Annotated in this window: 47 protein-coding genes and 4 pseudogenes (2 of these 51 cut by a window edge); 25 read left to right on the plus strand and 26 right to left on the minus strand. The window is 66.4% G+C overall.

From position 1 onward, the window contains the following. A protein-coding gene (locus M0765_RS18130) for an MFS transporter (RefSeq protein ID WP_258505188.1) crosses the window boundary here: on the minus strand, positions 1-744 show its 5' portion. Its footprint begins 498 nt before the window's first position; the window shows 744 of its 1242 coding nt (coding positions 1-744); the start codon lies at positions 742-744; its stop codon lies beyond the left edge, outside the window. 100 nt (positions 745-844) lie between these two features. Between M0765_RS18130 and M0765_RS18135 the strand changes: the two are divergent. Next, positions 845-1657: pseudogene (locus M0765_RS18135) on the plus strand (LysR family transcriptional regulator); the annotation flags it as partial. A gap of 49 nt (positions 1658-1706) precedes the next feature. Here the strand turns inward: M0765_RS18135 and M0765_RS18140 are convergent. Then, entirely contained in the window at positions 1707-3260 is a 1554-nt protein-coding gene (locus tag M0765_RS18140) for an ABC transporter permease/substrate-binding protein (RefSeq protein WP_446751563.1), read from the minus strand. Positions 3261-3374: 114 nt separating this feature from the next. Between M0765_RS18140 and M0765_RS18145 the strand changes: the two genes are divergently transcribed. Continuing rightward, on the plus strand, positions 3375-4379 hold the full coding sequence (locus M0765_RS18145; protein ID WP_258505190.1) for an ROK family protein: 1005 nt from the start codon (positions 3375-3377) through the stop codon (positions 4377-4379). 43 nt (positions 4380-4422) lie between these two features. Here the strand turns inward: M0765_RS18145 and M0765_RS18150 are convergent, their stop codons facing one another. From M0765_RS18150 to M0765_RS18170, 5 genes are all read right to left on the minus strand, one after another. Further along, a complete protein-coding gene (locus M0765_RS18150) occupies positions 4423-5967 on the minus strand; it encodes an efflux transporter outer membrane subunit (RefSeq protein ID WP_258505192.1) in 1545 nt (514 codons plus the stop codon). Between the two features lie 15 nt (positions 5968-5982). Beyond that, positions 5983-7101: an ABC transporter permease gene (locus M0765_RS18155; protein ID WP_258505194.1), complete on the minus strand. Its 1119-nt coding sequence runs from the start codon at positions 7099-7101 to the stop codon at positions 5983-5985. Positions 7102-7114: 13 nt separating this feature from the next. Beyond that, a complete protein-coding gene (locus M0765_RS18160; RefSeq protein ID WP_258505196.1) occupies positions 7115-8251 on the minus strand; it encodes an ABC transporter permease in 1137 nt (378 codons plus the stop codon). Further along, complete coding sequence (locus M0765_RS18165) at positions 8248-10056, minus strand: ATP-binding cassette domain-containing protein (RefSeq protein WP_258505198.1); 1809 nt, start codon at positions 10054-10056, stop codon at positions 8248-8250. The genes M0765_RS18160 and M0765_RS18165 overlap by 4 nt, the downstream gene beginning before the upstream one ends. Before the next feature lie 162 nt (positions 10057-10218). Continuing rightward, the gene (locus tag M0765_RS18170; protein ID WP_258505200.1) at positions 10219-11229 is read right to left on the minus strand and encodes an HlyD family efflux transporter periplasmic adaptor subunit; all 1011 of its coding nucleotides are present in this window, start codon (positions 11227-11229) and stop codon (positions 10219-10221) included. 97 nt (positions 11230-11326) lie between these two features. Here M0765_RS18170 and M0765_RS18175 point away from each other — a divergent pair, with 97 nt between their 5' ends. Then, positions 11327-12049 (plus strand): TetR/AcrR family transcriptional regulator, encoded by a 723-nt coding sequence (locus tag M0765_RS18175; protein WP_258505202.1) that lies wholly within the window; start codon positions 11327-11329, stop codon positions 12047-12049. Here M0765_RS18175 and M0765_RS18180 read toward each other — a convergent pair. From M0765_RS18180 to M0765_RS18190, 3 genes are read right to left on the minus strand one after another with little or no spacing between them, the layout of a single operon-like run. After that, positions 12027-13406: a phospholipase D-like domain-containing protein gene (locus tag M0765_RS18180; RefSeq protein ID WP_258505203.1), complete on the minus strand. Its 1380-nt coding sequence runs from the start codon at positions 13404-13406 to the stop codon at positions 12027-12029. The genes M0765_RS18175 and M0765_RS18180 overlap by 23 nt on opposite strands. A 40-nt stretch (positions 13407-13446) precedes the next feature. Next, positions 13447-14121 (minus strand): glutathione S-transferase family protein, encoded by a 675-nt coding sequence (locus tag M0765_RS18185; protein WP_258505205.1) that lies wholly within the window; start codon positions 14119-14121, stop codon positions 13447-13449. 56 nt (positions 14122-14177) lie between these two features. Beyond that, positions 14178-15299: a 5-methyltetrahydropteroyltriglutamate--homocysteine S-methyltransferase gene (locus tag M0765_RS18190; RefSeq protein ID WP_126747395.1), complete on the minus strand. Its 1122-nt coding sequence runs from the start codon at positions 15297-15299 to the stop codon at positions 14178-14180. A gap of 144 nt (positions 15300-15443) precedes the next feature. Here M0765_RS18190 and M0765_RS18195 point away from each other — a divergent pair, with 144 nt between their 5' ends. The 9 genes and pseudogenes from M0765_RS18195 (at position 15444) to M0765_RS18235 (ending at position 25053) form a co-directional block, all read left to right on the plus strand. After that, on the plus strand, positions 15444-16550 hold the full coding sequence (locus M0765_RS18195) for an aromatic ring-hydroxylating dioxygenase subunit alpha (RefSeq protein ID WP_258505208.1): 1107 nt from the start codon (positions 15444-15446) through the stop codon (positions 16548-16550). 66 nt (positions 16551-16616) lie between these two features. Next, complete coding sequence (locus tag M0765_RS18200; protein WP_258505210.1) at positions 16617-17333, plus strand: GntR family transcriptional regulator; 717 nt, start codon at positions 16617-16619, stop codon at positions 17331-17333. Between the two features lie 44 nt (positions 17334-17377). Then, entirely contained in the window at positions 17378-18364 is a 987-nt protein-coding gene (locus tag M0765_RS18205; protein ID WP_258505212.1) for a PDR/VanB family oxidoreductase, read from the plus strand. A gap of 154 nt (positions 18365-18518) precedes the next feature. Continuing rightward, positions 18519-19694 (plus strand): ABC transporter substrate-binding protein, encoded by a 1176-nt coding sequence (locus M0765_RS18210; protein WP_126747391.1) that lies wholly within the window; start codon positions 18519-18521, stop codon positions 19692-19694. A gap of 315 nt (positions 19695-20009) precedes the next feature. After that, entirely contained in the window at positions 20010-20882 is an 873-nt protein-coding gene (locus M0765_RS18215) for a branched-chain amino acid ABC transporter permease (RefSeq protein ID WP_258505215.1), read from the plus strand. After that, positions 20883-21866: a branched-chain amino acid ABC transporter permease gene (locus M0765_RS18220; RefSeq protein WP_258505217.1), complete on the plus strand. Its 984-nt coding sequence runs from the start codon at positions 20883-20885 to the stop codon at positions 21864-21866. After that, positions 21863-22624, plus strand: a complete 762-nt coding sequence (locus tag M0765_RS18225) for an ABC transporter ATP-binding protein (RefSeq protein ID WP_258505218.1) — start codon at positions 21863-21865, stop codon at positions 22622-22624. Before M0765_RS18220 ends, M0765_RS18225 begins: the two co-directional genes overlap by 4 nt. After that, positions 22617-23320 (plus strand): annotated as a pseudogene (locus tag M0765_RS18230) (ABC transporter ATP-binding protein). Before M0765_RS18225 ends, M0765_RS18230 begins: the two are co-directional and overlap by 8 nt. A 32-nt stretch (positions 23321-23352) precedes the next feature. Further along, complete coding sequence (locus M0765_RS18235; RefSeq protein ID WP_258505219.1) at positions 23353-25053, plus strand: tannase/feruloyl esterase family alpha/beta hydrolase; 1701 nt, start codon at positions 23353-23355, stop codon at positions 25051-25053. A gap of 21 nt (positions 25054-25074) precedes the next feature. On the opposite strand, the gene M0765_RS18240 is transcribed toward M0765_RS18235, so the two are convergent. The 3 genes and pseudogenes from M0765_RS18240 to M0765_RS18250 form a co-directional block, all read right to left on the minus strand. Next, a complete protein-coding gene (locus M0765_RS18240; protein WP_258505220.1) occupies positions 25075-25806 on the minus strand; it encodes a DsbA family protein in 732 nt (243 codons plus the stop codon). Beyond that, positions 25800-26693: pseudogene (locus tag M0765_RS18245) on the minus strand (MBL fold metallo-hydrolase); the annotation flags it as partial. The gene M0765_RS18240 and the pseudogene M0765_RS18245, both read right to left, overlap by 7 nt. A 135-nt stretch (positions 26694-26828) precedes the next feature. Beyond that, positions 26829-27731 (minus strand): LysR family transcriptional regulator, encoded by a 903-nt coding sequence (locus tag M0765_RS18250; protein ID WP_258505222.1) that lies wholly within the window; start codon positions 27729-27731, stop codon positions 26829-26831. A gap of 118 nt (positions 27732-27849) precedes the next feature. Between M0765_RS18250 and M0765_RS18255 the strand changes: the two are divergent. From M0765_RS18255 to M0765_RS18265, 3 genes and pseudogenes are all read left to right on the plus strand, one after another. Further along, positions 27850-28823: pseudogene (locus M0765_RS18255) on the plus strand (hydroxymethylglutaryl-CoA lyase). Further along, positions 28820-30034 carry a CaiB/BaiF CoA transferase family protein gene (locus M0765_RS18260; protein ID WP_258505223.1) on the plus strand — a complete coding sequence of 405 codons (1215 nt, stop codon included), beginning with the start codon at positions 28820-28822 and terminating at the stop codon, positions 30032-30034. Before M0765_RS18255 ends, M0765_RS18260 begins: the two are co-directional and overlap by 4 nt. Positions 30035-30074: 40 nt before the next feature. After that, positions 30075-31061, plus strand: a complete 987-nt coding sequence (locus tag M0765_RS18265) for a tripartite tricarboxylate transporter substrate binding protein (protein WP_258505225.1) — start codon at positions 30075-30077, stop codon at positions 31059-31061. 9 nt (positions 31062-31070) lie between these two features. On the opposite strand, the gene sugE is transcribed toward M0765_RS18265, so the two are convergent. The 5 genes from sugE to dnaG form a co-directional block, all read right to left on the minus strand. Next, a complete protein-coding gene (gene sugE / locus M0765_RS18270) occupies positions 31071-31391 on the minus strand; it encodes a quaternary ammonium compound efflux SMR transporter SugE (protein ID WP_258505226.1) in 321 nt (106 codons plus the stop codon). A 19-nt stretch (positions 31392-31410) separates the two neighbouring features. Further along, positions 31411-32544 carry an HPP family protein gene (locus M0765_RS18275; RefSeq protein WP_258505228.1) on the minus strand — a complete coding sequence of 378 codons (1134 nt, stop codon included), beginning with the start codon at positions 32542-32544 and terminating at the stop codon, positions 31411-31413. Between the two features lie 4 nt (positions 32545-32548). Next, positions 32549-33784 (minus strand): multidrug effflux MFS transporter, encoded by a 1236-nt coding sequence (locus tag M0765_RS18280; RefSeq protein WP_126747377.1) that lies wholly within the window; start codon positions 33782-33784, stop codon positions 32549-32551. A gap of 85 nt (positions 33785-33869) precedes the next feature. Beyond that, positions 33870-36224, minus strand: coding sequence for an RNA polymerase sigma factor RpoD (gene rpoD / locus M0765_RS18285; protein ID WP_258505231.1), 2355 nt, complete (start codon positions 36222-36224; stop codon positions 33870-33872). A gap of 335 nt (positions 36225-36559) precedes the next feature. Continuing rightward, positions 36560-38542: a DNA primase gene (gene dnaG / locus M0765_RS18290; protein ID WP_258505232.1), complete on the minus strand. Its 1983-nt coding sequence runs from the start codon at positions 38540-38542 to the stop codon at positions 36560-36562. Between the two features lie 93 nt (positions 38543-38635). On the opposite strand from dnaG, the gene M0765_RS18295 reads away from it, so the two are divergent. Then, entirely contained in the window at positions 38636-39577 is a 942-nt protein-coding gene (locus M0765_RS18295; protein WP_258505233.1) for a YihY/virulence factor BrkB family protein, read from the plus strand. On the opposite strand, the gene M0765_RS18300 is transcribed toward M0765_RS18295, so the two are convergent. Together M0765_RS18300 and M0765_RS18305 are read right to left on the minus strand one after the other, a co-directional pair. Further along, positions 39525-40283, minus strand: coding sequence for a 3-hydroxyacyl-CoA dehydrogenase (locus M0765_RS18300; protein WP_157613116.1), 759 nt, complete (start codon positions 40281-40283; stop codon positions 39525-39527). The two genes, M0765_RS18295 and M0765_RS18300, sit on opposite strands and share 53 nt — an antisense overlap. A gap of 226 nt (positions 40284-40509) precedes the next feature. Continuing rightward, positions 40510-41061 (minus strand): phasin family protein, encoded by a 552-nt coding sequence (locus tag M0765_RS18305; RefSeq protein ID WP_126747372.1) that lies wholly within the window; start codon positions 41059-41061, stop codon positions 40510-40512. Positions 41062-41246: 185 nt separating this feature from the next. Here M0765_RS18305 and M0765_RS18310 point away from each other — a divergent pair, with 185 nt between their 5' ends. Both M0765_RS18310 and M0765_RS18315 read left to right on the plus strand, forming a co-directional pair. Beyond that, positions 41247-42173 (plus strand): histone deacetylase family protein, encoded by a 927-nt coding sequence (locus M0765_RS18310; protein ID WP_258505234.1) that lies wholly within the window; start codon positions 41247-41249, stop codon positions 42171-42173. Then, complete coding sequence (locus M0765_RS18315) at positions 42170-42613, plus strand: acyl-CoA thioesterase (RefSeq protein WP_258505235.1); 444 nt, start codon at positions 42170-42172, stop codon at positions 42611-42613. Before M0765_RS18310 ends, M0765_RS18315 begins: the two co-directional genes overlap by 4 nt. 68 nt (positions 42614-42681) lie before the next feature. On the opposite strand, the gene M0765_RS18320 is transcribed toward M0765_RS18315, so the two are convergent. Both M0765_RS18320 and M0765_RS18325 read right to left on the minus strand, forming a co-directional pair. Continuing rightward, entirely contained in the window at positions 42682-43089 is a 408-nt protein-coding gene (locus M0765_RS18320) for a hypothetical protein (protein ID WP_258505237.1), read from the minus strand. Between the two features lie 83 nt (positions 43090-43172). Next, the gene (locus M0765_RS18325; RefSeq protein WP_157613120.1) at positions 43173-43406 is read right to left on the minus strand and encodes a CsbD family protein; all 234 of its coding nucleotides are present in this window, start codon (positions 43404-43406) and stop codon (positions 43173-43175) included. A gap of 175 nt (positions 43407-43581) precedes the next feature. Between M0765_RS18325 and pncB the strand changes: the two genes are divergently transcribed. The 5 genes from pncB to M0765_RS18350 are packed head-to-tail and all read left to right on the plus strand — an operon-like array spanning position 43582 to position 49807. Next, positions 43582-44802, plus strand: coding sequence for a nicotinate phosphoribosyltransferase (gene pncB / locus M0765_RS18330; protein ID WP_258505239.1), 1221 nt, complete (start codon positions 43582-43584; stop codon positions 44800-44802). Positions 44803-44827: 25 nt separating this feature from the next. Further along, complete coding sequence (locus tag M0765_RS18335) at positions 44828-46240, plus strand: sodium:proton antiporter (RefSeq protein ID WP_258505241.1); 1413 nt, start codon at positions 44828-44830, stop codon at positions 46238-46240. Positions 46241-46254: 14 nt separating this feature from the next. Next, complete coding sequence (locus M0765_RS18340) at positions 46255-47241, plus strand: 2-hydroxyacid dehydrogenase (protein WP_258505242.1); 987 nt, start codon at positions 46255-46257, stop codon at positions 47239-47241. 50 nt (positions 47242-47291) lie between these two features. Beyond that, the gene (locus M0765_RS18345; RefSeq protein ID WP_126747364.1) at positions 47292-48647 is read left to right on the plus strand and encodes a DNA recombination protein RmuC; all 1356 of its coding nucleotides are present in this window, start codon (positions 47292-47294) and stop codon (positions 48645-48647) included. Continuing rightward, positions 48644-49807 carry an MFS transporter gene (locus M0765_RS18350; protein WP_258505243.1) on the plus strand — a complete coding sequence of 388 codons (1164 nt, stop codon included), beginning with the start codon at positions 48644-48646 and terminating at the stop codon, positions 49805-49807. The genes M0765_RS18345 and M0765_RS18350 overlap by 4 nt, the downstream gene beginning before the upstream one ends. Before the next feature lie 27 nt (positions 49808-49834). Here the strand turns inward: M0765_RS18350 and M0765_RS18355 are convergent, their stop codons facing one another. The 4 genes from M0765_RS18355 to earP form a co-directional block, all read right to left on the minus strand. Then, positions 49835-50698: an LOG family protein gene (locus M0765_RS18355; RefSeq protein ID WP_258505245.1), complete on the minus strand. Its 864-nt coding sequence runs from the start codon at positions 50696-50698 to the stop codon at positions 49835-49837. A 61-nt stretch (positions 50699-50759) separates the two neighbouring features. Beyond that, the gene (locus M0765_RS18360; protein WP_258505246.1) at positions 50760-51539 is read right to left on the minus strand and encodes a crotonase/enoyl-CoA hydratase family protein; all 780 of its coding nucleotides are present in this window, start codon (positions 51537-51539) and stop codon (positions 50760-50762) included. 85 nt (positions 51540-51624) lie between these two features. Further along, positions 51625-52179, minus strand: a complete 555-nt coding sequence (efp, locus tag M0765_RS18365; protein WP_012746921.1) for an elongation factor P — start codon at positions 52177-52179, stop codon at positions 51625-51627. Positions 52180-52355: 176 nt separating this feature from the next. After that, the gene (gene earP, locus M0765_RS18370; RefSeq protein WP_258505248.1) at positions 52356-53453 is read right to left on the minus strand and encodes an elongation factor P maturation arginine rhamnosyltransferase EarP; all 1098 of its coding nucleotides are present in this window, start codon (positions 53451-53453) and stop codon (positions 52356-52358) included. Between the two features lie 89 nt (positions 53454-53542). On the opposite strand from earP, the gene M0765_RS18375 reads away from it, so the two are divergent. Next, positions 53543-54988 (plus strand): M20/M25/M40 family metallo-hydrolase, encoded by a 1446-nt coding sequence (locus tag M0765_RS18375; RefSeq protein WP_258505250.1) that lies wholly within the window; start codon positions 53543-53545, stop codon positions 54986-54988. A 76-nt stretch (positions 54989-55064) separates the two neighbouring features. After that, positions 55065-56457, plus strand: partial view of an excinuclease ABC subunit UvrC gene (gene uvrC / locus M0765_RS18380; protein WP_258505252.1) — the 5' portion only. It continues 569 nt past the right edge of the window; only the first 1393 of its 1962 coding nucleotides appear in the window; it begins with the start codon at positions 55065-55067; its stop codon lies beyond the right edge, outside the window.

Here is a 56457-nt window from a genome sequence, read left to right on the forward strand (position 1 = left end):
CGGCAGAAAGCTGAAGAGCGCGAAGAACTGCAGGCTGTAGATCACGAACGAGGCCGCGATCAGCGCCGGCGCGCCGGCCTTGGCGGTGGCGGCCGCATCGCGCGCCATGCTGTGCCATGACACTGGCGCGGCGCTGGCGGTGGCGCTGCGCGAAACGCCAAGCAGCAGCAACAGCGCAAGCAGCGCCGCAAGCGCGGCATTGGTCAGCCAGAAGCCGCGCCAGCCATCGAGCAGCGAGCCGCTGAACAGCGCAATTGCAATGCCGGTCGGCATGAAGCAGCTCCAGATTGCAAAGGCCAGGTCCTTGCCGCCGGGCGCAACCATGCGTTGCAGCACCGATGGCCCGGCAATGGTGATCAGCACGAACCCAAGGCCTTCGACGATGCGGCCGGCCAGCAGCATTGCCACGCTGTTTGCCAGCGCACCCGCCGTGCTGCCGGCGGCAATGGCCAGCAGCCCGGCGAGCACCAGGCGCCTGTCGCCGGCGCGCGCGACCCAGGCGCCGACCGGCACGGCACCGGCCACGCCCAGCAGCGAGAACATCGCCATCAGCCAGCCGACCATCGAGAGGTCGAGCCCGAAATCCGCGCGCAACTGCGGCACCGCGATGGCGACCTTGCCGACCTGGAGCGAGGCCGCCACACCGGCGGCCACCACCAGCGCCACGCCGCGCCAGTGTGTTGAAGAAGAAGAGAGGGGAAGGGCGGCAGGCGGTGCGCCGGCCATTTCGAATTGCTTCTGCATGCCGCCACTTTGCGGCGAATGCATGATCAATGAAAGCGAATAATATCGGCCAAGTCAATCGATTGAAAAGATCATGCTGGACATCCTCACGCTCAGCCAGATGCAGATGTTCGTCGCCGTGGCGGACGCCGGGAGCTTTCGCGCCGGTGCCGCGCGGCTGCACCGCGTGCAGTCGGCCGTGAGCCATGCCATTGCCAATCTTGAAGAGCAGCTGCAGGTGCGGCTCTTCGACCGCTCGGGCCACAAGCCTGTGCTCACGCCCACGGGCAAAGCGCTGCTTGGCGACGTGAGGGTCATCCTGTCGAAGGTCGAGGCGCTGCGCTCGCGTGCGCAGGGGCTCGAGCAAGGCATAGAGCTGGGCCTGGCGATAGCGGTGGACACGCTTTTTCCGCCTGATCTTCTGGCCAGCGCGCTGCGCGGCATGCATGCGGTCTACCCGAGCATTGCCATCCGCGTGGAATACAGCTCGATGGGCGGCACCATCGATGCATTGAGTTCGGGCCGGTGCGATCTGGCCATTGCGGCCTTCGGCCATGCCGAAGAAAAAATCAGCCGCGAGTTCCTGATGGTGCTGCATACGCTCGCGGTTGCGGCGCCTTCCCATGCGCTGGCCGTCCATGCGCGGCAACGCGGCGCCAAAGGCCTGGACACCGCGGCAGCGGAGCACGTGCAAATCGTGGTGGAAGACCCGAGCACGCTCAGCCAGGGTTACGACATCGACGTGCTCTCGCCTTCAACCTGGCGCGTGACCGACATGTACGCCAAGCTCGCGCTGCTGCGCGCGGGCCTGGGGTGGGGAAAGATGCCCTCATGGCTCGTGGCGGGCGACCTGGCCGCCGGAACGCTGGTGCAATTGCCGGTAAGCCGCATCGGCCCTGAAGGCGCAACCAGCCAGCAGTGCCACTTTTGCCACCGCGCCGACAAGACACCGGGCGCAGGTGCCGCGCTGCTGCGCGAGTGCCTCATGGCGGAAGCGAAAGCGGCGGCGCCCGGCGGCGGCGCCGCATCAGCATTTCCACGAGCTCGAAAATCCCCTCGCTCAGCAGCGCCAGCGCCGCGGCCGGCAGCGCCCCGGCCAAGAGCAGCTCGCGGTCGTTGAGCGCGAGACCGGTCACGATGCGCTCGCCGAAGCCGCCCGCGCCGATGAACGCCGCAATGGTCGCCGTGCCGATGGCAATGGCCGTGGCTGTTCGAATGCCCGCCAGCAGCGTCGGCAATGCAAGCGGCAGCAGCACCAGCCGCAGACTCTGCGGCGGCGTCATGCCAAGCGCGGTGCCCGCCATGCGCAGGCCGTTCGGCACTTCGGCAAGGCCCGTTACCGTGTTGCGCATGATCGGCAGCAACGAATAGAGCGTGAGCGCAATCAACGCCGGCAATGCACCGATGGCGCCGAGCAGTGAAATGAGCACCGCGAGCAATGCGAGCGACGGCACGGTCTGCAAGATGCTCGCAATACCGAGCACCGCCGCGCGCAGCCGCACATGCGAAAACACCAGGATCGCGAGCGGCACGCCGATCAGGATCGCGACACCCACCGACACTGCCACCAGCACCAGGTGCTGCCGCGTGAGCTGCCAGAGGTCGGCCCCGAACAGCTTGGCGGTGAAGCCGCGCTTGGCTTCCCTTGGCTGGGCCTTGCCGCCGGTGCCCGTGCCGGCCAGGAAGTCGCGCGCAATCGCATCGAAGGGCACGCTCTGCAGCTCGGCGCGCGCATTCATCGCGATCATCGCGCGCTCGTCGATGCGGCCTTCGAGCGCCTGCAGCGCGGCCCACGCCTTGGGCAGCCGCGTGGGCAGGTCGAGCCGGTACAGCAGCACGGCGTCGTAGCGCGGAAAGTACTTCTTGTCGTCTTCGAGCACGCGCAGGCCCAAGTGGTCGATCTTGGCATCCGTGGTGTAGATGTCGATCGCATCGATCTGCTTTGCGGCCACAGCCTCATAGGCCAAGCCGTGGTCGAGTCCGGTCGGCGTCTGGGTGAAGCCGTAGCGCGCGGCAAGGCCCTTCCAGCCGTCGGCGCGGCCGATGAACTCGTTCGACAGGCCGAGCTTGAGCTCGGGGTGGCGCGCCAGGTCGCTCAGCGTGCGCAGGCCCAGCCGTTCGGCATCGGCCGCGCGCACCGCGAGCGCATAGCCGTCGTTGAAGCCCAGCGGAACGGCCACGCCCAGGCCCAGCGGTGCCAGTGCCGCATTCATGGCTTCGCGCGTGTCGGCCGGCGAGCCCTTCAGGATTTCCAGCGCAATGGTGCCGGTGTATTCGGCGTACACATCGATGGCACCCGAACGCAGCGCCTCGTAGACGATGGCGGTGTTGCCGAGGCCTTGGCGCACCACGGGCGGCGATGCGGTGTGCGGCGCCGCCGTCTGCGCCAGCAGCTCGGCCAGGATGTACGACTCCGTGAAGCGCTTGGAGCCGACGCGCAGCGTGCCGTCGGCCGGCTGCGCCGATGCGGTGGCGCCGAGCCAGGCCATGACGAACAAGAGCCAGGTGGTGCGCAGGATGCGGTGGGGCAGGTGCATCGGGGGCCAGTGTATAGAGATCGAAGGCCGTCAGGGTGCACCCGCCAATCTCCTACAAACCTTGGTGCGGGCAACCGATGCTTTGTAGAAGCGGACTCATCCATATTGGCTGCCATGAACAAGAAAACCCATCTCCTGCCCGGCCCTGACGTTCACGGCCTGCGCGAACTCCCGGGGTTGCGGGTGGAGGGCTACAGCCTGCAGCTGCGCGACAAGGACGGCTTTGTGGGCGATCAGGCCAGCCAGACCGCGTTCAGGGAACTGCTCGAGCGCTGGCGCAAGCGCCGCCGCAAGGCCGGCACCGACCCGCTCGGCAAGGAACACTCGCGCGACCTCAGCAAGAAGCAGCTCGACCGCATGCTGCAAAAGACCTCGGCCGCCGGTGACCTGATGCACGGTGCCATCGAGGAATTTGCCGAGGAGCTGGCCTTCGTGATCCAGCGCTTCACCCGGCAGCCTTCATGGAAGAAGGTCGAGCGCATCGTGGTGGGCGGCGGCTTCATCGAAAGCGACGTGGGCGAGCGCGCCATTCTGCAGACGGCAGCCATTCTTGAAGACATGGGCGTGCACGTTCAGCTCGGCCGGCTGTCGCACGATGTGGACGATGGCGGCCTGATCGGCTGGGTGCACCTGACACCGCCGGCCATGCTGAAGAAGCACGACGCGATTCTGGCGGTGGACATTGGCGGCACCAATGTGCGCTGCGGCATTGTGAAGACACGCCGAAACAAGGCGCGTGACCTCTCGATGGCCAAGGTAGTGCAAAGGGAGAAGTGGCGCCACGCCGACGACGGACCCAACCGCACCGACATGGTCGAGCGCATCGCGCTCATGCTCGAGGACATGGTTCGCTATTGCGAGCGCAAGGACATCAGCCTCGCACCCTTCATCGGTATTGCGTGCCCGGGCCTGATCCGCAAGGACGGCTCGATCGAGCGCGGCACGCAGAACCTGCCCGGCGATTGGCAGAGCCGGGCGTTTCACTTGCCCGGTGCGCTGTGGCGCCGCATGCCGATGATCGGCTCCGGCCCCACGCTCATCCTGATGCACAACGATGCGGTGGTGCAGGGGTTGAGCGAGTTGCCTTTCATGCGCGACGTTTCCCATTGGGGGTGCTGACCATCGGCACCGGCCTTGGCAACGCGAGCTTCACCAATACCTTCTAGTTTCCCGGCGTGTTCGGCGCCGCCGGCATGTCGCCGCCGAGCGCCTTGTAGACGGCCACCATGCCTACCGCCATGCGGCTCGTGCTCTGCGCCTGCTCGCGCCGTGCCTGCAGCAGCGTGCGGCGGGCGTCGAGCTCGACGCCGAAATCCGTGAGCCCGTTGGCATAGCGCGCATGCGCCAGCGTGAGCGCGTCGCGGCTGTGGCGTTCGCGCTCGGCCAGCTCGGCGTGGCGCTGGCGTTCGGCGGCATAGGCATTCAGCGCGGAATCGATCTCGTGCCACGCCTTGAGCACGGTCTGCTGAAAGGCCACCGCGGCCTCCTGCTGCTGCAGCTCGCGCAGCGTGACCGTGCTCCGGCGCCGGCCGTTGTCGAAGATGGGCAGGCTGATCGAAGGCCCGATATGCCATTGCCGGCTGCCCCATTCGCCGAAACGTTCGCTGCCCACCGATTCGAAGCCGAAGCCTGCCCCCAGCGTCACACGCGGATAGAGATCCGCCACGGCCACGCCGATGCGCGCGGTGGCGGCATGCAGTTGCGCCTCAGCCGCGGCAATGTCGGGCCGGCGGCGCGCCAGGTCCGAAGGCAGGCCCAAGGCAAGCTCGGGCAGCGGCGGTCCCTGCAGTGCTTCGAGCGTGTCGTTTGCGCGGCCGGCTTCCGGTGCCGCAAGCTCGGCGTTCAGCGTACCGGGCATGGCGCCGGTCAGCAGCGTGATCTGGTTCATGACCTGCGCCTCCTGCTGCAGCAGCGCCGGAATGCGTGCCTTCAGTTCGGCCAGCTGCGTGCGCTGCCGCGTCGGGTCCAGATCGGTGACCAGGCCGCCATTCGCACGCGCCTGCACCAGTTCGAGCGATTCGGCCGCGGCTGCAATGTCGGCGCGCGCCAAGCGCAGTTCGCGCTGGGCGCCACGCAATTCGAAGTAGTTGCGCGCCACCTCGGCCTGCACGCTCAGCTGCACCTGGCGCAGCAGCGCCGCCGATGCGCCCGTGTCCGCATCCGCGGCCTCGATGCTGCGGCGCACGCGGCCCCACAGGTCGATTTCCCACGACGCGTCGAAGCCGGCCTGGTAGAGGTTGTAGGGCTCGCTCAGCGTGCGTATCAGCTGCTCGCGGTTAGACACCGACGAACCCAGCGCGTCGATCATCCGCGTGGCGGCGCCGGTCTCGCTCTGGCGCTGCCGGTTGACGCCGCCGCTGGCATTGAGCTGCGGGCCCTGCTGCGCCGCCGCCGCGGTGCGCTGGACGCGGCTTTGCGCAAAGCGCAGGGCAGCGGTCTGGAGGTCGTGATTGGCCGCGAGCGCGCGGGCCTGCAACTGGTCGAGCAGCGGGTCGTTGAAGGCTTTCCAGTCGCCGGACGCGGTGGCCGTGGGCGCAGCATTCCGCTCGGCGCCGAGCAGTGCCGGCGAGCCGCCATGCCATGCGGACCAATCCGCCGGCGCCTGCGCCTGCGCGGGCCGGTGGTCGGGCCCCACGGCGCACCCCGCAAGAAGAAGCGCGATCGCGGAACAGGAGAAGGACAAGAGGAGGGTTCGTGGTGCGGACATGCAAGGCTCCCGGGTTCAGACCAGGCGATGGCGAAACAGCCAAGCTGCCAGCGGCAGCGTGACAAGGGCGATGATCGAAAGCGGAATCAGGTTGTGCCACACGGTGGCCAGGCCCACGCCCTCCAGGTACACGCGCTGCACTAGGTCGATCGCAAAGCGCAACGGGTTGGCCATGGTGATGACCTGCAGCGCGTGCGGCATGTTGCGCACTGGCGTGGTCAGGCCCGACAGCAGCATCATCGGCATCAGCAGCACGAAGGTGTAGAGCATGGCCTGCTGCATGTTGGCCGACACCGCCGAGATCGACAGGCCGATGCCCACGCTGGCCACGGTGAAGAAGACCAGCCCGGTGTAGAGCGTGGCCAGGGAGCCCGCCATCGGAATGCCGAACCAGAACACCGCCACCAGCAAGATCAGTGTTGACTGCGCGAGCCCGACCAGCACCGGCGGCAACGCCTTGCCGATCATGATTTCGAGCGGCGACATCGGCGTGACCAGCAATTGGTCGAAGGTGCCTTGCTCGCGCTCGCGCGCCACCGAAAGCGCGGTGAGCAGCAGCGTCTGCAGCATGCTGAGCGCGGCGATCAGCCCGGGCAGCAGGTTCCACCGCGTCTCGAGGTTCGGGTTGAACCATGCACGCGATTCGATGGTGAGCGGGGCCATGGGCGCGCCGGCACGCGTGCGCAACTCGGCGTTGTAGCGCTCGACCACCGAGCCCACGTAGCCGGCCGCCGAACCCGCGGTGTTCGAGTTGCGCGCGTCCAATATCAGCTGGATGGCCGCGGGCTGGCCGGCGCTCAACTGCTGCTCGAAGTTGGGTGCGATCTGAATCACCATCAGCGCCTTCTCGGTGTCGATCACCTCGCGGATATCGGCCTGCGTGCGCAGCGTTGCCACGCGGTGAAAGACGCCGGTGCTGTCCAGGTGCGCAATCAGCTCCGTCGACGCACCCGTGCGGCTCTGGTCGAGCAGTGCATAGGGCACGTTCGAAAGGTCATACGTGGCGCCGTACCCGAAGATGAGGCTTTGCATGATGGCCGGAACGAACAGGATCACGCGGCTCGCCGGATCCTTGAGGATGGCGAGCAGCTCCTTGCGGCAGAGGTTGGCGATGCGCAGCAGAAAATCGGTCATGGGGCGCCTTCCTTCAGTCGAGGCTCTTGCGCGTGACAGCGCGGGCAAGCAGCAGCAGCCCGACCGCATAGGCCACGAGGATTGCGCAGTTGCGCCAGATCAGCGGCCAGACGTCGCCCGCGAGAAACAGCGTCTTGATCAGGTCCATGAAGTAGGTGGCCGGCAGCACATGCCCGATGGCGCGCACCACCGCGGGCACATTGCGCAGGTCAAACAAAAAGCCCGACAGCATCATCGAAGGCATGAAGGTCGCGATCAGCGCTACCTGGCTTGCAAGAAACTGGTTGCGCGTGACGGACGAGATCACGAGGCCCAGGCTCACCGCCACGATCAGGTAGAGCATCGAGCTGAGCACCACCGCGAACAGCGAGCCGACCATGGGCACCGCGAACAGGAAGCGCGCGGCCAGCAGGCACAGCGCCAGGCCCAGCATGCCCACTGCAAAGTACGGAATGATCTTGGCCACCAGTATTTCCACCGGCCGCACCGGCGTGACGAACAGCGCCTCGAGCGTGCCGCGCTCCCATTCGCGCGCCATCACCAGGGCAGTGAGAAATGCGCCGACCAGCGTCATGATGAGCACGATGAGCCCTGGCACCAGGTACCAGGTGCTGGTGTTCGCGGTGTTGAACCACATGCGCTGCTCGACGGTTACGCGGCCGATGACGGGGGCGTCTGCGCCGGTGGTGCGCCCGCCGCGGTCGGCCTGCCGCACGGCCGTTTGCGCGAGAGCGCCGCTCACATAGGCCAGGATGATGGTCGCGCGCCCCGCGTCCGCGCCGTGCACGATGAGCTGCACGCGCGCGTTGCCCGCGGCCAGCGAGCGCGAAAAGTCGGCCGGCACGCGCACGATGCCGTCGATCTTGCGCTCGCGCATCAATGCCTCGGCGTCGTGCATGGAGCCGAGCAGCACGGGCGCGATGGTGGGCGAAAGCTGCAGGCCGGCAATGGCTTCATGCGCCGTGGGCGAGGCGTCCTCGAGCACCACGCCCACCGGTGCGTTCTTCACGTCGAGCGACATGCCGTAGCCGAAGATCAGGATCAGCACCATCGGCAGCAGGATGCCGATGGCCAGGTTGCTGCGGTCGCGCAGCAGCTGGCGAAACTCCTTGCGCGTGAGCGAGATGAGCCGGGTCCAGAAGCCGCTCATGCCGCCACCTTCTCGCTTTCCTTCTCGCCTTTTTTCTGGCGCTCTTGCCGACGCGCTTTCTCGACGATGCCGATGAACGCCTGTTCCATGTCGATGCGCTGTTCGCCTTGCTCGCCGTCCATCGCCTGCGCGCGCACCTCCCGCGGGGTGCCGATGGCCAGCACCTTGCCCGCGTCCTGGATCACGATGCGGTCGCAGTATTCCGCCTCTTCCATGAAGTGGGTCGTGATGACGACGGTGGTGCCGCCTTCGGCCAGGGCCGTGATGCGGCGCCAGAACTCGCGGCGCGCGAGCGGGTCGGCGCCGCTGGTGGGTTCGTCCAGAAAGAGAATCTCGGGTTCGTGCAGCAGGCCCGTTGCCATGGCAAGGCGCTGCTTGTAGCCGCCGGGCAGCTGTCCGCTGGGCGCGTCGAGTTCGCGCTCCAGGTCGAACTGGCGCAGCACGGTGTCCATGCGCGCCTGCAGCTTCTGTCCGCGCAGGCCGTAGGCGCCGCCGAAGAACGAAAGGTTCTCGCGCACGGTAAGGTTGCCGTAGAGCGCGAATTTCTGCGACACGTAGCCGATGCGCTGCCGGGCCTGCGCGCGCGCATGGCGCAGGTCGACACCGGCCACGCGCAGCTGGCCGCCGCTTGCGGGCAGCAGGCCGCAGAGCATGCGAAAGGTGGTGGTCTTGCCCGCGCCGTTGGGCCCGAGCAGACCGAAGATTTCGCCGCGCCGCACGGAGAAGCTGGTGCTTGCCACGGCCACGAAGTCGCCGAAGCGGCGCACCAGGTCTTTCACTTCGATGACCACTTCGCCGGGCTCGCCCGCGGCCGGAGCAAGGCTATCGGCCACCGCTGGTTGCGCCACTGCAGCGGGCGCCTGCTGCGTGCGCAGCAGCGTCATGAAGCCGTCTTCAAGCCGGGGCGGCACCGGCTCGGCACGGGCGCCGGCCAGCAGCGCCGCAAGCGCGGCGTCGCTGGTGCCGGGCCGGCGGATGAAGCGCACCTCACCGCCGTGCGGCACGGCATCGACGATGTCTTGCTGCGCATCGAGCAGGTGGGCCTGCATCAGGCGCGGTGCTTCGCCCGGCGGCGGCGTGGCGACGAAGCACAGGCCCTCGGCGCGGTCGCGGATCTCGGCCGGCGTGCCTTCTGCGACGAGCTGGCCTTCGCGCAGCACGAACACATGGCTACAGCGCTCGGCCTCGTCGAGGTACGCGGTGCTCACGATGACGGAAAGTTTTTCTTCATCGACCAGCTGCTGAACGATCTGCCAGAGCTCGCGCCGCGAGAGCGGATCGACGCCCACCGTGGGTTCGTCCAGCAGCAGCAGGTCGGGCGAGCGCACCAGCGTGCAGGCCAGGCCGAGCTTCTGCTTCATGCCGCCCGAGAGCTTGCCCGCGGGGCGGTCGGTAAAGCGGCCGAGGTCCGTCATTTCCATCAGTCGCGCATAGCGTTCGCGCCGCTGCGCGGACGGCACGCCGTGCAAGTCGGCGTAGAGGTCCAGGTTCTCCTGCACGCTCAGGTCTTCGTAGAGGCCGAAGCGCTGGGGCATGTAGCTGATGCGGTCCTGCACCGCTTGCGGGTCGGCGGATACATCGATGCCAAGCACGCGCAGTTCGCCTTCGTCGGCGCGCATCAGGCCGGCCATGAGCCGCAGCAGCGTCGTCTTGCCCGCGCCGTCGGGCCCGACCAGCGCGGTGAGCGTGCCGGCGGGAATTTCGAGCGACACGCCGTCGAGCGCGTGCACGGCTGTCTTCGACGCCTTGACCGTGAAGCGCTTGTGCAGCGAGCGTCCGCTGACGGCTGGCTCAGCGCGCAGCATTCAACGTCCCTCCGAGCATGCGGTCTTGCTCCTTCCCCTTCCCGGGGAAGGTTGGGATGGGGGCAGGGCAGAGCGCCCGATGGACACGCCGCTTGCCCCCACCCCAGCCCTCCCCGGGAAGGGGAGGGAGCAATGCGGGACGACGAGCGATGAGGTTCGCCATCACGGCCTGCCGTTCGAAGTCAGCTGCAGCCGCACGGTCGCCGGCATGCCGAGCCGCAGCCGGTCTTCCTTGTCGTCGACCATCACGCGTATTTCATACACAAGGCTGCTGCGCAGCTCTTCGGTCTGCACCGTCTTGGGCGTGAACTCGGCCACCGACGAGATGTAGCCCACCTTCCCCGCCACCGGCCGGTCGGGATGGCTGTCGGTGGTTACGCTGGCCTCCTGGCCAGGGCGCACGCGGCCGAGGTCGGGCTCGGCCACATAGGCGCGCACCCACTTGGGATCGGCGATGGCCAGCGTGAAGGCCGGGCGCTGCGGCGAGGCCATGTCGCCGGGTTCGAGCAGGCGGGCGCGCACCACGGCATCGATGGGGGACTTGAGCTCGGCTTCGGCCAGCTGGTGGTTCATGAGCGCGAGGTCGGCGCGGGCCGATTCGAGTTGCGCCTGCGCCTGTGCGATGTCTTCCTTGCGCGGACCGGCCACCGCCAGCTGCTGCGCCTTGCGGGCGTTGTCCAGCTGCGCCAGCGCCACCTTGCGGCGGGCCTGCGCGCTGTCGAGGTCCTGCTGGCTCACGGCGCGTCCGGCCGTGGTCTGGCCGATGGCCTGCAGGCGCGCGAGCTGCTGCTGGGCCAGGTCGGCATCGGCCTGGGCGGCGGCCACTTGCGCGCCGGCCTGCGCCAGTTCTTCGGGGCGGCTGCCGGTCTTCAGGCGCAGAAGGGCCTGCTCCTGCACGCCGATGCGCGCCTGCGACTGCGCCACGCGCAGCGCGAGCGAGCGGGTGTCGAGCTTGCCGAGCAACTGCCCGGCGCGCACACGGTCGCCTTCGCGCACCGCGAGTTCCGCCACGCGCTCGTTGGCGTTGAAGGCCAGCGAGACCTGGCGCACGTCGACATTGCCATACAGCACGAGCGTGTCGGACGGCGGGGCCGAGCGATGGACGTACCACCAGCCGCCCGCCGCGGCAGCGAGCGCCACGAGGGCAACGGCGATGAGAGGTTTCTTGTTCATGAGCGGTTCCTGCCGGGTTCCAGACTTGGAGTGGCTGCATGTTATCAAATTGAAATTTGAATTTGAAGTATTTTTTCAATTCGTTTAACCTAGGGCCATGGCTTCCCGCTCTTCCAGCACCCGTTCTCCCGCTCCACGCTCCACTGCCTCGCGCACCCCGCGCACCGACGGCAACGCCACCCGACTGCACATCCTCGAGACGGCAGGCCAGCTGTTCGCGGAACGCGGCTTCGCCGAAAGCACCAGCAAGGAAATCTGCACCCGCGCCGGCACCAACATGGCGGCGGTCAATTACCACTTCGGCAGCAGGGACGGCCTGTACGAGGCCGTGCTCATCGAGGCGCACCGCCAACTCGTGAGCATGGACGAGCTGGTCAGCCTGGCCAGTGTGCAGGCCGACCCCCGGCTCAAGCTGCGCACCTTTCTCACGCACCTGATGGAGATGGGCAGCCAGCCCAAGGCGCCGTGGGGATTCCGGGTAGTGCTGCGCGAGGCGCTGTCGCCTTCGCCGGCGCTGCCGGTGATGGTGCGCCAGGCGGTGCTTCCCAAGGCCAAGCTGATCCGCGGCCTGATCGGCGGCATCATGGGCCTGCCGGACGATCATCCCTCGGTGCAGCGGGCCATGCTCTTCGTGGTGCTGCCGTGCATCGTGATGACGGTGGCCCCCAAGGACCTGCGCAACGAAGTGCTGCCGGCCCTGAAGAACACCGAAGGCCTGGCGGACGACCTGATGCGCTATGTCTTCGCCGGCCTCGATGCCGTCGCGAAGGAGGCCAAGGCCGGGGCGCCCACCGCCGCTACAGCTGGAAAGCGACGGTAAGCAGCAGCCCTTCGGCCACGTCGCGCAAGAGGCCCGGTCGCCGCGCGCGATAGGGCTCGCCGGCCGAAGCCGTGGTTTCGATCCACTCGGCCAGCCAGTCGATTTCATGCGGGCCGTAGAACACCACGGCCGCCTCGTGGTTGAGCAGCAGGCTGCGCAGGTCGAGGTTGATCGATCCGCACATGGCCAGTTCGTTGTCGACCACCACCGCCTTTGCATGCGCCATGAAGGGCAGCATGCGAAAGCTCACGCCCGCGCGGGCCAGGTCGCGCATGGCGCGTGCGCGCACGAAGTCGGCCAGTCGGTGGTTCGACTGCGCGGGCATCGCGATGGTGACCTGCACGCCGCGCCGGGCGGCCAGCCGCAACGCATCGCGCAGGCCGTCGCCGGGAACGAAGTAGGGCGTGATGGCAAGCACGCGGTGCTCGGCCCGAAAGCAGGCATCGATCAGCAGCGCGTGGGCGGTGTCCTCGGTCTGGTCGGGGCCGCTCGGCAGGAACTGCGCCATGGCGCAGCCCGGGCCTTCCTGCACGTCGTCGGCCGTGATGGCGCGCGCCTTGCGGCCGCGCACCGAGCTCCAGTCATGGTCGAACTGCCGGGCCGCCGCAGCAGCCACGCTGCCGCGCAGGTCGAACGAAAGATCGTGCCATGCCTGGGGGTATGTCTCGCTGCCGGTGAAGTATTCGCCCGCCAGGTTGCGCCCGCCCGACCACAGCCAGCCGTCGTCGGCAATGGTGAACTTGCGGTGGTTGCGCAGGTTGCGCGGCCCGATGCGGCGCAGGCTGAAGAAGGGGCGGAACACCGCGACCTCGCCGCCCGCCGAACGCAGCACTTCGAAGTGGCGGCGCGGCAGGGTCAGCGCGCCGAAGCCGTCGAGCAGCACGCGCACCTTGATGCCTTCGCGCGCGCGCCGCGCCAGCCGCTCGATGACGGCGCGGCCCATGGCGTCGTCGCCGATGATGAAGGTGCACACGTCGATGCGCTCCCGCGCGCCGTCGATCACCTGCCACAGCGCCTCGCGCGCGGCCTCGCCGTCGGCATGCAGGCGAATTGCGCAGCGCCCCGGCGGCGCTAGGCCGAAGCTCTCGATCAGGTCGGCGGCCCAGTGCCCCGGCGGCACCGAGCGCGGCGGCCGCGGCGAGCCCGCCGGGCGCAGCTTGCGCTGGCCGAACAGCAGGTAGGCCGGCAGGATCAGGTAGGGCATGAGCACCAGCCCCATGACCCAGGCAATGGCGGTGGTGGGCGCACGCTGTTCGCGGCGCGCGCGGGTGGTCAGTATGTAGACCAGCAGCGCGAAGGTGACGACAAGAAAATGCTGTGAGGGTGAGGGCAGCCAGTCGAAGCTCGTGTTCGGCATGCGGCAATGATGCCTGAGGACCGGGTGGCGCCGCCAGCGATCAGCGGGGCATCAAAAACGAGGCCACGTCGCGCCCCTCCGAGGCGAGAAAGCGCATCATCGGCTCGACCACCGTTCGCACCGCAGGCCGTTCGCCCATGCGGCTGCGCCAGGCCAGGAGCCGCGGCGTGGCCTCGGTCATGCGGGCACCCTTGCGATCGGCAAAGATGCAGGCCATGTAGAAGGCGATGTCGGCAAAGGAATAGGGGCCGGCAAGGTGTGCGCGCGTGGCCAGCAGGCCTTCCATCTCGTCGTAGAAGCGCGCGCAGGCGGCGCAGGCCGCAACGGCCGGGGCGCTTTGCATGTCGTGCTGCAGGCCGAAGAGCCTGATCACGTTGGGAAAGAAGACCTCGTCGGACTTCTGCTCCAGTTGCCGCGCGCGGGCCCGGTCGGCAATGCCCTGGGGCCACAGCGCGAGGTGCGCGGGGCCCGGGTAGCGGTCTTCGAGGTATTCGAAGATCTGGGTCGAGTCGAACAACTCGACCTGGTCGTCGATGAGCACCGGCACTTGCTGCTTGACGGGGTTCACGCGCAGCACCTCGGGGTGCTTGGGCTCGTAGGCGTCGTCCTTGGTGAACGGCACCATCACCAGTTCGAAGTCGATGCCTTTTTCGAGCGCGGCGATCTGCACCTTCGCGCCGAACATGCTGAGGGGGCCTGAGTAGATGGTCGTCATGTCGCCAATTTGACCAGAAGAGGCGCTCGGGCCCCCGCCGAGGGGGCGGCGTTATTTCAGGTCGAGCCCCACACCTCTTGCGCCGTCTCGACCACCAGGCGCAGCTTGTTGCGTTGCGCTTCCACCGCAATGTTGTTGCCGTGCACCGTGCTCGAGAAGCCGCACTGCGGCGACAGCGCGAGCTGTTCGAGCGGCGCGTACTTGGCGGCGTCCTCGATGCGGCGCTTGAGCTCGTCCTTGTCTTCCATTTCGCCGAACTTGGTGGTCACGAGGCCCAGCACCACGGTCTTGCCCTTGGGCAGGTAGCGCAGCGGCTTGAAGTCGCCCGAACGCGCGTCGTCGTATTCCATGAAGTAGGCGTCCAGGTCCATCTCCTTCAAGAGCGCCTCGGCCACGGGCTCGTAGTTGCCCGCCGCGGCGTGCGTGCTCTTGAAGTTGCCGCGGCACAGGTGCATGGCCAGCAGCATGCCCGGCGGCTTCTGCGCCACCACCTTGTTGATGAAGGCGGCGTAGCGGTGCGGCAGCTCGTTCGGGTCGTCGCCGCGCTTGCGTGCGGCTTCGCGCATGTGCTCGTCGCACAGGTAGGCCAGGTTGGTGTCGTCCATCTGCACGTAGGTGCAGCCCGCCGCGGCCAGCGAGCGCAGCTCGTCGCCATAGGCCTTGGCCACGTCGTCGTAGAACACGGGGTCGAGCTCTGGATACGCGTCCTTGCTGATGCCGGCGCGGCCGCCGCGGAAGTGCAGCATGGTGGGCGAGGGAATGGTCACCTTCGGCGTGCGGCCCGCGGACACCTGGCTCTTGAGGTACTGGAAGTCGGCCAGCTGTATGTCCTTGACGTGGCGCACCTTGTCGATCACGCGCATTGCGGGCGGCGCCAGTTCCTCGGTGCCGTCGGGCTTGCGGATGGTGACCGGAATGTCGGTCTTCACGCCGCCGAGCTGGTCGAGAAAGTCGATGTGGAAGTACGTGCGGCGGAACTCGCCGTCGGTAATGCTCTTCAGGCCGATGTCTTCCTGGAACCGGACGATCTCGGTGATGGCCTTGTCTTCGACCTTGCGCAGCTGCTCGGGCGTGATCTCGCCCTTGGCGTTCTGCTCGCGCGCTTCGAGCAGGTATTTGGGACGCAGAAAACTGCCGACGTGGTCATAGCGGGCGGGCAGGGCGGCGTGCTGGGACATTGAAATCTCCGTCGTGGCTGTAAACGAATCGAGCATCGTATCGCCTTGGAAACTTGCTCGCCTGTATACATCAATCTCGGTAATTACCCTGAATTCAGCGATTCCCAGTGGCTTTTTTCTGATTTCTGTATACATTGAGTATTCATGAAGATGCCAAAGCCCACTTTCCCGCTGAACGCCTGGTATGCCGCCGCCTACGACGTCGAAGTGCGTCACGCGCTGCTGCCGCGCACCATCTGCAATGAAAAACTGGTGCTGTTCCGCCGCACCGACGGCCAGGTCGCCGCGCTCGAAGATGCCTGCTGGCACCGGTTGATGCCGCTGTCGCTCGGCAAGCTCGAAGGCGACGAGGTGGTGTGCGGCTACCACGGCCTGGTCTACAACAGCCAGGGCCGCTGCATCCACATGCCCAGCCAGGAAACGCTCAATCCCTCGGCCTGCGTGCGCAGCTTTCCAGTGGTGGAGAAGCACCGCTTCGTCTGGATCTGGCCCGGCGATCCGGCCAAGGCCGACCCGGCGCTGGTGCCCGACATGCACTGGAACGACGACCCGGCCTGGGCCGGCGACGGCAAGATGATTCGCGTGGCCTGCGACTACCGCCTGGTGGTCGACAACCTAATGGACCTGACACACGAGACCTTCGTGCACGGCTCTTCCATCGGCAACCGCGAAGTGGCCGAGGCGCCCTTCGTTGCCACGCACGGCGACCGTTCGGCCACCGTCACGCGCTGGATGGAAAGCATCGACGCGCCGCCGTTCTGGGGCGGGCAGATTCGCCATGCGCGCGGCTACACCGGCAAGGTCGATCGCTGGCAGATCATCCGCTTCGAGGGGCCATGCACCGTGAACATCGACGTGGGCGTGGCCGAGGCGGGCAGCGGTGCGGTGCCGAAGGACGGCAACCCCGGCGACCGCAGCAAGGGCGTGAACGGCTATGTGCTGAACACCATCACGCCCGAGACGGACAAGACCTGCCTCTACTTCTGGGCCTTTGCGCGCAACTACTGCCTGGGCGAACAGCGGCTCACGCATGAGCTGCGCGAAGGCGTCGCCAGCATCTTCCGCGAGGACGAGATCGTGCTCGAGGCGCAGCAGAAGGCGATGGACGAGCGCCCGGACCACCAGTTCTACAACCTGAACATCGACGCCGGCTCAATGTGGGCGCGCCGCCTGATCGACCGCATGATCGAGAAGGAAAAGCCCGCGCGCGCCGCGATTCCGATTCGCCCCGCCGAGAAGCAGGCCGCATGAAGGCCGCAGCCACCTCCGTCTCCCGTATCGCCGATCGAAGCCGGCGACGGCGGCAGCTCGCAGGCCGTGAAGGCGCAGTTGCGCCTGCGCGAAATGATTTTGGCCGGCGAACTGCCGGGCGGCGCGCGCATTGCCGAAGTCGCCATCTCCGAGCAGCTCGGCGTCTCGCGCACGCCGGTGCGCAGCGCGCTCATGCGGCTGGAGCAAGAGGGCCTGCTCGAGGCGCTGCCCAACGGCGGCTATGCGGTGCGTACGTTTTCCGAGCGCGACGTGGCCGATGCCATCGAACTGCGCGGCACGCTCGAAGGCCTGGTGGCGCGGCTCGCGGCCGAGCGCGGCGCGGCGCCCGTGGTGCTGCGCGAGGCGCGCGCCTGCCTGGCACGCATCGACGAACTGCTGCGCGAACCCGCGCTCGACGATGCGGCTTTTTCGCGCTACGTCACGCACAACGAAAAGTTTCACGCGCTGCTGTGCGAAATGGCGGCCAGCCCGGTCATTGCGCAGCAGCTCGACCGCGTGATCAACCTGCCGTTCGCTTCGCCCTCGGGCTTTGTCGTCGTGCAGGCCAATTCGCCCGCCGCGCGCGACATGCTCGTCATTGCGCAAGACCAGCACCTGCAGGTGCTCGACGCCATCGAGGCCGGCGAGGGTTCGCGCGCCGAGGCGCTGATGCGCGAGCACAGCCGCATTGCGCGCCGCAACCTGCGCGAGGCGCTGCACGGCACGCCCGGCGCCGAGCGGCGTGCGCTGCCCGGCGTGCAACTGATCCGCCGGCGCGGCTGAGCGAGCGGCCTTTCTCTTCCTTTTTTGCTGTTGGTGTTCCCCCGATGAAAAGCGATCTTCAATGGATGCAGGCGCAGGTCGTTGCGCTGCGCGACGTCACGCCCACGGTGCGTGAGTTCGAACTGCGGCCAGAGCCGGGCTTTGCCACCACCTACGAGCCCGGTTCGCACCTGCAGGTGCAGGTGATGACGACGCAGGGCAAGCTGCAGACACGCTCTTACTCGATGGTGGGCGAAGGCGACGGCCAGTGCTGGCGCATTGCCGTGAAGCGGCTCGACGACGGCCGCGGCGGCTCGCTCGCAATGTGGCGCCTGGCCGTGGGCGACCGGTTGCAGGTGAGCGCGCCGCAGAACCATTTTTTGCTCGACACCAGCGCACCGGGCTACCTGCTGGTGGCCGGCGGCATCGGCATTACGCCGCTGGTGCTGATGGCCGAGCGCCTGGGCGAGCATGCGCGGCGCACCGGCGTGCCCGTGAAGATGCTCTATGGCGCGCGCCATGCCGGAGAGTTCGCTTATCTCGATCGGTTGCGCCAAGCGTTGGGCGACGACATTGCGGCACATGAGGGCGCGGCACCCATCGACTTTGCAGCGGCCATCGCGGCGCTGCCGCAGGGCGGCCAGCTCTACACCTGCGGGCCGGTGCCCATGCTCGAAGCCGTCAAGCGCGCCTGGCAAGCCGCGGGCCGCGCCCCGGCAGACCTGCGCTTCGAAACCTTCGGCAGCAGCGGGCGGCTCGCAACGCAGGCTTTCACGGTACGCATTCCGCGGCACGACCTGGCGATTACCGTGCCGGCCGATTGCACCTTGCTCGAGGCACTGGACGCCGCCGGCGTGGAAACGCTGTGGGATTGCAAGCGCGGCGAGTGCGGCCTGTGCGCCATGGATGTGCTTGCCGTCGACGGAGAGGTCGACCACCGCGACGTGTTCCTGAGCGAACACGAGAAGCAGGCGACCACTCGCATCTGCGCCTGCGTGTCGCGTGCCGTGGGCACCCTCACGCTCGACTCTTCGTACCGGCCCGACAGCTGAAAACCCGCTGCGCGATCATCGCGCAGTTCATTTGTTCATCGCGCAACAAAGCCCCGGCTCGGGCGCGGAGTAGGTGATTGCCTGCTCCGCCGCATGTTGCAAAGTGTTGAAAAATGGCCCCTGGTTCGCATTCCGTCTCTCCAAGGAAAACCTCATGCAAAGACGCCAACTCATCCAGACCGCAGGCCTCACGGCGCTCGCGCTTTCCATGTCGCTTGCCAGCGCGCAAGACAGCAACAAGTTCAAGATCGGCCTCATCCTGCCCATGACGGGCCAGCAGGCCTCCACCGGCCGGCAGATCGAAGCAGCCGCCCGGCTGTACATGGCGCAGAACGGCGACACGGTTGCGGGCAAGAAGATCGAGCTGATCGTCAAGGACGACGTGGCCACGCCGGACGTGACCAAGCGCCTGGCACAGGAACTCATCGTGAACGACAAGGTGAACGTGATCGCCGGCTTTGGCGTCACGCCGGCCGCGCTGGCCGCAGCGCCGCTGGCCACCCAATCGAAGACGCCGCAGGTCGTGATGGCCGCGGCCACGTCGAGCATTACCGAAGCCTCGCCCTACATCGTGCGCAGCAGCTTCACGCTGCCGCAGGTGTCGGTGGCCATGGGCGACTGGGCACCCAAGAACGGCGTGAAGTCGGTCGTGACGCTGGTGGCCGACTACGGCCCGGGCAACGACGCAGAAAAGTTCTTTACCGAGCGCTTCCAGCTCAACGGCGGCAAGGTGGTCGAGAAGCTGCGCGTGCCGCTGCGCAACCCCGACTTCGCGCCTTTCTTGCAGAAGGTGCGCGATCTCAAGCCCGATGCGCTGTTCGTCTTCGTGCCCTCGGGCGCAGGCGCGGCGGTGATGAAGCAGTTTCTCGAGCGCGGCATGGACAAGGCCGGCATCCGCATGATTGCCACCGGCGACGTGACCGATGACGATCAGCTCAACGACATGGGCGATGGCGCGCTGGGCGTGGTCACCTCGCACCACTATTCGGCCGCGCATCCTTCGCCCACCAACAAGAAGTTTGTCGAGGCCTTCCAGAAGGCCAACCCGAAAATGCGCCCTAATTTCATGGCCGTGGGCGGCTATGACGGCATGCGTGTGATCTACGAAGCGCTCAAGGCCACCAAGGGGCAGGGCGGGGGCGACGCACTGCTCGCAGCCATGAAGGGTCAGATCTTCGAGAGCCCGCGCGGTCCGGTCTACATCGATGCGCAGACGCGCGACATCGTGCAGGACGTGTATCTGCGCAAGGTCGAGAAGAAGGACGGGCAGCTCTATAACGTCGAGTTCGATGTGATCAAGGGTGTGAAGGATCCGGGCAAGGCGAAGTAATTGCCTTCAGGGCGCGCACCCGCCGACGGGGTACCTTGCTCCGCGAATGTCCCCGGGGCTGCGCCCCTCCTCCTTTATTTCGCTGCGCAAGGCACCCCATCGACGGGTGCGTGATTCAGAGCGGTTGTCGATCAGGAGTACACCCAGAGCGTGCCCAAGTGCACAGGGCATCGGGTGCTCCGCGCAGCGAAATAAAGGAGGAGGCCGAAGGCCGGGGGACATTCGCGGAGGGGGAGTACCCGGTGGCCTTTGCACAAGCCCTGAACAACAGCGCCCAGAAAGCCAGCCGCGCAAAAACGTGGCGGAAAAAATGACATGTTGACCATTCTTTTCGACGGTATCGCCTACGGCATGCTGCTCTTCGTACTCGCAGTAGGCTTGGCCGTGACGCTCGGGTTGATGAACTTCATCAACCTGGCCCACGGTGCATTCGCCATGGCCGGCGGGTACCTCACCGTGTTTGCGATGCAGAAACTCGGCGTGCCGTTCCTGGCCTGCCTGCCGCTTGCGTTCATCGTCGTGGCCCTGGCGGGCGCATTGCTCGAGCGAACGCTCTACCGGCCCATGTACGGCAAGCCGCACCTCGACCAGGTGCTGTTCTCCATTGGCCTTGCCTTCATGGCCGTGGCGGCCATCGACTACTTCGTCGGCTCGTCGCAGCAGAACATCCAGTTGCCCGAATGGCTGCGCGGCCGTACAGAAATTGGTGATGGTGCGCTGCTGCTTGGCATGGGGCACTACCGGCTCTTCATCATTGCCGTGTGCGCCGTGCTCACGGTGGTGCTTCAGCTGATTCTTTCGAAGACCCGGTTCGGCAGTCGCCTGCGCGCCGCCGTGGATGACCCGCGCGTGGCTTCGGGGCTGGGCATCAATGTCAATGTCGTGTTCCTGCTGACCTTTGCGGTCGGCTCGGGCCTTGCGGGGCTCGGCGGTGCACTCGGCGCGGAAATCCTCGGCCTCGATCCGACGTTTCCGCTCAAGTACATGATCTATTTCCTGATCGTGGTGTCGGTCGGCGGCACCTCGTCGATCACCGGGCCGCTCGCGGCTGCGCTGCTGCTCGGCATTGCCGACGTGGCGGGCAAGTATTTCATTCCCAAGATGGGCGCGTTCACCGTCTACCTGCTCATGATCCTGATATTGATGTGGCGGCCCCAGGGCTTGTTCACGCGCAAGGGAGGCCGCTGAATGAACGAGCCTTCAACCTACCAGTCGGCCCTGTTGCACAAGGCGCGCTGGCGCCCGCTCGAATTCCTGGTGTGGGCCGTGGCGTTTGCGCTGCCGTTTCTCATGCCTTCGCATTCGCTGCTGGTCAACGAGATTGCCATCGTCGCGCTGTTCGCGATGTCGCTCGATTTGATCCTCGGCTACACGGGCATCGTGTCGCTCGGCCACGCGGCCTTCTTTGGCTTTGGCGCGTATACGGCGGCGCTGTTCGCCAAGCTCGTGATGCCGGACCCGACCGTGGGCTTGTTGGTGGCCACCGTGCTGTCGGCCATGCTCGGTCTCGTGGCCAGCGTCACCATTTTGCGGGGCAGCGACCTCACGCGGTTGATGGTCACGCTCGGCACCGCGCTGCTGCTGCTCGAGCTTGCCAACAAGCTCGACTGGCTCACCGGCGGTGCCGACGGGCTGCAGGGCGTGGTGATGGGGCCGGTGCTCGGCCTGTTCGAGTTCGACCTGTACGGCCGCACGGCGGCCTGGTATTCGCTGGCCGTGATGCTGCTGCTCTTCCTTGTGATGCGCCGCATCGTGCATTCGCCCTTCGGCGCCACGCTGAAGGCGATTCGCGACAACCGCCTGCGTGCCATGGCCATCGGTATCCCGGTGGTGTCGCGGCTCGTGGTCATCTATACCGTGGCGGCCGGCATCGCCGGTGCCGCGGGCGCGCTGCTGGCGCAGACCACGGGCTTTGCCTCGCTCGACGTGCTGGCTTTCGATCGCTCGGCCGACGTGCTGCTCATGCTGGTGATCGGCGGCGTGGGCTGGCTCTATGGCGGTGTGGCGGGTGCCATCGTCTTCAAGCTGCTGCAGAACTGGCTCTCGGCCGTGACGCCGCAGTACTGGATGTTCTGGATCGGCCTGCTGCTGGTGCTGCTGGTGCTGGTGGGGCGCGACCGCGTGCTCAAGCCGTGGACGTGGCTGGGCAAGAGAAAAGGGAGCGGCGCATGACCGACACCGTGCTTTCGATGCAGGGGCTCGTGATGCGCTTCGGCGGCATCACGGCCACCAACAATGTCACCATGGAGCTCAAGCGCGGTGCGCGCCATGCGCTGATCGGCCCCAACGGTGCCGGCAAGACCACGCTCATCAACCTGCTGACCGGCGTGCTCGTGCCGACCGAGGGCCGCATCTCGCTGCTCGGCGAAGACATCACCACGCTGGCGCCGCACAAGCGCGTGGCGCGCGGGCTGGTGCGCACCTTCCAGATCAACCAGCTGTTCGATTCGATGACGCCGCTCGAAACGCTGGCGCTCGTCGTGTCGCAGCAACAAGGCATCTCGTCGCAATGGTGGCGCCCGCTGGGCTCCACCAAGGCCGTGACCGAACGTGCTGCGCAACTGCTGGAGCAGTTTCACCTCGGCGACGTGGCCCGGCAGCAGACGAGATTCATGGCCTACGGCAAGCGCCGCCTGCTCGAGATTGCGATTGCGCTGGCCTGCGAACCGCGCGTGCTGCTGCTCGACGAGCCCGTGGCTGGCGTGCCTGCCGGCGAGCGCGAAGAGTTGCTTGAAACCGTCGCCGCATTGCCGGCCGATGTGTCGGTGCTGCTGATCGAGCACGACATGGACCTGGTGTTCAGCTTTGCCGACCGCATGACCGTGCTGGTCAACGGTACGTTGCTGACCGAGGGCGACCCCGAAACCATTGCCAACGATCCGAAGGTGAAAGAGGTCTATCTGGGCCACGGGGAGCACGCCCATGTCTGAGTTGCTGCGCATCGAGAACCTGAGCGCCGGCTACGGCGAGGCCGTGGTGCTGCACGGCGTGGCCTTTCACTGGGCGAAGGCCAGACCATGGCGCTGTTGGGGCGCAACGGCACGGGCAAGACCACGCTGATCAACACGCTGGCAGGGGCCACCCGGCAACATGGCGGAACCATCACGCTCGGCGGGCAAGCCCTGCACAAGCTCGCACCGCACCAGCGCGCGGCAGCCGGCATCGGCTGGGTGCCGCAAGAGCGCAACATCTTCAAGTCGCTCACGGTGCATGAAAACCTCACCGCGGTGGAGCGCCCCGGAAAGTGGAACCCGCAGCGCGTCTACGAGATGTTCCCGCGCCTGGCCGAGCGCAAGACCAACCTGGGCACGCAGCTTTCGGGCGGCGAGCAGCAGATGCTCGCCGTAGGTCGCGCGCTGGTGCTCAACCCCCGGCTGCTGCTGCTCGACGAGCCGCTCGAAGGCCTCGCGCCGATCATCGTGGAAGAGCTGTTGCGCGCCATCCGCCGCATCACGCAGGACGAGGGGCTGGCGGCCATCATCGTGGAACAGCACCCGCAGGCGATCCTCGCGATTTCCGACCACGCGGTGGTGCTCGACCACGGCACCATCGTGCACACCGACAGCGCGGCGGCATTGCGCAGCCAGCCGCAGGTGCTTGAAAGATTGCTGGGCGTGGCCCGGTAACTGTCCCGGCAAACAAGAAGGAGACACACAGCATGGCGATCCCGAAGACAGTGTTTTGCGGGGGCGCCATGCTGGCGTCCGCCGTATTGCTGGCTGCTTGCAGCACCACCACAGGGCCGCGGAACCTCACGCTGGGTGCCAATGCGGCGGTGTCTTGCGCAGCGCTTGTTGCGCCGGTGGCACCCGCGGCCATCGGCCTGCCGAGCGGCGCGGCAACAATCGACTCGGCCACGCTTGTTCCGGCCGCCGCACTGGCCGTGGCTGAGCGCGCGGGCACCCCCGCGGCGCGCATCACGCCGCCTACGCCCGCGCACTGCAAGGTGCTCGGCCGCATTGCGCCGCTCGATGCGGCGGCGCCGCCCATCCTGTTCCAGGTCAACCTGCCGCTTGCGTGGAACGGGCGCAGCGTGCAGTACGGCGGCGGCGGTTTCAACGGCGTGCTGATCACCGGCCTTGCGCTGGTGCCGGGCGCGCGCTTCGAGCAGCCCACGCCGCTCGCGCAAGGCTATGTGACCTACGGCACCGATTCCGGCCATCAGAACGTGCAGGGCCAGCCGCCGCAGGCCTTTGCGCTCAACGACGAGGCGCTGGTGAATTTTGCGCACGCCTCGTACAAGAAGGTGCGCGACGTGGCGGTGGCGCTGATGCAGCGCGCCTACGGGCAGGCGCCGCAGAAGCTGTACTTCGTGGGCAGCTCCGAAGGCGGCCGCGAAGGGCTCACCATGGCGCAGCGCTACCCGCAGGATTTCGACGGCATCTTCAGCCGCGTGCCGGTCATCAACTGGACAGGACTGCAACACGCCGGCACGCGCAACGGCATCGCCACCATGGGCGAAGGATGGCTGCGGCCCGCGCAGGTGCAACTGGTGCACAACGCTGTGCTCGCGTCATGCGACACAACGGACGGTGTGGCGGACGGCATCGTGTCGAACCCGATGGCCTGCCTGCAGCGCTTCGATCCCGCGAGCCTGCGCTGCGCCGCCGGCACCAGCGGCGACAACTGCCTGAACGATGCACAGGTGCAGGCGGTGCGCACGCTGCGCTCGCCATGGCGCTCACCCGTGCCGCTGGCGAATGGAGTGACCGAGTACCCGGGCTGGGGCATCGGGGGCGAAGGCACGCCGGCCTTTGCAGCCACGGGCGGCTGGAACGCGTGGTGGACTGGCACTGCCGCGCCCACGGTGCCGCCGCAACAGAGCAACGGCATTGCATGGTTCTACGGCAGCGGGGCGCTGCAGTATTTCTATGCGCGCAATCCGTCGCTCGACGTGCGCAACTACCGCGCGGAAGACTTCGCTGCGCGCATTGCCACGGTGTCGCAGCTGATGGATTCGACCAATCCCGATCTCGGCGCGTTCCAGGCTCGCGGCGGCAAGCTGCTGATGCTCGAGCACATGGCCGACTACGCCCAGAGCCCGTTCGCGGGCATTCGCTATTACGAATCGGTGGTGGCGCGCATGGGGCGCGACAACGTCGACCGCTTCATGCGCCTTTACACCGCGCCGGGCGTGGACCACGTGGGCGCCGGCGCGCCCGCCAATGTCGACATGCTCGGCGCGCTGGCCGACTGGGTCGAACGCGGCCGTGCGCCGGCCGGCCTGCAGTTGGCCGAGCAGGAAGTGCAGCCGCCGTTCAGGGTCGTGCGTGCGCGCCCGCTGTGCGAATGGCCGCTGTGGCCGCGCTACACGGGTGGCGACGCATCGCAGGCGGGCAGCTTTCAGTGCAGCAGGTAACAGCGCGAAGGCTGTGATGGCCTAGATTGCGCAGCTGCCGGGGCCGCACGATGCCTGGCCGGCCCCAGCCTTTGCCGCAGCGCCAAAAGGTGCTGCAAGCGTGGCCAGTTGAGCCTTCCACTCGTCGGCGCGGCCGAGCCACGGACCGATGTCGATGCGGCTCGCAGTGCCATCGGCGTGTGCCAGCACAAAGGTCGGAAAGCCCTGGCCACCTGCGCGCTGCAGCAGCTGCCGGCTCTCCGCGATATGCCGGGAGGTCGCCTCGCCGGACAGTCGTGCGAACGCCGATGCAAAGGCCTCGGCATCGAAGCCAAGCTCCGCGGCCACCGAGGTGAGCACGTCCAGGTCGGCAATGCGCCGGCCTTCGACATAGTGCGCGCGCTGCAGCCGGTGGATCATGTCGAGGCCGCCACCTGACCGCAGCGCCTCAGCCGCGAGCACTGCGGTAGTCGGCGGCTCCGAGTCCATGACCGCGCCGATGTCGCGCAGCAGCCCTTCGAAGTAGCCTTCGCCGAAGGGCTGGTCGGTGAGCTCGGCAATGCGCCGGTCGTGCGGCATCACGTAGTCGCGCCACTGCGCGGTGATGGGCCGCCGGTTGGCACCGGTCATCATGCCACCGCCGTGGAACTCGACCCTGAGGCCCGGCACGCTGCGCGCCGCGTCGACCAGCGGTGCGGCCGCGTAGCACCAGCCGCACATCGGATCGAAGATGTAGTGCAGCGTGGGGCTGTTGCTGTCGTTCACTGCGGCCATTTCATTTCTCCCTTGATCACCTTGGCGCTCAGTTCGAGCGACGAAGCGTGCTGCAGCTTGGGGTAGCGCTTCTTCATGGCGGCGACCAGCGCGGCCGAATCCTTGGCTTTGGCGGCTTCGGTTTCGAAGGCCTGCAGGTAGCTGCGCGTGAACTTCACCGAAGCCACCGAGTAGGGCATCGATCCATCCGCATTGGGTTCGAAGTGGCCGGGCACCACGGTCTTGGGGCGCAGCGCTTCGATGCGGCCGAGCGTCTTGATCCAGTCGCGCCGCGATTCGGGCGTTTGCGTGTCGGCCACCCACAGGTGGATGTTGGCCGACACGGGCACGCCGCCGACCACGGCCTTGATGGAGGGAATCCACGCGAAGGTGCGCGCAGGCGTCGGGCCGTCGAGGCCCACTACCTGGATCTTGCGGCCTTCGAGTTCGATGCTGTCGCCGGCCAGCGGCTCGGGCACGACCAGCGCCTTGGGCGCGTTCTCCTTCAGGATGGGGCCCCAGTGCGCGAGCTTGCCGTCCTTCGATGCCTGGATGGCGGCCACGGTCTGCGGCGTGGCTACGATCTTCGCGTCGGGGAAGGCGGCCTGGATCACGTCGAGGCCGAAGTAGTAGTCGGGGTCGCTGTGGCTGATGTAGACCGTGGTCAGCTTCTTGCCGGTGGCCTTGATCTTCTGCACCAGCGCCTCGGCGTCGTTGCGTTGGAACTGCGCGTCGATCAGCACGGCGTCGGCCTGACCGGTGACCAGTTCGGAAGACACCGGGAACATCGACTTGGCGCCGGGGTTGTACACGTCCAGCTTCAGCGGCTCGGCCGCATGAGCTGCGAGCGAGGCGAGGGACAGCGTGGCGGAAAGGGCGGCGGCGGAGAGAAGGCTTCTGCGGAACATGTCGGGTCTTTCGGTTGAATAGGCTTGATGGGTGACAACGTGACAGGCCCGATGGTAGGTTTCTATAAAAGAAACAAAAATCCCGATTCGACCAACGAATAGTTTCTGTTTTCGGTCGAATTGCATTCCGGGCGGTCAGTCCGTGGCGCACTTTTCGAGATGCGCCACCAGCAACTGCGCCGCCAGCGACAGTGTCTCTTCGCCGCGAAAGCAGATGGCGAAGCGGCGGCGCGCCCAGGCGTCGGTGAGTGGCATGAGCCTGAGTCCATAGGCGTCGGCAAAGGGCTGCGCCACTTCCGCGGGCACCACGCTGATCGCCAACCCCGCGCGCACCACGCGCAGCGCGGCGTCGAAGTTGCTCACCAGTACGCGATAGGCCAGCGGCTTGCCGGCGACGGCGGCTTCGCGCGCGAGCATCAGCTGCACGGCGCTCAGCGCCGGCATGCCGACAAACTCGTGCTCGAGCACATCCTCGAAGCGCACCTTGCCGCGGCGTGCCGCCGGGTGCAAGGGGTGTGCGACCACGGCGAGGTGGTCGGTGCGGTAGCTGCGCCGCTGCAGGCCTTCGAGGTCGGCGGCGTCCCAGCACAGGCCAATCGATGCGCTGCCCTCGCGAATGCCGCGCACTATCTCGGGGCTCACGCGCTCTTCCATGTCGACCCGGATGTCGCGGTGCGCCGGGTTCTGCAGAAAGTTGGCCACGTCTTCGGCCAGCGATTCGGCCATGACCGAGGCCGACGCGAGGATGCGCACATGCCCCCGCGCTCCGCTTGCATATGCAGCCATGTCGCGCTCGATGCGCTGCGCGCTGCCGAGCATCGCGCGCGCATGCTCCAGCAAGGTTTCGCCGGCCGGCGTAGGCACCACGCCGCGGCGCTTGCGCAGCAGCAGCGGCGTGCCGACGGCGTCTTCGAGCTGCGCGAGCCGCTTGCTGATGGCCGAGCCGACGATGCTGGCTTGCTCCCCGGCGCGCGCGATGCTGCGGGTTTCGCACACGGAGACGAAGAGGCGGAGGGTGGTCAGGTCGAGGTCTCTCATGTGGTTGCCGGGTCTTGAGATGTGGTATTCCATTTTGGAACGAATTGGCTTCCAAAATCTATTTTCTGATTCGAATGGGAACTCCTAACATCGGCGCCAGACCACGAAGGAGACACCTTTGAACGATGTATCGGTAGCAGCACCCGCCGCTCACGCCTTTTTGCCGCCCAGCGCGGTCGTCCGCGAAGTGGGCCTCCGCGACGGCCTGCAGAGCATCGCGAGAACGCTGCCCACCGCGCAGAAGCTCGGGTGGATTCGCGACGCGCATGCCGCCGGGCAGCGCGAGATCGAAGTCGGCTCCTTCGTGCCCGCCCGCCTGCTGCCGCAACTGGCGGACACGGCCGAACTGCTGGCCTACGCGAAGACGCTGCCGGGGCTTTTCACTTCGGTGCTGGTGCCCAACCTGCGGGGCGCGGAACTCGCCATTGCGGGTGAGGCCGACCTGATGATGGTGCCGCTGTCGGCCAGCCATGCGCACAGCTTGGCCAACCTGCGCAAGACGCCCGACGAAGTGGTGGCCGAGGTCGCCCGCATCCGCGCGCGCGCGATGCCGCGGGCTCCAAAACGATGATCGAGGGCGGCGTGGGCACCGCCTTCGGCTGCACCATCCAGGGCCACGTAGATACGGAAGAGGTGCTGCGCCTGATGCAGGCGCTGCTCGATGCGGGGGCTGACCGGGTGGGCCTGGCGGACACCGTCGGCTATGCCGATCCCGCCATGGTCCGCAGCCTGTTCGAGCGCGCACGGCGCATCGCGGGCGACCGCCTCTGGTGCGGCCACTTCCACGACACGCGCGGCCTCGGTCTTGCCAACGTGTATGCCGCGCTGGAAGTCGGCATCTCGCGCTTCGACGCCTGCCTGGCCGGCATCGGCGGCTGCCCGCATGCGCCGGGCGCGAGCGGCAACGTCGACACCGAAGACCTCGTCTTCATGCTCGAGAGCATGGGCGTGCGCACCGGTGTCGATCTGCCGAAGCTGCTCGAACTGCGCCAGCGCGTGGCGGGTTGGCTGGAAGGCGAGACGCTGCAGGGCACCGTGTGGCGCGCCGGCTTTCCGAAGACCTTTGCGGCGGGCGCCGGAGTCGCGGCATGAACGACACCACGACGAAGCCCGAGGAAAAGCGCCTGCCGCTCACGGGCATCCGCGTGGTCGAGTTCACGCACATGGTCATGGGCCCGACCTGCGGCATGGTGCTGGCCGACCTGGGCGCGGAGGTCATCAAGGTCGAACCCATCGAAGGCGACCGCACTCGGCAGCTGCTGGGCGCTGGCGCTGGCTTTTTCCCGATGTTCAACCGCAACAAGAAGAGCATTGCGCTCGACCTCCGCCACCCGCAAGGGCTCGAGGCGGCGCTGCGCCTGTGCGCCACCGCCGACGTGGTGGCGCAGAACTTCAGGCCCGGCACCATGGACAAGTACGGGCTCGGCTATGCCGCGCTCGGCAAGCTCAACCCGCGGCTGGTGTATGTGAACCACACCGGTTTTCTGCCCGGACCCTACGAGCACCGCACCGCGCTCGACGAGGTGGTGCAGATGATGGGCGGCCTCGCCTACATGACGGGCCGGCCCGGTGACCCGCTGCGCGCGGGCACCAGCGTAAACGACATCATGGGCGGCATGTTCGGCGCAATCGGCGCGATGGCCGCGTTGATGCAGCGCATACAGACCGGCAAGGGCCAGGAGGTGCAGTCCGCGCTGTTCGAGAACAACGTGTTCCTGGTTGGCCAGCACATGCTGCAGTACGCCATCACCGGCCAGGCCGCGGCGCCGATGCCCGAGCGCATCTCGGCCTGGGCGCTGTACGACGTGTTCACCGTGAAGGACGGCGAGCAGATTTTTCTGGCCGCGGTGAGCGACGCGCAATGGCGGGTGTTCTGCGATGCGCTCGGCTTCGACGACCTGAAGGCCGACCCCGCCTTGCGCACCAACAACGATCGGGTTCGCGTGCGGCCCGCCTTGCTCGCAGACTTGCGCGGCCGGCTGGCCGACCGCTCGGCCGCCGAACTGTCGGCGATCTTCGAGGCGCGCGGCCTGCCGTTTGCGCCCATCGTGCGGCCAGAAGACCTCTACGAGGATCCGCACCTGAAGGCCACCGGCGGTCTTGCCGACATCCGCCTTCCCGACGGCGAGCGCGCAGGAGAAACCGCGCAGACCACGCTGTTCCCGATCACGCTGGGCGGCGAGCGACTGGGCGTGCGGCTCGATCCGCCGATGCTCGGCGAACACACGCGTGAGCTGTTGGCCGAACTCGGCTATGCCGATGCGCAGGTGGCGGCCATGCAGGCCGAATTGGCCATCGCCTGAGCGCGATTTTTCTTCGAAAACCATAAAGAGAGACAAGACCATGCACACGATGCTTCCCCCGATGACCCGCCGCGCCGTACTGGGTTTTGGCGCTGCCGCCGCCGCACTGGCTGCGTGCCCCGCGCTCGCGCAGGGCTCCGACAAACCCATTCGCTTCATCCTGCCGATCAGTGCCGGTTCGGGCGTGGATGCCATCGCGCGCGCGGCATCGGTTGCGCTCGGCAAGGCCTTCGGCCAGCCGGTGGTGATCGAGAACCTGCCCGGTGCGGGCGGCATCACCGGCACTTCTGTGGTGGTCAAGGCCGCGCCCGACGGGCTCACGCTCGGCATGGTGTCGAACAACCACGTCATCAACCCGGCCGTGTACAAGAAGATGCCCTTCGACGCCATCGCGGACGTGACGCCGATCAGCATCGTGGGCGCGACGCCACTGGTGCTGGTGGTCAACCCGAAGCTCCCCGCCAAGAATGTGAAGGAGCTGGTGGCACTGCTGCGCGCCAAGCCCGACACCTACAACTACGCTTCGTCGGGCAACGGCACCATCATCCACCTGGCCGGCGAGATGTTCATGGAAGAGGCCGGCGTGAAGGCGCGGCACATTCCCTACAAGGGCACCGGCCCCATGGTCACCGACATGATCGCGGGCCAGGTCGAGATGGGCGTGGTGGCATTGCCCGCGGTGCAGCCGCACCTCAAGAGCGGTGCGCTGCGGGCCATAGGCCTGTGCAGCGCGCAGCGCTCGCCGGCGGCGTCCGATATCCAGACGATTGCGGAGCAGGGCTTGGCCAACTACGCGGTCGAGGGCTGGTTCGCGGTGATCGGCCCGCCGAAGATGCAAGCCGCCGACATCCAGCGCGCGCACGCCGCGGTGGCTGCGGCTTTCACGAGCGAAGAGGTGCGCGAGGCCATGGACAAGCAGGGCAACGTCATCAAGCCCACTTCGCCCGAACAGGCCGCGAGCTACTTCAAAAGCGAAGCCGCGCGCTATGCGGCGCTGGTGAAGAAGGCGAACGTCGTATTGGAATGAAGCGCGTGCTCAGGCCGGGCTCGTGATCTTGAGCCCGAGAATGCCCGCGACGATCAGGCCGACGCAAATCAGCCGCGCCGCGTTGGCAGGCTCGTGGAACAGCACGATGCCCAGGATGACCGTGCCCACCGCGCCGATGCCTGTCCATACCGCATAGGCCGTGCCCACGGGCAGCGATCGCATCGCCCAGCCCAGCAGCACTACGCTCAGCACCATCGAAATGGCGGTGCAGATGGAGGGCCACAGCCTGGTAAATCCTTCGGTGTACTTGAGACCTATGGCCCAGCCCATCTCGAGCAGACCCGCCACCAACAACACGACCCACGCCATGTGCGCTCCTTGAAAGGTTTCAGTTCTCGGGCCGCACGGCGCGGTAGAGCGCGCGCACGAAATCCGACTGCGTGATCATGCCGGTGAGCCGCCTTTCATGGTCGATGATGGGGATATGGTGGTGGCCGCCTTCGGAGAACAGCGGCACCAGGTCGACGACCGGGCGGTCGGCGCTGGCCACGCGCACCTGGCGCGTCATGATCTGGCCGACCACTTCGGGCTTGTTCGACACCACGGTGCGCGTGGCGCGTATCAGGTCGCGCAGGCGTCCCGCAATGCCTTCGTGGTGCTCCAGGTCGAGCATGCGAAAGAAGTCGGCCTGCGTCACGATGCCGACCACGCGGCGCGTGCGGTCGATGACGGGCAGCGCCTTGATGCGGCGCTGGTTCATCAGCGTCCAGGCCTCTTGCAGCGGCGTGCCGAACTCCACCGACACCGGCTCGCGCGACATGATGTCGGCGCAGTGCAGCGTGCCGAGGCGCCGCTTGTACGACTCGAGCTCGGTCTGCTGGATGAGCGATTCGAGGTCGTCGCGGCTGATGTCCAGCACCTGGTTGTAGCGGGCCAGCACCGCATCGATGTCGGCCTGGCTGAAGCGGGCGTCGGCCGAGGGCGGCCGCGCCACCTGCACGTGCGGGTAGCGCCTGCCGGTGAACGTGTTGTAGGCCACGCCGGCCAGCACCAGCAGCAGCGAGTTCACGAGGGTGGGGAACAGCGCCGCCGAAAAGTCGGTGGTGTGCGTCAGCACCGCGAGCAGCGCGGCGGCACCGCCCGGAGGATGCAGGCTGCGCGTCGCAAACATCAGCCCGATGGCCGCGCCGACAGCCAGCGCCGCGGCCCAGGCCGCATCCGGCACCCAGCGCACGCAGGCAATGCCCACCAGCGTGGACAGCGTGTTGCCCACGATCACCGACCAGGGCTGCGCCAGCGGGCTTGCGGGCACCGCGAACACCAGCACCGCGCTCGCGCCCATCGGCGCAATCAGCCAGACGCTGATGCCCGCGGCCTCGGCCATCCAGCGGCACAGCAGCGCGGTGATGAGCAGGCCGATTACCGCGCCGCCCACGGCGCGCATGCGCTCGCGCACGTCGACGGTGTTGCGGCCCGGCAGCCAGGCGCGCGCATGCGTCAGCAAAGCGGAAAGCTGCGGCATGGCGTCAGACCTCCGCCGCCACGCGGCGGCCGATTTCGGGCCACTGCCCGTGCAGCCAGACCCAGGCGACCAGGCCGATGCCCAGCATCAGCATCGAGGTCAACGCTAGGGCCAAGGTGGAATGCATGACCAGCGGCGCCACCACGCCGGCAACAATGCCGTTGGCAGTGGAGCCGATCACGGCCTGCAGCGACGAGGCCATGCCGCGCCGCTCCGGATGGAGGTCGAGCACCAGCAGCGTGACGACCGGCACCATCAGCGCCCAGCCGAAGGCGAACACCGCGAGCGGCCACAGCGCCCATGCGGCGTGCGCGGTGAACAGCGCATTGGCCGCGACGTTCACCAGCGATGTCACCAGCATGATCAGAAAGCCGTCGCGGATCTGCCGCTTGGGCGCCACCTTGCCCGCCATGCGACCGCTGGCCCATGCGCCGGACATGATGCCGCCGATGGTCAGCAGGAAGAACCAGAAGAACTGCGTCGGCGCCAGGGCGAGGTGATCGCCCAGGAAGGCGGGCGCCGCCAGCACATAGAGGAACATGCCGTTGAACGGAACACCGCTTGCAAAGGCGAGCAGCAGAAAGCGCGGATCGGAGCACAGGTCCCAGTAGCCGCGCATCAGGTGGCGCACCTGGAACGGCTGGCGCTGGCTCTGGTGCAGGGTTTCGGGGAGCAGCTTGTAGTTGGCCACGAACAAAATCACGCCGACCGCCACCAGGAACCAGAAGATCGCATGCCAGCCGGCATGAACGAAAAGAAAGCCGCCGACGATCGGTGCAATTGCCGGCGCCACGCCGAAGTAGATCGTCACCTGGCTCATCACCCGCTGCGCATCGGCCGGCGGGAACATGTCTCGGATGACCGCGCGCGAGACCACGATGCCCGCGCCGGTCGAAAGGCCCTGCAGGCCGCGGAACAGCACCAGTTGCGCAATGTTCTGCGACAGCGCGCAGCCCAGCGAGGCAATGGTGAACACCGCAAGCCCCCACAGCACCACCGGTCGGCGGCCGAAGCTGTCCGACAGCGCGCCGTGGAACAGGTTCATGAACGCAAAGCCGAACAGGTAGGCCGAAAGCGTCTGCTGCATTTCGGCGGGCGTGGCGCCGATGGAGCGCGCGATGCCCGAGAAGGCCGGAATGTAGGTGTCGATGGAAAAGGGACCGAGCATGCCCAGCACTGCGAGCAGCACGGCAAGCGCCCAGCGCGGGGCCAGCCAGAGCTTGTCTGCATCGGGATTCATGGTGAGGTTTGCTCCATTTTTCTTATCCGAAAAAGAAAGCGCCCTTGCGGGCGCCTCCTCGTCAGAGAAATACCGGGAGACCGGCTTAGAGCGTATCAATAAAGCTGCGCAGCTTGTCCGAACGCGAAGGATGCTTGAGCTTGCGCAGGGCCTTGGCTTCGATCTGGCGGATGCGCTCGCGGGTCACGTCGAACTGCTTGCCGACTTCTTCCAGCGTGTGGTCCGTGCTCATCTCGATGCCGAAGCGCATGCGCAGCACCTTGGCTTCGCGCGGCGTGAGGCTGTCCAGGATGTCCTTGACCACGTCGCGCAGGCCCGCCTGCATTGCGGCCTCGATGGGGGCCGTGTTGCTGCTGTCCTCGATGAAGTCGCCCAGGTGCGAATCGTCGTCGTCGCCGATGGGGGTTTCCATCGAGATCGGCTCCTTCGCAATCTTCATGATCTTGCGGATCTTGTCTTCCGGGATCTCCATCTTCGCGGCCAGGATGCTGGCGTCGGGCTCGAAGCCGAACTCCTGCAGATGCTGGCGCGAGATGCGGTTCATCTTGTTGATCGTCTCGATCATGTGCACCGGAATGCGGATGGTTCGAGCCTGATCCGCGATGGACCGGGTAATCGCCTGGCGGATCCACCACGTGGCGTAGGTCGAGAACTTGTAGCCGCGGCGGTATTCGAACTTGTCGACCGCCTTCATGAGGCCGATGTTGCCTTCCTGGATCAGGTCGAGGAACTGCAGGCCGCGGTTGGTGTACTTCTTGGCGATGGAGATCACGAGGCGCAGATTGGCCTCGATCATTTCCTTCTTGGCGTCGCGCGAGGACGATTCGCCCTCGTTCATGCGCTTGTTGATTTCCTTCAGCTGCGTGAGGGGCACCACCACGCGCGACTGGATGTCGGCGAGCTTTTGCTGCAGTTCCTGCACCGGCGGAATGTTGCGCGCGAGCACGGCGCTCCAGGGCTTGCCGGAGGCGGCCTGCTTCTCGACCCACTTCAGGTTGAGCAGGTTCGACGGCACGCGGTTGCCGTTCTTGTCGTAGCCCGAGAAGTCGCGAATGAACTCGTCCTGCGGGAAGCCGCACTTGTCCACGATGATGCGGCGCAGCTCGCGCTCCTTCTTGCGCACGTCGTCGACCTGCGTGCGAACCAGGTCGCACAGCTTCTCGATGGTCTTCGCCGTGAAGCGGATCGTCATGAGCTCGTCGGACAGGGCCTGCTGGGCCTTCTGGTAGGCGGGCGTGCCGTAGCCTTCCTTGTCGTAGATCTTGTGGACCTTCTCGAACATGACGGCAATGCGGTCGAAGCGCTCGAGCGCGTCGCGCTTGAGTTCTTCGAGCTTCTTGGTCAGCGCCTTGGAGCCGCCCTTGCCGTCGTCGTCGTCTTCCTCGTCGAATTCGTCGAAGTCTTCTTCGGCCACGTAGTCGTCGGCCTCGTTGGGGTTCGAGAAGCCGTCCACCACGGTGGAGATGACGACCTTGCCTTCACGGATGTCCGCGGCCAGGCGCAGGATTTCGGCGATGGTGGCGGGGGAGGCCGAAATGGCTTCCATCATGGCCATGAGGCCGCCTTCGATGCGCTTGGCGATTTCGATTTCGCCTTCGCGCGTCAGCAGCTCGACCGTGCCCATTTCGCGCATGTACATGCGCACGGGGTCGGTGGTGCGGCCGAATTCGCTGTCCACCGTGGAGAGCGCGGCTTCGGCTTCTTCTTCGGCTTCTTCCACCGTGGTGGCGGTGGGCGCGGTGTTGTTCAGCAGCAGGGTCTCGGCGTCGGGCGTTTGCTCGTACACCGCCACGCCCATGTCGTTGAGCATGGTGACCACGACTTCCATGGTCTCGGCGTCGACCAGCTTGTCGGGCAGGTGGTCGGAGATTTCGCCGTGCGTGAGGTAGCCGCGGGTCTTGCCCAGCGTGATCAGGGTCTTCAGGCGCGAGCGGCGCTTGGCCAGGTCTTCCTCGGAGAGCACCGTCTCGTCGAGGCCGAATTCCTTCATCAAGGCGCGTTCCTTCGCCTTGCTGATCTTCATGCGCAGCGGCTTGACCTTTTCCTCGGTCGTCGTTGCGGTTGCGGGTTCGTCGCCGACCAGGTCTTCCTCGATGTCCGACAGGTCGATGTCGCTTTCGGGCGCGTCATTGCCGGCCTTGGGCTTGCGGCCGCGCTTGGCACCGGTGGCGGGCGCGGCAGCACCGGCGGCCTTGGGCGGGCGGCCGACTTTCTTGGCGGCAGGGGCGGCGGCAACCGTCTTGGCGGCGGCTTTTTTCGGATCGTCGATGGAGGTCGATTTCGTGGGCACGGTTTTCACTTTCGTTGCGGCTGCCGATTTGGACGCGGCGGCACCCGACTTAGTTGCCGGCATAACGCCGGCTTTCAACGGTTTTTCTGCGACAGACTTTGCGGCGACGCCTTTGGCGAGTGAAGGAGCAGGCTTCTTTGAACTGGGCATACGACCTCGTTACAGCAAGATGGACCAAGCGAAATCACAGGGGCGCCGCCACATGGGCAGCACCGCCACGGCCCGTGCACAGCACGGACGAGACACAAAGCCCGCGCACAGGCACGGACAAGACAATTGGGAAAGAGGAAGAAATTCCTCGTCAGGCAAGATGTCGGGCGAACATTTGGTGTGCAGTCCTTGCGGTTATTGACCCTTTCCGACGGATTTTTTCCGTTGGAGTGCGTTGCGCTAGGGGTCGGCCCGGAGGTGCTGCTGTCGCTCTTGCCTAATTTCGCCAGTTGCGAAGCCTTACATTATAGCCTATTGCGCAAATTTCAAGCACTTTATGCACTGGAGGGCTTCAACCGGGTGCGCAATTCGAGCCTTCGCGCCTCCAGGGCCTTGTAGCGCTCCAGGGCCTTCGGGTCCGTGCCCACAGCGGCAATGGCCTCGCTCTGCTGGGCTTTCAGGCGGTCGTCGAGCATGAAATCGAGCACGCTCGACAGCTCCTTGACCGCATCGGCGAGGTGCTGGTCTTCTTCACCCTCGGGCACCGGCGCCGCTTCGGACACGCTCATGAGCCGTTCCGCCAGCGGTTCGAAGTCGAGCCCGCGCATGCCTTCGCGCAACGCCGCCCAGGGCTGCACGCCGTGCTCGTGCAGCTGGCTGTCCAGCCAGGTAAAAAGCGCCCCGTGCTGGCCCGGCAGGTCGCACAGCATCACATGGAGCTCATGCGAAAGGGCTTCCCACTGCGCCATGTTCGACAGCAGCAGCCGCACCGCCACGTCGGGCCGGCTCGGCGGCTTGCCGCGGCCGCGCAGGGGCTCGATGGGGGCCTCGAACTTGCCGCCCCAGCGCTTGCCCTTGATGAATTTGCCACGGGGCTTGCTGCCGCTATCGCTTTCGTAGCGGGGCGGTTCGTATTCGGCCGGGGGCGGCATGTCGGGGTAGTCGAACGGATCGCCCGGCTCGCCGGAATGCCGCGGCGCGGGTGCCGCCGCCGCCTTGCGCGGGCCCGGCGTGGCGGCCCAGAGCTCCGACAGGGCCTTGGCGTCCAGCTGCACCAGCGTGGCGATCTCGCTCAGCATCTGCCGCTTGAGCGCGCCGTCGGGCATGGCGCTCCAGAGCGGCCGCGCGTTGCTGCTCATGTGGGCGCGGCCCTCGGCGGTGGTGAGGTCGCAGCCCTCGCGCGCGGCCTCGATCATGAAGCGCGAGAGCGGCGTGGCCTCTTGCACGAACCGCGCGAACGCGTCGGCGCCGAATTCGCGGATGAAGCTGTCGGGGTCGTGCTCGGCCGGCAGAAACAGGAACTTGATGCTGCGCACGTCGGTGGCATAGGGCAGGGCACCGTCGAGCGCCTTGCGCGCGGCGCGCCGGCCGGCCGCGTCGCCGTCGAAGCTGAACACCACCGATTCGGTGAACCGGAAGAGCTTTTGCACGTGCTCCGTGGTGCAGGCCGTGCCCAGGGTGGCCACCGCATTCGGAAAGCCGAGCTGGGCCAGGGCGACCACGTCCATGTAGCCCTCGGTCACCAGCGCATAGCCGCGCTCGCGGAAGGCGGCGCGCGCCTCGTACAGGCCGTAGAGCTCCCGGCCCTTGCTGAAGACCGGCGTTTCGGGTGAGTTCAGGTATTTGGGCTTTTCGTCGCCGAGTACCCGCCCGCCAAAGCCGATGCATTCGCCCTTGACGTTGCGGATGGGGAACATCACGCGGTCGCGGAAGCGGTCGTAGCGCTTGGCGTCCTCGGCGCCGTCTTCGGTGTTGACGATGACCAAGCCGCTTTCGGCGAGCAGCGGGTCGTCGTAGTCCGGAAACACGCTGGCCAGGGCGCGCCATCCGGCCGGCGCGTAGCCGATGCCGAACTGCTTGGCCACTTCGCCCGAAACGCCGCGGCCCTTCAGGTATTCGATGGCGCCGGGCGCCTGCCGCAGCGCCTTGCGGTAGGCCTCGCCGGCCTTTTCGAGCACGTCGGTCAGGGTGGCCTGCTTCTGGCGCTGGTTCGCGGCGCGGGCGCGTTCGGCGGGCGAGGCGTCGTCCTCGGGCACCTGCAGGCCATATTGGCCGGCCAGGTCGTGCACCGCCTCGACAAAGCCCATGCCTGCATGCTCCATGAGAAAACCGATGGCGTTGCCGTGCACCCCGCAGCCGAAGCAGTGATAGAACTGCTTGGTGGGACTGACCGAGAAGGAGGGCGACTTTTCGCCGTGGAACGGGCACAGGCCCATGAAGTTGGCGCCGGCCTTCTTCAGCTGCACATAGCGCCCGACGATCTCCACCACGTCGGCGCGCGCGATGAGTTCCTGGATGAAAGAAGCGGGGATGGTCATGTAGGCGAAGAGCGGCAAATCATACGCAAGCGGCGGAACGCCTGCGCCGGGCGGCATACTGCCCGCACCGGATGAACGCCCCGGAATTCACGCATGAAGACGCCCAAGCCATTGCAACACGTCGCGCCGCTGCTGCGCCACCCCCTCCGATTCATGTGGGACGCGCTCAAGGCGTTTCGCGCGAACCAGGGCCTGCTGCTGGCGGGCGCGGTGGCGTATTACGCACTGCTTTCCATCGTGCCGCTGCTCATCGTGAGCGTGATCGCGATGTCGCATGTGATCGAACAGGCGGAATTGCTGCGCACCATCGGCCGGTACCTCGAGTGGCTGCTGCCCGGGCAGTCCAAGGCCATTGTCGGGGAACTGTCGAACTTCCTGGACCACCGGGACGTGATGGGACCGGTGCTGCTGGTCACGATGATCTTCTTCAGCTCGCTGGCCTTCAGCATTCTCGAAAGCGCAATGGCGGTGATCTTTCATCACCGCAAGGCGGACCACAAGCGCCACTTCGCGGTGTCGGCCGTCATGCCCTACATCTACATCCTGTGCCTGTGCGTGGGGCTGCTGCTGGTCACCCTGGTGTCGGGTGCGCTGCAGCTCGTGGGGCAGGAGAGCGTCGACCTGTTCGGGCGCAACTGGTCGCTGTCGGGCGTGTCGGGGCTGCTGCTCTACCTGCTCGGGCTGGGCGGCGAAATCTTCATGCTGACTTCGCTTTACCTGGTGATGCCGGCCGGCCGCATGTCGCTGCGCCACGCGCTGCTGGGCGGCGTGACGGCGGCGCTGCTGTGGGAGGCCACGCGGCACGTGCTGATCTGGTACTTCTCGACGCTCTCGCAGGTCAACGTGGTCTACGGCTCGCTCACCACGGCCATCGTGGTGCTGCTGAGCCTGGAGATTGCCGCCACGCTCGTGCTGCTGGGGGCCCAGGTCATCGCGCAGTACGAGCGCCTGGACCGCACCGGCAGCACGGCGGTGCCGCCGCTTACCGGGGCGGAAGTCGAATCGCTCCGTCGAGACGAATCACCTCGCCGTTGAGCATGTCGTTCTCGATGATGTGCTTGGCAAGCTTGGCGTAGTCCTCGGGCGTTCCCAGGCGCGAAGGGAAGGGCACGCTGGCGGCCAACGCGTCCTGCACTTCCTGCGGCATGCCGAAGAGCATGGGCGTGCCGAAGATGCCGGGGGCGATGGTCATGTTGCGGATGCCGTTGCGGGCCAGGTCGCGCGCAATGGGCAGCGTCATGCCGACCACGCCGCCCTTCGAGGCGCTGTAGGCCGCCTGGCCCATTTGCCCGTCGTAGGCCGCGACCGAGGCGGTCGAGATCAGCACGCCGCGCTCGCCGGTGGCTTCGGGTTCGTTCTTGCTCATGGCCTCGGCCGCGAGGCGGATCATGTTGAAGCTGCCGATCAGGTTGACTGTGACGGTCTTGCTGAACACGGCCAGCGCATGCGCGCCGTTCTTGCCCACGGTCTTCTCGGCCGGCGCAATGCCCGCGCAGTTGACCAGGCCCACCAGCTTGCCGAGCTTCTGGGCCGCGGCAACCGCCGCCTGGCCGTCGGCTTCCTGGCTCACGTCGCATTTCACGAACACCCCGCCGATGTCCTTTGCGACGGCTTCGCCTTTTTCAGCCTGCATGTCGGCGATGACCACCTTGCCGCCATTGGCGGCCAGCATGCGCGCCGTGCCTTCGCCGAGGCCCGAAGCGCCACCGGTCACGATAAAAACCTTGCCGTCGATCTGCATTGAGAGTCTCCTGAAATAAGACCCGCATTATCCAAGCCAGAAACACCGAGGAACCGGCTCTGCCGGGCCTCTGGTGTTGCCCCCGGTAGGGGGGAGAGGAGAAGCGACACGAAGTGCGCGCAGCCTGGGGGCGAGCAAAAGTGCTCAAAAAAAGGCCTCATCCGGAGATGAAGCCATGAATTGGATCCGTGAGGACCCAAGGAGACAACTGGTGGTGGTGGGCGGCTTAGCGCTTGCGAGCGGTGGTCGCGGTCTTCGCGGCGGCGACGGCTTGCGACGACACGGCGTTGAAGTTGGCTTCGGCAACGTCCGACGCTTGCTTGACGGCCTTCTGGACCGATTCGAAAGCGTTGTTGGCGGCAGCCACGGCGCTCTTCAGCACGGCAACGGCGGTTTCCGAGCCGGCGGGTGCGTTCTTGGAAGCGCTGTCGACCAGGCCGACGAAGGTTTGCTGGGCTTCAGCAGCCTTGGCTTCGAAAGCCTTGGTGAACTCGGCGCCGGTGCCTTGGGCGATGTCATAAAGATGACGGCTGTAGGCGGCGGTCTTTTCGGCCAGGGGCTGGAACAGGCTGGCTTGCAGCGTCAGCAGTTCTTGCGCGTCCTTGACGTTCAGGGCAGCTTGGGCGGTGCCGGCGGCTTCGGCCAGGGCAGCCTTGGAAGCGGTCACGTTCAGTTCGACGAGCTTCTCGACGCCTTCGAAAGCCTTGGTGGTCAGGCCGAACAGGGTTTCGAGGTTTGCTTTTTGGGCGGCGAGGATTTGGTCAGCGGTCAGTGCCATGTGGAATCTCCAGTAAGGATGATGGTGGTCGGTTCACGTTGCGCTGCCTCGTCGTCTTTGTTTTTGTTGCGGTGCAGCATGGCCTCAAGTATAGGCAGCACAGCTTTGCGATCAAGGGGGTTTTGCTGCTTTGCAGCAATTTAGAACACACTTTCTAAATTCGGCTCGCGCCCCAGAATGCAGCCATGCGCGCCTTCTATTCCGGCCAGTTCGTCCTGCCTTTGCCGCCCGGCCACCGCTTTCCGATGTCCCGCTACGCGCTGCTGCGCGACCGGCTGCTCGAGCACCTGCCCGGGGTGGACATGGACCAGGCGCCGCGCGCCACCGACGGCGAACTGGCGCTGGCCCACACCCCGCAGTGGATAGCGGCCATCAGCGACGGCAGCGTGAGCCCGCAGGCGATGCGGGAAATCGGCTTTCCCTGGAGCGAGGCGATGGTCGAGCGCTCGCGCCGCTCTACAGGGGCGACCATCGCGGCCTGCCGCGCGGCATTTGCCGGCGGCGTGGCGGCCAACATGGCAGGCGGTACGCACCACGCCTATGCCGACAAGGGCGGCGGGTTCTGCGTCTTCAACGACGCTGCCGTGGCCGCGCGGCTGATGCAGGCCGAGCATGGGCGCAGCGGCCGGCAGCTGAAGGTGGCGGTCATCGACCTTGACGTGCACCAGGGCAACGGCACGGCGAGCATCTTTCGCAACGACCCGAGTGTCTTCACGCTCTCGCTGCACGGCCAGAAGAACTTTCCGTTCCGCAAGGAAGCAAGCGATCTCGACGTCGAACTGCCCGACGGCTGCGGAGATGCCGACTACCTCACGGCGCTCGAGCATGCGCTCGACGAGCTGGACCGGCGCTTTGCGCCCGGGCTGGTGATCTACCTGGCGGGTGCCGACCCCTTCGAGCGCGACCGGCTCGGGCGACTCAAGCTGACGTTCGACGGCCTGGAGGCGCGGGACCGGCGGGTGTTCGACTGGACCTGGCAACGCCGCATTCCGGTGGCCTTTGCCATGGCCGGCGGCTACGCCAGCGACATTGCCGAGACGGTGCAGGTGCAGCTAGGCACCTTCAAGGTGGCCTTCGAATATTGGCGCCGCTGGCAAAATGCCGCGCGATGAGCTCCGCCACCAAACCCACGCCGAATTCCCGGAGCGGCTACCGCGCGTTTCGCAGCATCCCCACGCGCTGGGCCGACAACGACATGTACGGCCATGTCAACAACGTCGTCTATTACAGCTGGTTCGACACGGCGGTGAATGCGCTGCTGATCGAGCGCGGCGCGCTCGACATCCACCAGGGCCAGACCATCGGCTTCGTGGTCGAGACGCAGTGCAACTACTTCGCGCCGATTGCTTTTCCGCAAACGGTGGAAGCCGGCATCCGCGTGGCCCAGGCGGGCCGGTCGAGCGTGCGCTATGAGATTGCGCTCTTTGCGGAAGGCTCGGACACGGCGGCAGCGCAGGGCCACTTCGTGCATGTGTATGTCGACCGGGCCACGAAGCGGCCGGTGCCGTTGCCCGAGGCGCTGCAGCAAGTCGTCGACTCCCTGAAGACCTGACCCCATGAAAAACGGCGCCCGAGGGCGCCGTTTTTTCTTGCCGCGATCCGGTTGGGACCGCCGCGGTCTTACATGGTCTTCTTCATGGCCTTGACGTCGGCCTTGCCCTGGGCTTCGTCGGCCTTGGCCTGCTTCTCGCAGGCAGACTTGGCATCGCCCGCCTGGTCGTCGCACTTTTCCTTTGCGACTTCGTACTTGGCCTTCACTTTTTCTTCAGCAACCTTGCGTGCGTGTGCATCGCTCGGCTTGTATTGCTGCTCCAGTTCGGCCTTGGCCACGTTCTCCGCGCCCTTGGCTTCCTTCTGACAGACGTCCTTTGCGTTGTCCTTCATTGCGTCGCACTGGGCCTTCGCGGACTTGTAGTCGGCTTCGATCTTGTCCTTGGCGGCCTTGTATTCGTCCTTGGTCATCGCGCTGGCGTGCGTGGCCATGAAACAGGTCGAAGCGAGAGCGAGCATGAGCAGATGTTTTTTCATTTTGGTGTTCTTTCTTTTTGAAGTTGAAAAAGTGAAGTTGGAAAGAAATCAGGGCGCGGGGCGGCCTTCAAGCCACCCGGCCGTCAGTACTTTTCATACCAGAGGGTGTCAGGCGTGCGGCCGTCGCGCGATTCCCATTCCTTGACCTGTTTTTCGGCCTCGTCGCGGCTGATGCCGTGGCGTTCCTGGATGCGACCGAGGAGCTGGTCGCGCTTGCCGGCAATGACGTCGAAGTCGTCGTCGGTCAGCTTGCCCCATTGCTCCTTGACCTTGCCCTTGAGCTGTTTCCAGTTGCCTTCGATGGTGTCCTTGTTCATGCGAATCTCCTTGTACGGTTGATTCGGCGGGCTCGTTGGCCGCCGTGAACAAAATGTGGCGGGACCGATTCACCCTGGCGGTAGGACGTGCAGTGCAGGCCCCGTAGGCACAAGCCGACGCTGCCCGTGATAATCGAACGCACGCCGAAAAGCTTGAGACAACGCGCGCCGCACCATGATCATTCACAGCCTGCTCGACACCGACCTCTACAAGTTCACCATGATGCAGGTCGTCCTGCATCACTTTCCCGGCGCCCGGGTCGAGTACCGGTTCAAGTGCCGCAACCCCGGCGTCGACCTGGCCCAGTTCGCAGGGCAGATACGGGAAGAAGTGCGAAGCCTCTGCTCGCTGCAGTTCCGGGACGCCGAGCTGGCCTACCTGCGGTCGATGCGTTTCATCAAGAGCGACTTCGTCGACTTTCTCGGGCTCTTCCGGCTCAACGGGAAGTACATCAACATCATTCCGCAACCCTCGGGGGAGCTCGAGATCCGCATCCAGGGGCCGTGGCTGCACACCATCCTGTTCGAGATTCCGGTGTTGGCCATCGTGAACGAGGTCTACTTCCGCAACACGCAGAAGAAGCCCGACTTCGAGGAAGGCCGGCGGCGCCTGGAGACCAAGATCGGGCAGCTGCAGGACGCCGGGCTGGCCGATCTCAAGATTGCCGACTACGGCACGCGCCGCCGCTTTTCCAAGGACTGGCATGAAGAAGTGCTGCGCACGCTCAACGCGCGGCTGGGCGCGGTGACGCCGCCGACGCTGCATCCCAAGCCCGGTGCGCGGCTGCCGCAGCTCGCGGGCACCAGCAATGTGCTGTACGCCATGAAGCTGGGCCTTATTCCGCTGGGCACCATGGCCCATGAATACCTGCAGGCCTGCCAGGCGCTCGGCCCGCGGCTGCGCGACAGCCAGATCTTCGGCTTCGAGAGCTGGGCCCGTGAATACCGCGGCGACCTGGGCATTGCGCTGTCCGACGTGTATGGCATGAGCGCCTTCCTGCGCGACTTCGACCTGTACTTCTGCAAGCTGTTCGACGGTGCGCGCCACGACAGCGGCGATCCTTTCCAGTGGGGTGAACGCATGCTGGCGCACTACGCGGCCAACCGTGTCGATCCGCTCACCAAGACGCTGATCTTCAGCGACGGCCTCACGGTGCCGCGCACCATCGAGCTCTACCAGCAGTTCCGCGGGCGCTGCCAGCTGGCTTTCGGCATTGGAACCAATCTCACCAACGACCTGGGCTACGAGCCGCTGCAGATCGTCATCAAGATGATCAATTGCAACGGCCAGCCCGTGGCCAAGCTGTCGGACACGCCGTCCAAGAATATGTGCGAGGACGAAAAATACCTGGCGTACCTGCGCCAGGTGTTCGAGATCGAACAGCCGCCGGCCTGACGCCCGTCTGGTACGGTACGGCTCCATGAAAAAAACAGTTCGCCTGGCGGCGGCCGCAGTGCTGCCGATGATGTTTCCCGCGCTTGCCATGGCTGCCGAATTCGACGGCAGCAAGCTTTCTGCGCTCTGGGGTGTTCCGTTCGCGGGCATCCTGCTGTCGATTGCGCTGCTGCCGCTGCTGGCCCCGGGCTTCTGGCACCACCACTACGGCAAGATATCGGCCGCCTGGGCGCTGGCGTTTCTTCTTCCCTTTGCCGCAATCTACGGGGCGCCGCTGGCCGGCGCCCAGCTGGTGCATGCGCTGGTGGAGGAGTACATCCCCTTCATCATCCTGCTCACCGCGCTGTTCACGGTGGCGGGGGGCATCCACATTCGCGGCAACCTGCATGGCGCGCCCGGGCTCAACACGGCCATTCTTGCGATTGGCGCTGTGCTTGCGAGCTTCATGGGGACCACGGGCGCCTCGATGCTGCTGATCAGGCCGCTGATCCGCGCCAACGACAACCGCGTGAGCAAGGCGCACGTGGTGGTGTTCTTCATCTTCATCGTGTCGAACGCGGGCGGTTCGCTCACGCCGCTGGGCGACCCGCCGCTGTTCCTCGGCTTCCTGAAGGGCGTCGACTTTTTCTGGACGGCGCGGCATATCCTGCCCAACACGCTGTTCCTGGTCGGCCTGCTGCTCGCGCTGTTCTACGTGATCGACCGCCATCATTACCGCAAGGAGGGCGTGCTGCCGTTCGACCCGACGCCCGATACCCAGCGCGTCGGCTTCGACGGCGCGGCCAACTTCTGGCTGCTCGGCGGCATCATCTTCTTCGTGCTGCTCTCGGGCATCTGGAAGTCGCCCACGGGCTTCGATGTGTTCGGCACGCGTGTCGGCTTGCCGGGGCTGGTGCGCGACATCGGCCTGATCGCCATCACGCTGCTTTCGCTCAAGATCACCTCGGCCAAGGTGCATGCCGACAACCAGTTCGAATGGGGCCCGATGGCGGAGGTGGCCAAGCTGTTCGCGGGCATCTTCCTGACCATCATCCCGGTGATTGCCATGCTCAAGGCGGGCGTGCACGGGCCCTTCAGCTCGGTGGTGGCGGCGGTGACCCGGCCCGACGGCCTGCCCGATCCGGCGATGTACTTCTGGGCCACCGGCATCCTGAGTTCGTTCCTGGACAACGCGCCGACCTACCTAGTGTTCTTCAATACCGCAGGCGGCGATGCCGCCACGCTCATGACCACCTACGCCACCACGCTGGCGGCCATTTCGGCCGGCGCCGTGTTCATGGGCGCCAACACCTACATCGGCAACGCGCCCAACCTCATGGTCAAGGCCATTGCCGAGAGCCGGGGCGTTCGCATGCCCAGCTTCTTCGGCTACATGGCATGGTCGGTGGCCATCCTGATACCGCTGTTCGTTCTCTCCACCTTCATCTTCTTCCGCTAGGCGCAGACATCATCATGAGCAAGCCCAAGATCCTGGTCGCACGCGCGATCTTTCCCGAAACCATCGAACGCCTCTCGCAGCATTTCGAAGTCGAGTCGAACCAGTCCGACGAGAGCTGGAGCAAGGAGCAGCTGATCGCCAGGCTCCAGGGCAAGCAGGGCGCCTTTACCACCGGCAGCGAGCGCATCGATGCCGCGGTGCTCGACGCATGCCCCGACCTGAAAATCTGCGCCAACATGGCCGTGGGCTACAACAACTTCGATGTCGATGCGATGGCCGCGCACGGCGTGCTGGGCACCAACGCGCCCGACGTGCTCACCGAGACCACGGCCGACTTCGGCTTTGCGCTCCTGATGGCCACGGCCCGCCGCATTACCGAAAGCGAACACTTCCTGCGCGCGGGCAAGTGGCAGAAGTGGAGCTTCGACATGTTCGCCGGCTCCGACATCCACGGCTCGACGCTCGGCATCATCGGCATGGGCCGCATCGGCCAGGGCATTGCCAAGCGCGGCGCGCACGGCTTCGGCATGAAGGTGGTCTATCACAACCGCTCGCGCCTCGACGCCTCGCTCGAGGCCGAATGCAAGGCCAGCTACGTCAGCAAGGAAGAGCTCCTGAAGACCGCCGATCACGTGGTGCTGGTGGTGCCGTATTCGCCCGCTTCGCACCACACCATTGGCGCAGCCGAAATTGCGCTGATGAAGCCGACCGCCACGCTGGTGAACATTGCGCGCGGCGGCATCGTCGACGATGCGGCGCTGGCCGTGGCGCTGCGTGAAAAGCGCATTGCGGCGGCGGGCCTGGACGTGTTCGAAGGCGAGCCCAAAGTCCATCCAGATTTGCTGACGGTGCCTAACGTGGTGCTCACGCCCCACATTGCGAGCGCCACCGTGCCCACGCGCCGCGCCATGGCCGAGCTTGCGGCCGACAACCTCATCGCCTGGTTCGGCGGCAAGGGGCCGCTCACGCCCGTCACGCCCGTTCCGGCGGCCGGCAAGTAACACCCACAAATCCAAGCGAAAACAGCGATCCCATTTTGCAATCGACCGACTTGATTCTTCTTCTGCTGGCCGCCTTTGCCGTGGTGCAGCTCGTGCTGGTGATCTGGCTGCTTGCGCGCCGCCAGCCCAAGCCCGACCACAGCGAAATGCTCACTGTGCTGGCCGCCATGGGCGCGGCCAACGAACGCACGGAGCGCGAGCTGCGCCATGAAATCGGCGAGAGCTCGCGCGGCGCGCGGCAAGAAACCGCACAGGCCTTCGCCACCTTCCAGCAGGCACTGGTGCAGCAGGGCGCCGAGGCCACGCGCACGCAGAACGCGCAGCTCGATGCTTTCTCGCTGCAGCTCGCATCGCTGCAGAAGAGCTTGGCCGACACGCTCAACACACAGCTGCAGGGCCTGAGCGATTCCAACGCACGCCGTCTCGCCGAAGTGCGCGAGACCATGGAAGCGCAGCTGGCGCAGCTGCAGCAGAGCAACACCGCCAAGCTCGACGAGATGCGCAAGACCGTCGACGAGAAGCTGCAGAGCACGCTCGAGGCGCGGCTGGGCGAAAGCTTCAAGCAGGTGGCCGACCGGCTCGAGCAGGTGCACAAGGGCCTGGGCGAAATGCAGACGCTGGCGGTAGGCGTCGGCAGCCTGCAGCGCGTGCTGACCAACGTGAAGACGCGCGGCGTGTTCGGCGAAGTGCAGCTCGAGGCGCTGCTCGAGCAGGTGCTCACACCGGACCAGTACGCCAAGCAGATCGAGACCAAGCCGCGCAGCGGCCAGCGGGTGGACTTTGCCATCCGCTTTCCGGGCCGTGGCGACGACGGCGCGCCGGTCTGGCTGCCGATCGACGCCAAGTTTCCGCGCGACGACTACGAGCGCCTGATCGATGCGCATGAGCGCGCCGATGCGGCCGGGGCGGAGCTTGCCGCGAAGGCCCTCGAGGCGCGCATCCGCAGCGAAGCCAGGTCGATTGCGGAGAACTACCTTGCCGCACCGCACACCACCGATTTCGCGATTCTGTTCCTGCCGGTCGAAAGCCTCTACGCCGAGGTGCTGCGCCGACCGGGCCTGATGGATGCCATCCAGCGCCAGCACCGCGTGACGCTGGCGGGGCCGACCACCTTGCTCGCAATGCTCAACAGCCTGCACATGGGCTTTCGCACGCTGGCCCTCGAGCAGCAGGCCTCGGAGGTCTGGAAGGTGCTGGGCGCGGTCAAGACCGAATTCGAGCGGTACGGCGAATGGGTGTCGCGCATCAAGGAGCAGGTGGCCAAGGCCTCCGACACGCTCGACAAGGCCGACACGCGCGCCAAGCAGATGCGCCTCGCACTGCGCAAGGTCGAGGCGCTGCCCGAGGCGCAGTCGCAGGTGCTGCTGCCCCCCACGGCCGACAGCGAGGGCGACGACACTCCGTGAAAGGCTCCGAACTGCTGCGCGTGATCGGGGCCCAGGTGTGCCTGCACGCCACCATGGCCGGCATGCGGCTCGCAACGCCGCTGCTGGCGCTGCAGCAGGGATACAGCGCAGCGGCGGTCGGCGTGCTGATTGCGCTGTTCGCGCTCACGCAGGTGTTTCTTGCGCTGCCGGCGGGCAGGTTTGCCGATAGGCACGGCTTCAAGCGGCCGCTGTGGCTTTCGGTCCTGGCGGCTTCGGGCGGTGCGGGGCTCGTGGTGATCTTTCCGGTCTTCCCGGTCATGTGTCTGGCGGCGCTGCTGACCGGCGGTGCCACGGGCGCAACGGTCATTGCGCTGCAGCGGCATGTGGGCCGCTCCGCCACCAACGCCACGCAACTCAAGCGCGTGTTCAGTTGGCTCGCAATTGCGCCCGCGGTCGCCAATTTCGTCGGCCCGTTCGTCGCCGGCATGCTCATCGATCACGCCGGCCGGGCGCCCGCGGACATGCTGGCATTCCGGGTCTGCTTTGCGGCCATGGCTCTGCTGTCCATCGCCTGCTGGCTGTTTGCGCGCGGCGCGCACGAACCTCCGCCCGTCGCGCCCGCGGCAGGGGCCGCACCCACGCGGGCCTGGGACCTGCTGCGCGAACCGATGTTCCGGCGGCTGCTGTTCGTGAACTGGCTGCAGTCGTCGAGCTGGGACGTGCATGCCTTCGTGCTGCCCGTGCTGGGGCACGACCGCGGCATCAGCGCTTCGGTCATCGGCTCCATTCTTGGTGCCTTTGCCATTGCGGCGGCCGCCATCCGAGTCGTGCTGCCGCTCATCGCCTCGCGCGCGTCGGAGCGCAGCGTGATCCTGATTTCGACCATCGTCACGGCGGCGGTGTTCGCGGTCTATCCGCTGCTCGATTCGGCCTTGACCATGGGGCTCTGCTCCGTGGTGCTGGGCTTCGCGCTCGGGGCCGTGCAGCCCATGGTGATGAGCATGCTGCACCAGATCACGCCGCACGAGCGGCACGGTGAGGCGCTGGGCCTGCGGCTCATGACCATCAATGCATCGAGCGTGGCAATGCCGATGCTGTTCGGCTCGATCGGCGCGCTGATCGGCATTGCCGGCGTTTTCTGGGTGGTGGGCGCCGTGGTTGCGCTGGGTGCCCGGGCCACCTGGGGCTTGAAGGCCTGAAAGCCCGAGGCGCGGCGCTGTTTGCGCTTACAGCTTGTAGAAGCGCTTGATGGCGTCCCACGCGTCTTCGGGCGCGTCGACGTACTCGAACAGCTTCACGTCCGTCGGCGAAATCACGCCTTCCTCGACCAGGAAGTCGAAGTCGATCAGCTTCTTCCAGTAGGCCGAACCGAACAGCACGATCGGCACCGGCTTCGACTTCTTGGTCTGCACCAGCGTGATCACTTCGAACAGCTCGTCGAGCGTGCCGAAGCCGCCCGGGAAGGCCACCAGCGCCTTCGCACGCATCATGAAATGCATCTTGCGGATGGCGAAGTAGTGGAACTTGAAGCTCAGTGCCGGCGTGACGTACGGATTCGCTTCTTCTTCCATCGGCAGCGCAATGGCAAGGCCGACCGAAAGGCCGCCACCTTCATGAGCGCCCCGGTTGGCCGCCTGCATGATGCCGGGGCCGCCGCCGGTGCAGACGAAGAGCTTGTCTTCGGGCTGCTTGCCTTCGCTGTATTGCGCCACCAGCTTGCCGAAGGCACGCGCCTTCTCGTAATAGTGCGAGCTGCGCGCCAGCCGGCGCCAGCGCTCGGCCGCGACGGCATCGCCGCTGGCTTCGGCCTGGGCGACCAGCGCGGCAGCTTCTTCCTCGCTGCGGAAGCGGGCGCTGCCGAACACCACCACGGTGTTTTCGATGCCGTGGGCGCGCTGCTCGAGGTCGGGCTTCATCAGCTCGAGCTGCATGCGGATGCCGCGGGTTTCGCGGCGCAGCAAGAACTCGGGGTCCGCGAAGGCGATGCGCGAGGGATCGGGGTCGAGCGGGAGGCCTTTTTCCGAATGCGTCTTGAGCGTGGCCCAGGCATCGGCGAGGCGTTTGTCGTGAAGGTCGTGCGTGTTGTTCATGGAGGAATCAGACAGGAAGACGGGTGCATTGTGCAGCCTTGCAACCGGCATGCCCGCCGGTTCAGAAAGTGCCGTGCCGCCCCGCACCTCGCACAAAACGCTCGGCGCCCGAAGCGCCTTCGGCCGCGACGATCGGAACACCCAGGCGTCCCTCCTGCTGCAGCGCCTCGGCGAGCGGCAACTCCCACTGGGCGTAGGCGGAATGGCGATCCGCCAGCATGCATTGCTGTGGAAAGGCCGCAATCTCGCGCGCAAGCGCTTCGGCTGTCTCGCGGGCCTGGCCCTTTGGCACGAGGCGGTTCACCAGGCCCATGGCAAGCGCTTCCTGGGCACTTACGGGCCGGCCCGTCAGGATGAGGTCAAGCGCGCGGCCCATGCCGACAATGCGCGGCAGCCGCACGGTGCCGCCGTCGATCAGCGGCACGCCCCAGCGGCGGCAGAACACGCCCAGCACCGCATCTTCTTCGGCCACCCGAAGGTCGGCCAGCAGGGCCAGCTCGAGCCCGCCGGCCACCGCATGGCCGCTGATGGCGGCAATCAGTGGCTTGCTCAGCGCCATGCGAGTCGGCCCCATGGGCGCGGAGCCGCCAGCCTCGGGGTCGAGCTCATTGCGCCGGGCAGGATCGGCGACCGCGCCCAGGTCAGCGCCAGCACAGAAGGTGCCGTGCTCGCCCCACAGCACGGCCACGCGCTGGCTTTCGTCGGCTTCGAAGCGCTCGAAGGCGGCGCGCAGCGCGTCGGCCATGGGCCGGTCGACGGCATTGCGCTGCTTCGGGCGGCTCATGACGATGGTGCTGACCGGCCCATCGATTTCGGTGCGAACGCTGGCGTACGTGTTCATGAGGGCAAAGGGTACGCCCATCAACGAAAAAAGGCTCCTTTCGGAGCCTTTTGTCAGGGTGGCGGTTCGGCCCGCCAGCAAGCGCTTAGACGCGCTTGCGGTATTCGCCGGTGCGGGTGTCGATTTCGATCTTGTCGCCTTGCGAGACGAAGAGCGGGACCGGCACTTCGAAGCCGGTTGCGATCTTGGCGGGCTTGAGCACCTTGCCCGAGGTGTCGCCCTTGACGGCCGGCTCGGTCCAGGTGATTTCGCGCTCGACGCTGGTGGGCAGTTCGACCGAAATGGCCTTGCCGTCGTAGAACACCACTTCGACGGGCATGCCGTCTTCGAGGTAGTTCAGGGCGTCGCCCATGTTCTCGGCTTCGACTTCGTACTGGTTGTACTCGGTGTCCATGCAGACATACATCGGATCGGCGAAGTAGGAGTAGGTGCACTCCTTCTTGTCGAGCACGATCTGGTCGATCTTGTCGTCGGCCTTGAAGACCACTTCGGTGTTGAAGTTGGCGATCAGGCTCTTGAGCTTCATGCGCACGGTGGCGGAGTTGCGGCCGCCGCGGCTGTATTCGGTCTTGAGGACGACCATCGGGTCCTTGCCGTGCATGATGACGTTGCCGGCGCGGATTTCTTGAGCGATTTTCATATCAGGTTCTCTGGATGTTGGCCGCTCGGTGCACGGGGCCATGGGCGACGTTTGCAATGTTGCGGTGCAACGTCTTGCCGGCGTTCTTGGCCCCGCGGTACATGTCCCGCGGCAGGTTTGGCGGACAGCATCTCGGATCTGTGTAATCCGGGCCGAAATCCGCAAAGCCTGCTATTTTAGCTTTTTCCGGCGACCAGATGCCGCAGTTGCGTGACCAAGTCCTCTTGTTGGCACAGCCTTTGGCGGGCGGCGAGCACCGTTTCACGCCACGCGTCCAGCGTTTCGAGAGGGGGCAGGGCGCCGTCGCCAAAGCCGTTCCAGGCGTGGTGAAACTGCCGAAGCGAGGGCGGAGCGCCGAGCCAGTCGAGCCAGGCGCCGAGCTTCACGTGGTGCGCGTCATCGTCCTGCGGGTAGATTTGCCAGACCAGCGGGGCGCCGGCCCAGAGGGCGCGCACCAGCGAATCTTCGCCGCGCACGAAGTTCAGGTCGCAGGTCCACAGAAGATGGTCGAAATCGGGCTGCGTGAGGTAGGGCAGGTATGAAATTGATAGCGCTCCCCAGTCTGAAAACCCGTGGTCCGGCCGTTGCCGGCTTGAAAAGAACGCCCTGATCGCATGGGCGGCGCGGCCTGAAGTCACCAGGAGCCGGGTCGGCTGCGGATCTGCCGCCAGTTGCTCGAGCAGGGTCGCCAGCGCCGGGGGTTCGTAGCAGAAGAGCGAGACGAGCCGCTCGCCTTCACGCCAGGGGATTTCCTGCGCCGCCAGCCATTGCCCGCGGTCGAAATGCGCCCGCCGTTCCAGGAGGCCGGGCTCCCGCAGCAGTCCGCCGGTGGCCGGCGTGAAGCCGGGATAGAAAAAGCGCTTGGTCAGTCCCGCACCAGGTCCCTTGAACACCGGCGAAGGCAGCCCGTGCAGCCGTTCCACATAGGGCTCGGCCGACAGGTATTCGAGATTGATCCACGCCCGGCCCGGCCCGCCCGCGGCCGGCGGCTCGGCGAAGCGGGCGATCAGCTCGGGTGCCGGTTCGCAGCCGAAGGCTTCGATCAGCACGTCGGGCGGCGGGGCCGCGGCCGCCTGCCGGACGGCGGCGGCGTCGAGCCAGTCGACCACGCTCACGCCCTCGCAGCCGGCGGGCGCCATCCAGTGCAGCGCCGTGGCGTCGTCGATCCACAGCCGGACGCACTCGCCGAGCGCTGCCAGCTGGCTGGCCAGCCGCCAGCACACGCCCAGGTCGCCGTGGTTGTCGATGACCTTGCAGAAGATGTCCCATTGCATGGCGCCAGTGTGCCCGTCTTCGGCGGGCCGGGGCAGTGGTGGCTGCTTGGTATGCTGGCCGGCACCACAACATCCCGGAGCGAGAAACCATGCGCATGAAGACCCGCCGTTCGCCGCTGTTCCCTGGTTGCCTTCGCACGGCGAGAACCGTGCTCGCCCTGTCCTTGGCCTTGGGCGGCGTCGTGGGCGCCTCGGCGCAGACCACGCCGTCGCTCACGCCGCAACAGCAGCGGTTTCATGGCATCTACAAGGAGTTGATCGAGATCAACACCAGCCATTCGGTGGGCGACAACACGCTGGCGGCGCGTGCCATGGAAAAGCGGCTGGTCGATGCGGGCTTTGCCCCGGGCGACATCCAGATCTTCGAGCCCTTCCCCAAGAAGGGCAACCTGGTGCTGCGCTTCAAGGGCAACGGCAGCAAGAAGCCGTTGCTGCTGCTGGCGCACCTCGACGTGGTCGAGGCCAAGCGCGAAGACTGGAAGACCGATCCTTTCAAGCTGCAGGAAACCGGCGGCTACTTCACGGCCCGGGGTTCCATCGACGACAAGGCGATGGCCGCGGCGCTTGTGTCGGTGCTGGGGCAGCTCAAGCAGGAAGGCTTCAAGCCCAGGCGCGACATCATCCTGGCGCTGACGGCCGACGAGGAGCGCGGCGATGCGCTCAGCAACGGCGCCTTCTGGCTCATCAACAACAAGCCCGAGCTGCTGCAGGCGGAATTCGGCATCAACGAAGGCGGTGGCGGGGAGCTGCGCGGCGGCAAGCCCAACCTGCACCGCATGCAAGTGGCCGAGAAGATGTACACCACCTACATGCTCGAGGCGCGCGACGTGGGCGGCCACAGCTCGGTGCCGACCAAGAGCAATCCGATCTATGCGCTGTCGGCGGGCCTGGAGCGGCTGGGCAACTACGCGTTCCCGGTCAAGCTGGCCGATGTCACGAAGACCTATTTCGCACGCAGTGCGCCGTTTGCCACCGGCCAGCTGGCGGACGACATGCGCGCCATTGGCAGCGGCAACCCCGATGCCGCGGTGATCGAGCGGCTTTCGGCCAATCCGGCCTACAACGCGCAGCTGCGGACCACCTGCGTGGCAACCATGGTGCAGGCGGGGCATGCCGAAAATGCGCTTCCGCAGTCGGCCAAGGCCACGGTCAATTGCCGCATCCTGCCGCATGACGACCCCGAGGAAATCGAACGCCTGCTGACCCAGGCCATCGGAAACGACAAGATCGTGGTGCGCAATGTCGGCAAGCCGCTGCGCAGCCCGGCCTCTCCGCTGAACGGCGATCTCGTGAAGACGGTCGAATCGGTGACGCAGGCCATGTGGCCGGGTGTGCCCGTGGTGCCGGCAATGAGCACGGGCGCTACCGACAGCCGCTTCATGCGCAATGCCGGCATTCCGATGTACGGTGTGACGGGCATGTTCCTCGACCCGGCGGACGCGCGCGCCCACGGGCTGGACGAGCGCATCGAGATCCAGCGGCTGTATGACGGTCGCGAGTTCCTGTATCGGCTGGTGAGCGAACTCGCCAAGTAACTCCGGGTCATAAGAAACGCGGCGGCCGAGCTGGTCGCCGCGTTTCTGCTTTCTTCAGCGCGCCACAATAGCCGCCATGTCAGACGTGCATTCCGATCAATTGCTCAGCGAAGTCGCGGCCCTGCCGCAGCTGCCGGGCGTGTACCGCTATTTCGATGCATCCGGCGCGGTGCTCTATGTGGGCAAGGCGCGCAACCTCAAGAAGCGGGTTGCGAACTATTTCCAGAAGAGCCATGGCGGCACGCGCATCGGCCACATGATCTCGAAGATCGCGCGCATGGAGACCACCGTGGTGCGCTCCGAGGCCGAGGCGCTGCTGCTCGAGAACAATCTCATCAAGACGCTCAAGCCGCGCTACAACATCCTGTTTCGCGACGACAAGAGCTACCCGTACCTGAAGATCGCCTCGCACGAGTTTCCGCGGCTGGCCTACTACCGCGGCGCGGTCGACAAGAAGCACCGCTATTTCGGGCCGTACCCGAGCGCCTGGGCGGTGAAGGAATCGATCCAGCTGCTGCAGAAAGTATTCAAGCTGCGCACCTGCGAAGACACGGTGTACGCCAACCGCACGCGGCCTTGCCTGCTGTACCAGATCAAGCGGTGCACCGGGCCGTGCGTGGGCTACATCACGCCCGAGGCCTATGCGCAGGACGTGGCCAGCGCCGAAGCCTTTCTGATGGGCGACACGCAACTGGTGTTGTCGAAGCTCGAGGCACGCATGACCGAGCACGCGGAGAAGCTCGAATTCGAGCAGGCGGCGGAGCTGCGCAACCAGATGTCGGCGATTTCTCGTGTGCTGCACCAGCAGTCGATCGAAATTGCTTCCGACAAGGACGTGGACATCCTCGCCGTGAAGGTGCAGGGCGGCAAGGCCTGCGTCAACCTGGCGATGGTGCGCGGCGGCCGGCACCTGGGCGACCGCGCCTACTTTCCCGTGCACGTGGAAGACGCCGCGCAAATCCATCATGGCGAGCTCGATGCGGAAGAGGGCGTGGTGCCCGCGCCGGCCGATTCGATCGAAGTGCAGGTGCTCGAGGCCTTCATTGCCCAGCACTACATCGACGTGCCGGTACCCGCCACGCTGGTGCTGAGCCATCTGGTGGGCCGCGAGCTGATCGAAGCCATCTCCCAGCAGGCCGGCTCGCGCGTGACGGCGGTGTTCCAGCCGCGCGAGCAGCGCCGGCACTGGCTCGAAATGGCCGAGACGAACGCGGGCCTGCAACTGGCGCGCCTCCTGGCGGAAGAAGGATCGCAGCAGGCGCGCACCCGCGCGCTGGCCGATGCGCTGGAGCTTGCGCCCGACGACCTCGACAACTTTCGCATCGAGTGCTTCGACATCTCGCACACCGCGGGCGAGGCGACGCAGGCATCCTGCGTGGTGTTCGAGCACCACACGATGCAGAACCGCGAGTACCGCCGCTACAACATCGAGGGCATCACGCCCGGCGACGACTACGCGGCCATGCGCC

Origin of the sequence: Variovorax sp. S12S4, assembly GCF_023195515.1 — a bacterium.
Classification (GTDB): domain Bacteria; phylum Pseudomonadota; class Gammaproteobacteria; order Burkholderiales; family Burkholderiaceae_C; genus Variovorax.

Bases quoted from the DNA above. Each gene is read 5' to 3' on its own strand.
- M0765_RS18280 (WP_126747377.1), bottom strand. From the start codon at position 33,784: ATGAATCCCGATGCAGACAAGCTCTGGCTGGCCCCGCGCTGGGCGCTT.
- M0765_RS18195 (WP_258505208.1), top strand. From the start codon at position 15,444: ATGAAGATGCCAAAGCCCACTTTCCCGCTGAACGCCTGGTATGCCGCC.
- M0765_RS18180 (WP_258505203.1), bottom strand. From the start codon at position 13,406: ATGCCGAACACGAGCTTCGACTGGCTGCCCTCACCCTCACAGCATTTT.
- M0765_RS18315 (WP_258505235.1), top strand. From the start codon at position 42,170: ATGAGCTCCGCCACCAAACCCACGCCGAATTCCCGGAGCGGCTACCGC.
- M0765_RS18300 (WP_157613116.1), bottom strand. From the start codon at position 40,283: ATGCAGATCGACGGCAAGGTTTTTATCGTGACCGGTGGCGCTTCGGGC.
- M0765_RS18185 (WP_258505205.1), bottom strand. From the start codon at position 14,121: ATGACGACCATCTACTCAGGCCCCCTCAGCATGTTCGGCGCGAAGGTG.
- M0765_RS18375 (WP_258505250.1), top strand. From the start codon at position 53,543: ATGCGCATGAAGACCCGCCGTTCGCCGCTGTTCCCTGGTTGCCTTCGC.
- M0765_RS18215 (WP_258505215.1), top strand. From the start codon at position 20,010: ATGTTGACCATTCTTTTCGACGGTATCGCCTACGGCATGCTGCTCTTC.
- earP (WP_258505248.1), bottom strand. From the start codon at position 53,453: ATGCAATGGGACATCTTCTGCAAGGTCATCGACAACCACGGCGACCTG.
- M0765_RS18305 (WP_126747372.1), bottom strand. From the start codon at position 41,061: ATGGCACTGACCGCTGACCAAATCCTCGCCGCCCAAAAAGCAAACCTC.
- M0765_RS18325 (WP_157613120.1), bottom strand. From the start codon at position 43,406: ATGAACAAGGACACCATCGAAGGCAACTGGAAACAGCTCAAGGGCAAG.
- M0765_RS18355 (WP_258505245.1), bottom strand. From the start codon at position 50,698: ATGAACAACACGCACGACCTTCACGACAAACGCCTCGCCGATGCCTGG.
- M0765_RS18210 (WP_126747391.1), top strand. From the start codon at position 18,519: ATGCAAAGACGCCAACTCATCCAGACCGCAGGCCTCACGGCGCTCGCG.
- M0765_RS18235 (WP_258505219.1), top strand. From the start codon at position 23,353: ATGGCGATCCCGAAGACAGTGTTTTGCGGGGGCGCCATGCTGGCGTCC.
- rpoD (WP_258505231.1), bottom strand. From the start codon at position 36,224: ATGCCCAGTTCAAAGAAGCCTGCTCCTTCACTCGCCAAAGGCGTCGCC.
- M0765_RS18340 (WP_258505242.1), top strand. From the start codon at position 46,255: ATGAGCAAGCCCAAGATCCTGGTCGCACGCGCGATCTTTCCCGAAACC.
- M0765_RS18205 (WP_258505212.1), top strand. From the start codon at position 17,378: ATGAAAAGCGATCTTCAATGGATGCAGGCGCAGGTCGTTGCGCTGCGC.
- M0765_RS18190 (WP_126747395.1), bottom strand. From the start codon at position 15,299: ATGTCCCAGCACGCCGCCCTGCCCGCCCGCTATGACCACGTCGGCAGT.
- sugE (WP_258505226.1), bottom strand. From the start codon at position 31,391: ATGGCGTGGGTCGTGTTGTTGGTGGCGGGTCTGCTCGAGATGGGCTGG.
- M0765_RS18225 (WP_258505218.1), top strand. From the start codon at position 21,863: ATGACCGACACCGTGCTTTCGATGCAGGGGCTCGTGATGCGCTTCGGC.
- M0765_RS18295 (WP_258505233.1), top strand. From the start codon at position 38,636: ATGAAGACGCCCAAGCCATTGCAACACGTCGCGCCGCTGCTGCGCCAC.
- pncB (WP_258505239.1), top strand. From the start codon at position 43,582: ATGATCATTCACAGCCTGCTCGACACCGACCTCTACAAGTTCACCATG.
- M0765_RS18275 (WP_258505228.1), bottom strand. From the start codon at position 32,544: ATGCCGCAGCTTTCCGCTTTGCTGACGCATGCGCGCGCCTGGCTGCCG.
- M0765_RS18170 (WP_258505200.1), bottom strand. From the start codon at position 11,229: ATGAACAAGAAACCTCTCATCGCCGTTGCCCTCGTGGCGCTCGCTGCC.
- efp (WP_012746921.1), bottom strand. From the start codon at position 52,179: ATGAAAATCGCTCAAGAAATCCGCGCCGGCAACGTCATCATGCACGGC.
- M0765_RS18360 (WP_258505246.1), bottom strand. From the start codon at position 51,539: ATGAACACGTACGCCAGCGTTCGCACCGAAATCGATGGGCCGGTCAGC.
- M0765_RS18220 (WP_258505217.1), top strand. From the start codon at position 20,883: ATGAACGAGCCTTCAACCTACCAGTCGGCCCTGTTGCACAAGGCGCGC.
- M0765_RS18145 (WP_258505190.1), top strand. From the start codon at position 3,375: ATGAACAAGAAAACCCATCTCCTGCCCGGCCCTGACGTTCACGGCCTG.
- M0765_RS18320 (WP_258505237.1), bottom strand. From the start codon at position 43,089: ATGAAAAAACATCTGCTCATGCTCGCTCTCGCTTCGACCTGTTTCATG.
- M0765_RS18140 (WP_446751563.1), bottom strand. From the start codon at position 3,260: ATGCACCTGCCCCACCGCATCCTGCGCACCACCTGGCTCTTGTTCGTC.
- M0765_RS18160 (WP_258505196.1), bottom strand. From the start codon at position 8,251: ATGAGCGGCTTCTGGACCCGGCTCATCTCGCTCACGCGCAAGGAGTTT.
- M0765_RS18165 (WP_258505198.1), bottom strand. From the start codon at position 10,056: ATGCTGCGCGCTGAGCCAGCCGTCAGCGGACGCTCGCTGCACAAGCGC.
- M0765_RS18155 (WP_258505194.1), bottom strand. From the start codon at position 7,101: ATGACCGATTTTCTGCTGCGCATCGCCAACCTCTGCCGCAAGGAGCTG.
- dnaG (WP_258505232.1), bottom strand. From the start codon at position 38,542: ATGACCATCCCCGCTTCTTTCATCCAGGAACTCATCGCGCGCGCCGAC.
- M0765_RS18240 (WP_258505220.1), bottom strand. From the start codon at position 25,806: ATGGCCGCAGTGAACGACAGCAACAGCCCCACGCTGCACTACATCTTC.
- M0765_RS18175 (WP_258505202.1), top strand. From the start codon at position 11,327: ATGGCTTCCCGCTCTTCCAGCACCCGTTCTCCCGCTCCACGCTCCACT.
- M0765_RS18310 (WP_258505234.1), top strand. From the start codon at position 41,247: ATGCGCGCCTTCTATTCCGGCCAGTTCGTCCTGCCTTTGCCGCCCGGC.
- M0765_RS18260 (WP_258505223.1), top strand. From the start codon at position 28,820: ATGAACGACACCACGACGAAGCCCGAGGAAAAGCGCCTGCCGCTCACG.
- M0765_RS18265 (WP_258505225.1), top strand. From the start codon at position 30,075: ATGCACACGATGCTTCCCCCGATGACCCGCCGCGCCGTACTGGGTTTT.
- M0765_RS18250 (WP_258505222.1), bottom strand. From the start codon at position 27,731: ATGAGAGACCTCGACCTGACCACCCTCCGCCTCTTCGTCTCCGTGTGC.
- M0765_RS18150 (WP_258505192.1), bottom strand. From the start codon at position 5,967: ATGTCCGCACCACGAACCCTCCTCTTGTCCTTCTCCTGTTCCGCGATC.
- M0765_RS18335 (WP_258505241.1), top strand. From the start codon at position 44,828: ATGAAAAAAACAGTTCGCCTGGCGGCGGCCGCAGTGCTGCCGATGATG.